Origin of the sequence: Streptomyces sp. NBC_00154, assembly GCF_026342835.1 — a bacterium.
Lineage (GTDB): Bacteria > Actinomycetota > Actinomycetes > Streptomycetales > Streptomycetaceae > Streptomyces.
Genome location: NZ_JAPEMI010000003.1, coordinates 282,418 through 329,402, shown reverse-complemented (window position 1 = coordinate 329,402; position 46,985 = coordinate 282,418). Strand labels below are relative to the sequence as shown.

The following is a 46,985-nucleotide window of genomic DNA, read 5'->3' as shown; positions in this document are numbered from 1 at the left end:
GAACGCTGGCGTGCAATCACAGGCGCCCATCTGGTCGCGCTGGTCCGCGCCGGGGCCAAGTTCGAGAACGGCGTCCTGGCCGAGCGCCACGGGAACATCACAGCCGCGTGACCTGGCAAGCCCTATGCTGCGGAGATGATCAAGCCGATTGAACTCGTCATATTCGACTGCGACGGCGTGCTGGTCGACAGCGAACGCATCGCCGCACGTGTCCAGGTCGCCCTCGGAGCGGAGCTGGGGTGGCCGCTCACCGAGGATGAGGTCGTCGACCGGTTCATTGGGCGTTCGCATGCCGCCATCCGCGAGCAGGTCGCTGCTCGGCTCGGCGAGGAGACGGCCACGATCTGGTCGGACCGGTTCGAGCAACTCCACGGTGAGGCCGTGGATGCCGGGCTCGCCCCCGTCGAGGGCCTGCCGGAAGCACTCGACGCGCTCACCCTGCCGATGTGCGTGGCCTCCAGCGGCTCCCACGACAAGATGCGGCACACCCTGGGTCGCACCGGCCTCTACGAACGCTTCGCAGGCCGCATCTACAGCGCCACCGAGGTCTTCCGCGGCAAGCCCGCACCTGACCTGTTCCTGCACGCTGCCAGGCAGATGGGCGTCGATCCCGCGGCCTGTGTGGTGGTCGAGGACAGCCAGCCCGGCGTCCATGCCGCCCGCGCCGCCGGCATGCGAGCCTTCGGCTACGCCGGCGGACTGACCCCGGCGGCACGGCTCGAAGGCCACGAAACCGTCGTCTTCCACGACATGCGCAAATTGCCCGCCCTCATCACCGAGCGGTAGTCACCACCTCGCCACCCACAAGAATTGACAATTGCTCCCGCTCCTCCCGCTCCCCCTCCGGCGCAAAGAACGACTTCTCCGGAGCACCGCACGGTCACGCTGTCGCCCTCCGTGCTGTACTCCACGCCCGTGCAACGGTCGCCGTCCAGCGCCACCCGGTACACGAGGGCGTCGGTCACAACGTGGAGGTTGGGACGGTCCATCGCCGGCCGGAGGTAGGCCGTGACGCCGTCCTGCCGCGTGCCGTCGGCAATGCTCAAATCAGTCCAGCCGAACCCCTCCTGCAGTCCACCGGAGAGATCCTCCGCCTCGGTATACCCGGCCTCCAGCGTTGCCGCCAGAAATGCCCGGGCCACCGGATGACGTTCGACAGCGGGGCCCACCCTCAACGGTGCGACGACCTCAGCAGGGTTGGCCAGGCGGGCGGAACCGCCATGGCTTCCAGCGGCTGGCTTCCGCCTGCCTCCAGCAGCAACACCCGCGCGTCACTGTCCTCTGACAGGCGCGCAGCGACCACGCATCCAGCAGATCCGGCTCCGACGACCAGGTAGTCGAACTCGGTTACGGATGCCACGACCAGCGCCGCCTCTCTCACCCGTTTAAAGTGCAAATGGGAGAAAATGGACTCGTTAGAAGTCTCCCCTCAACCGATGCGAGCTGCAACCATGCCGACGGCACCATGCGCAGACCGCCGCCTTCACCACGAGTGATGGCGTGCCCGGGTTTGCCGTGATGCGTCGCCCCTCGCCAGGGCGCTCCCCTGAGCGGTCCGGGGAGACCTAGAGTCAAGCGTCTGTCCGACCTGTCGCGCGGCCACCAGTGCCTCCTCGTCCTGGAGAGCTACTCAAGCTGTAGCTCTCCGCCGCCCAGGAAGCCATTACCGCAGCCCTCGCTGGGCTCGGGATGGCGGCGCGCGCAACGCCGACGAGCGGCAGGCGGAGACACCACGTGACGCTGCGCGGTCGGCCTCGCTTCAGAGGTCGTGCTGTCAGTAGACGTCGCGGACGTAGCGCTTGTCCGTGGAGAGGCGCCTGACGTAGGCGGTGGCTTCGTCGTTGTCCATGGCGCCGTGGGTGGCGGCAATGTCCTTGAGTGCCTGGTCGACGTCCTTGGCCATGAGAAGGCGTCAATGAGCGTCCCGGCTTTGGAGCGCGTTTCTCGAACGACCCCACAGACCCTGTCGCGTTCGCCGTCCCTCTCGTATCGGCGGGCATGATCTCGCGGGAGCGCGCTGGCGCCGCACCGGTCGCAGACCGCCATAGGCGGGCCCAACCTCGCCGGAAAGCACGAGCACGACCCGGAGCACGCGCCTACCTCGTCGCTTCCGCTTCGGCGACCGGATCTCCGGCGCGGCCCTGGGCGGGTTCGCCGCATAGGGCTGTCACAAACGGGGAGGCCGTCCTGTCCTTGCTGTGGACAGTCTCAGTCCCTGTTTGGAGAAATATATGAGCGCTGAGCACGCGCACCTGCCCTCGGGCGTCGAGGTGATCACGACCCTGCCGGAGGCGGCGGCCCGGATCCCGGCTGGCGCCGAGGCCAGAACCATCCGGATCACCCTGCCGCCCGGTGACCCCGGCGCGCCGCCGCACCGGCACCCCGGGCCGCTCTTCGGCTACGTGACCCAGGGTGAGATTCTCTTCGAGCTGGAGGGGCAGCCGCCCCGGGTGCTCAGGGCCGGTGACGCCCTGTTCGAGCCCGGGGGCGACGTGATCCACTACCAGGGCGCCAACAACCTTTCGGACGCGCAGTCGCAGCTGGTGGTAACCATGTTCGCGCCGCCGGGTACCCCGGTTCTGACCGTGGTCAGTGCGGAGGAGCTGGCCGAACGACGACACCGACGGGTTACCCAGTCATGATGACCACCAGTATTCCGGCCCTCCTCACGGCCCCGGCCTGCTGACAACGTCGACGAGCACCAGGAGCACGAAGGCCCGTACCGTTGGGTGCGGGCCTTCGCCGTGTGTGCGACATCCGTGAGTTGCACTGAAGCCCCGCTGAGTTGTTGCCGCTGTGGCCAGGGCGCTCGCCGCAGGCCGCAGGCGGCTCCTTGAGCTACTGGAATCACCGCCCTTTCCGGCGGTCCCCGCGCTTTTGGCCATCACGTAATCGCGGTCAGAGCCAATTTCAAACGGTTTCAGCAGTTTCTCGGCGGCGATGTTCTGCAACTGCTGCTCCGATGCGCCCGAGGGCCTGGGCGTCGAACAGACGCGAGACGTATGTCGGCGGGAGGTGCTGGGTGATGAGTCGCAGGCGTCCGTCGTTCGAGGCCCCCGGCGCCCGCCCGGAACCTAACAGGGGCTGCCGAGCTCCTAACGTCCTGTCGGCGCTGAGACGCGGTCCGTTTCGGTGCACAGCTCACCCCCGGTGTGACCGTGCCGCGCGGCGGGTCGTCGGTGGTGTACCGCGTGGTGCACAACCGTCCCCACGGACATGCGAAGAGGGACTTGAGCGCAGCTCCCTGACGATGGCAGTAGCCCTCCGGCTGCCCGCTCCTTCCGTCCAGCCGACCTGGTATCGGCAGCAAGACCCGGACCTCGGCCCATTCGGCGTCCGTCACGTGCGAGGGGTAACGCAGAACGCGTTGCGGACGGTCGGCCGCATTACTTTGCACGAGCGCGAGACAATCACGCGGCAGGGCAACTGAGTTGCACTCGGCGGGCAGCAGCGCGAAAGACTGCGATACATGGCCTCCTGTTGCTCGCATGGATTCGAGACCCATGAGCTGTGCGGGAGGTACTACCTTCATGCACGACCAGCAGGCCACTGCATCAGCAACCGGACCAGATCGTCGACGTCATGTGTCCCGGGCTGGACAGAGCACCAATGGCGGACCACTGCCCGCCAGCCCAGAAGCAGTAAGTAGCGGACTCGTCGTAGCTTGGCCGATGAAGGGGGTGTTGGTCTTATTTATCACGGACTTGACGGACCAACTGAAAAGAACCACCGAATCACAATTATAGGGACGTCGTGTTGCTCCCCACCGAAGTTGGGTGCGGAGCAGAGCCCCCCATTCAACATTTGGGCTGTTCGATATCCGCCTCTCCACCAGAGGTCAGGGTCAAGCGGAGACGGGCCGTACGCGTCCGGCCGGACCATATTCGTCCGGCCGAACCGTACGCCCTGGCTCAGCCGAACTGGCCGACCTGGTAGCTGCCGGCCGGCTGCTGGTTGATGATGTTGATGCGGTTGTAGCTGTTGATGATGGCCACGAGAGACATCAGCGCGACGAGTTGCTCCCCATCGAAGTGCTTCGCGGCGTTCGCCCAGGCCTCGTCGGTGACCCCACCGGCCGCGTCAGCGATCCGGGTGCCCTGCTCGGTCAGCTCCAGCGCGGCGCGCTCGGCCTCTGTGAAGACCGTCGCCTCGCGCCAGGCGGCGATCAGGTTGAGCCGCACCGAGGTCTCCCCGGCGTGGGCGGCCTCCTTGGTGTGCATGTCGGTGCAGAAGCCGCAGCCGTTGACCTGGCTGGCCCGGATCTCCACCAGATGCTGAATGGTGTCCGGCAGCGCCGAGTCCGCCAACACTTTGCTGGCCGAGACGAGGTGCTTCAGCACCTTGGCCGCGAGGGGACTGCTGTAGTAGTTGAGACGCGATTCCATGGGAACTCCTAACCCAGTTGCAGATACACAACAGTGACCGGGTAGCCCGGCAAAGTGTGACGCCAAGGGCTTTGTGATGTGGGTCTCCGTGACCATGCCGTCGATCGGAGGCGGTCCTCGCGGATCGCGCGTACTCCTCTCGCGCGATCCGCGGACATGTCCGCCGACGGGGCATCCGTGCGGTCATTCTGCAGGCCGTCGACCAGGTTGGATACCGCCTGCGGCAAAGCCGCGCAAGAGGCCGCCCGCCCGGTTTCGATGCCGACGCTCATAGACTGCGCATCGCTGTCGAGCGATGCATCAACCGGCTCAAGCAGTGGCGCGGCTGTTCATGCAATGGACGCGGCGCTGACCGAGGAGAGGCGACTTTCAGTCGTAGAAGAACAGCTCAAGGTCCTCGACGGACCCTGGCCCTGTGAGGAAGCCTTCGGCCTTCGCGATCTCGTCTTCTGGTGGCAGCTCGCCCTTCAGGAGCTGCTTCATCCAGATCTCTCCTTGCTCGCCGACCGCGTAGATGCCAGACAGCAGCTCGTCCATGCCCGCAGGGTGCGGCGGGCGGCGTCCGGTGACTGGTTGGAGCACCCACCCGCCTGACCGGGCGGCGAGCCGCAGCACCCCGGCCCAGTTCGCGATCCTCCCGATGCGTACATGCCACGAGTCCTCGGTGAACGGGGCCATCCGTCCACCATGGAGAGGGTTGGTGGCGGCCCTGATGTCCTTCATCACATGTCGTTCCACGGCATCACGGACCCAGCGCCCTTCCTGCGCTTCCTCGATGGCGGCGTGCCACCACTCCCATCCGCTGTTGAGCCGGCCCGCGAACGCACCCATGCCGCCAGGTTTCCATGCACGACATCGCAAGCCTTCAGGGGGTCGCCGATCAGTTGATCAACTCGTAAAAGAGATTCGCTCTCATGCTCCACACTTTGCTACCCGCCGAGGACGGCGATCTGAACGGACGTTGATCCGCCGGTCGACCGGGAGTCACTGACGGAGGGTGGCCCGCCGGGCGGCCGTCACCCCTCGATCAGACGGTAGTGACCACTTGCCCGTACGTCAGACGTGGGGAGCGTGTGAACCATGCGTTCTCGCCCGGCCTGCCGATGCTGACGACGGCGAGACCCGAGTGCTCGCCGTCCCTGAGGAACTCCTTGCCGATGCGTTCGGCGTCGAATCCGGCCATCGGTCCGGCGGCCAGGCCGGCGGTGCGGATGCCGATGATGAAGTAGCCGGCTTGGAGGAGCGCTGAGCTTCGCGGACCGCTCGCGCACCGCACGCTCGGCGAAGAGGCCCGTGGCCTGTGAGAAGTGCGGGCACTGGGTGGGCAGTTCCTCGTAGCGCGCGAGACGGGTCCCGCATTGCAGGCAGGGCAGGCGCCATCCAGGACGTGCCACGAGGGCGAGCGCGGCTGCGAGCGTGGGCTCGGGCGCTGCGCACTCTGCGTTCGGGGCTTCCGTTCGCTGACAGTCCACAGACCTTGCCGCAGACCCCGTCCTGCCCGACGGCGTGACCCTCCGCCGTGTCACCGTCCGGTCCGACCCCCAGCGCATCGCCGCCACGGAGCCACCGTCCCGGGCGAGGACCGGAGCTGGCCCGCCGCTGACCATGCTCCAGGCGATTCGGCCCTCGGCATCAGCGTCGGCCTGGACAGCGCGCAGGATCCTCTCCCTGGTCCCGTCCGCGGACCACCTGCGGTGAAGGTCGTGAACGGTGTTCCACTTCCAGAAAAGCTGGGGCAGATCCCGCCACGGCGGGCCGGTCAGCTGCCGAAGCAGAACCTCGTTGATCACCCTGCGGTGGCACCAACGCCCGCCACGCCTCTGGTTCGTCGGCAGGTGGCCTGGCGTCCCGCGACGACTCGACCACTCATTGGGATGCGCGGCCAAGATGCTCGGCTACATGCAGTGCGAGGACGGCTGGGACGACAACACCTCCGCGGGCCTTACCTGACCCCGGCCCCGGCTACAGCCACACCCTTACACGCACGGGCCTTCGGTACGCCGGGGGCCAGGTCTTCTTCGGCCCAGACGACCTTGCCGCCCGATACCGAGCGGGCGCCCCATCTGCGGGACAGCTGACCGACGAGGAAGAGGCCGCGGCCGTTCTCGTCTGTGGTGCGTGCCCGACGCAGCTGCGGGGAGTCGGCGTTGGTGTCGAACACTTCGCAGGTCAGGACTTGGTGGTGAATCAGGCGCAGACCGATCTGGCTGGTGCTGTGGCGGACGGCGTTGGTGACCAGTTCGCTGACGATCAGCTTCGTGGCGTCCTCGAGACCTTCCAGGCCCCATTCAGCCAGCTGACAGGCTGCCAGGTGCCGGGCACTGTGGACCGCGGTCTCGTCACTCGGTAGCGTCCAGGAGGCGACCTGGCCTGGGCTGATCGAACGGGTGCGGACGAGGAGCAGGGTGACGTCGTCGCACGGTTCCTGCCCCGGGAAGGTCTCCGTCGCGAGGGTGCAGAGGTCTTCGAGGGAGCGACCGGGTTGTGCCAGGGCGGCGCCCAGGCGCTCCATTCCCACGTCGATGTCGTGGTCGCGGGTCTCAATCAGGCCGTCGGTGTACAGGGCGAGGAGACTTCCCTCGGGCAGTTCCAGCTCCACGGCCTCGAAAGGGGCCCCCAGCCCGATGCCCAGTGGGGCTCCGGTGGGAAGGTCGGGGAAGGTCACCCGGCCCTGCGGGTCGATGATCGCGGGCGGGGGGTGCCCGGCCCGTGCCATGGTGCACTTCCTGGTCACCGGGTCGTAGACGGCATAGATGCACGTGGCACCCACCACCGCGGGGGCGTCGGCGTCTTCCTCGGCCATTCGCTGGACCGTGTCATCGAGGTGGGACAGCAGTTCGTCGGGGGGCAGTTCCATGTCGGCAAGCGTGTGGACGGCGGTGCGGAGCCTGCCCATGGTCGCGGCGGCGTTGATGCCGTGTCCGACGACATCGCCGACGACAAGGGCTACTCGGGCGCCGGACAGTGGGATCACGTCGAACCAGTCGCCTCCGACGCCGTGGTCCATGTCGGCGGGCAGGTAGCGCGAGGCGGTCTCGACCGCTGTACCGCCCTTCAAGCGGTGAGGGAGCAGGTTGCGTTGCAGCGCGAGGGCCGCGGTGTGTTCGCGTGCGTACTGGCGAGCGTTGTCCATCGACATCGCAGCGCGAGAGACGAGTTCTTCGGCGAGGAGCAGATCGAACTCCTGGAACGGCATCGGGTCCTCGGTGCGGACGAATAGCGCCACGCCCAGCAGTGCGCGCCGCGCGCGGATGGGTACGAGCATCAGGGAGTGCATGCTGTTCTCACGGATCTTCTGCGCTCGTGCCGGGTCCTCGTCGATCCACGTGCCCGGAGCGGTGTCCAGGATCGCCTCCAGGTGGGACTTCCCGGTGCGCAGGACGCTGGTGACGGGTGAGGTGGGCGTTACGGGGACCGGTTCACCGCGCATCCACGGGGATTCCGGGACCCCTTCGTGGATCGAGGCCAGACCGGCACGTCGGAACGCGGGGAGGCGCCCGTTCATCGGGCCGATGCAGACCGGGGACCCCTCGCCGAACGGGACCGACTGCTCCAGGTCGACGATGACGTAGTCGGCGAGCAGGGGCACGGCAAGGTCGGCCAGTTCCTGGCTGGTCTGCATCACGTCCAGGGTGTTGCCAAGGCGCGTACTGGCCTCGCTGAGGATGGCGAGGCGCTCGAGCGCCCGCCGACTCTCGGTGATATCGACGTTGATGGTGCACACCCCCAGCGCTTGTCCGTCGGCGTCCTGGAGGCAGAAGAACGAAGCCGCCATGGTGTGCTCTCGGGGCGGACTCGTCGGCGGCCACATCCGGTACTGGTGGACCTTGGTGGTGCCGCTGTGGAGTACCTGCCGCATCACTGCCTCGACTGCTTCGGCCTTGGCATCGGGCCGCGCATCGGTGAATCGCCGTCCGAGCCGTCGGTCACGGGAGATGCCGTCGTGGCGCTCCATCGTGTCGTTCACCCAGATGCAGCGCAGCTGCGGGTCACGAACGACGATGCCGATCGGTGCGCGGGTAAGTAGCGACTCGCGCACCGATCCGTTCGTTGCCTCTGTGGAGAGCGTGCCGATGTCGGTTACGGAGATGAGCCACCGGACTGTTCCGTCCTGCCCCCGCAACATCGAAATCCGCAGGTTGATGTTGAGCTTGCGGCCGTCCCGGTGGCACACCGCCGTCGTGCCCGACCAGCCGTTCTGGTCACGACACTGCTCGACGAACGCCGATATCGTCGGCGCTTCCTCGGAAAATGGCAGGACAAGTGAGGCAGAGCGGCCCACCACGTCACCCGCGGAGTACCCGACGAGCTGCTCGGCGGCCCGGGTCCATGCGACCACCGTCCCATGCTCGTCGAACATCCCGACTGCCGACTCGGAGGTCTCATACGTGTTCAGTCGATCACTGAGTGTTACATTACCGTTACTGATCATCGAACTGTTGACCTCAGGTAGGTGGGGAGGGGGCATGGGGTGCAGGAAACCGGTACGCGGACGACTGTGGCGACCGGGACCGACGGGTGGGGTGGAGATATCAATCCGACCCGATTTGTACCTTTTGAGTCATAGACCAGACAGTGCTCTGATCTGTGACAGGGCCGCAGCCGTGACTGGTGCCAACTCGGTCACCAAGACCGCTGGCGGGCTGCGAGGAACTGGACATGCCCGCCGCGCCGCCGCGGCCGGACGGCCACGGAACGTGGGTCGGTGAAAAACAGCAGAAACTGCTCATTCGGCTGCCAAAGCGGTTCGGCTCCGCCGTCAGCTGAGCGCAGTGGCAGCCGAAAGGGAGTGGCCTTGACCGGCAACTCGGCCGCAGCACCACTGAGCCCCGCCTCCGCAGGAGGGCTGGGATGGGCGTCCGCCGCAACGCTTGGTGCGGCTTTTCCGTACTGCGACGCCGGCCTTCTGCAGCGGCCAGGGCGTCCTGTCAGCTCATGTTCATCTTTCCGCGCCGGACCGGCCCCGACGATCAGCCTTTGTCACGTTTTTCTGCAGTGCGGTTCGAGCTGGCGATCCTTTTGACCGGTCCTCGGTGAAGGAGGGGCGTCACTTTCTCCAGACTCCCACCGGGGTCCAGGCCAGGGTGGCCACCGGTCGGAGGAAGGTGCCGGACCGACATGAAACATCGAGGCTGTCAGGCTGATCCGGCTGTCACGGATCACCGCGCCGCCCTGTCTTGTAGATGAGTATCAGAACAAATGCGGAAGGTGAGATTCATGAGCGTCGAACATTCGAGATGGGCTGAACTCCGTGATCCCGCCCCGCCGGACAAAACCGTCCCTCATCCACGACGCCGGGTGACGCTCGGCGTCATAGCTATCATCGCGCTGGTCGTGGCCGTCCACGTGGGCCTCGCCGGACTTCTACTGGCGTCCGGTCCGTGGAAGCACTGGGCCATCGGAACCGTCCTGGGAATCATCCTGCTGAAGGCCACCTATGTTCTCGGCGGCCTCGCGATACGCCGCAGCAGAACTCGCGAAACCGGCTGACCGGGCAACTGCCGAGCCCCGGCATTGCTGTCGCCCAGCGAGCACGGGGCTTTTCAGCCTTCACCGATCCGTACTTGGCGATCTCTCGTCAGCCGATCTCTCCCGTATAAGACGTTCTGACAAAGGCGCAGCGTTTGATGTGTCGGTGGGTGATGAGGCAGGTGGAGAGGCCGAGGAAGACCTCGTGGATGTCGTCGCGTCGTCACATCGGACGCGGAGGCGTCGGATTCCTGAAGTCAAGCGATGGTGCGCTCAACGACCCAGTGGTGAACCCGAGGCCGGATCCGGTGCGGCACTCACGGCGGGCGATCACGGAAGTGCTGCACGTTCACATTGCGGCGCGGGCTACTTGGCGGAGGCTTCGAGCCAGGCGTCGAGGGTGACTTCGCCACGGGGGGAGTCACCCTCGGGGATGAGGGATCGCTCGCTGACGTGGGCTCCGAAGTACGGGGCGGTCGGGTCTACAACGACCCTTCGGCCGTCGTTGCGGCTCTGAAGGACCCGGCCGACGATTTCGTCGAAGCGGCCGATTTCGGGTCCGGCGATGTCGACGATGCCGTTCACAGGCACGCCGACTGCCGTCCGTCCGACGGCAGCCACGACGTCATCGGCAGCGACCGGCTGGAACGACACGGGCGGAAGTGTGACGGTGTCGCCGTCGGTCGCGCTGTCGGCGATGCCACCGAGGAACTCGAAGAATTGCGTCGCATGCACAATCGAGTACGGCAGCCCCGAGTCCCGGATCAGCTGTTCCTGCGCAGCCTTGGCCTTGAAATAGCCCCCGTCCGAAGGGCGCTCGACACCGACGATGGAGAGGGCGACGTGATGATTGACGCCCGCTTCCTTCTCCGCAGCGATCACGTGCGCCGTCGATGTGGTGAAGAAGTCCATGACAGCCTGGTCTTCGAACGACGGTGAATTCGTCACGTCGACCACCACGTCCGCGCCGCGCAGCGCTTCGGAAAGGCCTTCGCCGGTAATGGTATTGACGCCGGTGTTCGGAGAGGCGGCAACCGCATCGTGGCCCTGCGCTTTGAGCTTGGTGATCAGTTTCGAGCCGATGAGTCCGGTCCCGCCGATAACTACGATCTTCATGGTGTCCTCATTCATTGCATGTTTGATTCGTGCAGACCGCTGATGTCCCGAGTCCGTCTGTTCATGTGACGATGACCATCACTCCGCCGGTTCTCCCGGATTCTGCCAAAGCCGAAGCGGTTTCACGGCGGGAACCCGCCGTCGTCACGGGCATTCTGTGGGCAGGAGGGCTGAGACCAGGAGCCGGTCATGATGACGTAAATCCCGAATAACCGGAACCGAGTGCCGAGGAAGGCGCTTCGTGCCGGCCGGCCTCGCAGGGCTGATGCGTTCTCAGTTGGCGAGATGAGCTGATCGCCTGCGTACACACGGTCGCGTGGGACGGTTCGCCCGGTTCGCCCGTTTCGCCAACGACGCGACCCCTGATGTTCAAGGTTGTTGAAGCCCTTGATCACGAACAGGGATCACGTCTCTCGTGCTTGACGATCCGGGAAGTCGGTGTCCGTGATCAGAACCGTGCTGGCCCTTCGTCCGAGCACACGATTCAAGCAAACCCTGTCGGTTCCGTGTCCTCGCCCCTGCATGTCGTCGTTGTCGAGACCGACACTGCCTGGTGCGTCGGCCTGTCAGGTGCGTCAGGCGCGGAAGTAGGACCCGGCGTCCAGGTCCTGCATGAGGGTCGGCCCGCTTGGGGCCCAGCCGAGGAGTTCCTGCGTGCGAGTGCTCGAGGCGGGGATGTCCATGGCGAAGAAGCGGCCGATCCAGCCGAAGTGCTTCTGTGCGTCCTGCGCTGCGATCGAGGTCACGGGAACGTCGAGTCCTCGTCCGATGGCCTGGGCGATCTCCCGTGTGGGGACTCCCTCCTCGCTCACCGCGTGCAGGAGCGTTCCCGCCGGGGCCTTCTCGAGTCCCAGGCGGGTGATCCGTGCGGCATCCGACCGGTGGACCGCCGGCCAGCGGTTCGTGCCATCGCCGACGTAGGCCGCGACCCCTTTCTCACGGGCGATCGCGACCAGGGTCGCGATGAACCCATGGTCGCCATCGCCGTGCACGGTCGGGGCGAACCGCACGCTGACCGTGTTCACGCCGCGATCGACGTACTCCAGCGCGAGGTTCTCGCTGCCGCCTCGAGGGGACTGCAGGCCGTGGAACGGTGACCTGTCGCCCTCGGTCGCCACCCGGCCCTGCGCCGGGCCGGCGACGCCGGACGCCAGCAGGAACGGACGGCCTGATCCGGTTAGGACGTCGCCGATCGCCTGCACGGCGGCCCGTTCGGCCTGATTGGAGACGGCGGGGTTGGTGAAGTCGTGCTTGTTGGCAAGGTGGAGGACGGCGTCAGCGGTCGCCGCGCCCTCCCGGATGCTGTCGAGGTCGTCGAGGTCGCCACGGCGGACCTGGGCACCCTTCGCGTCGAGGGATGCGGCCGAGGTGTCGGAGCGGGCGAGCCCGACCACCTCGTGGCCGGCGGCGAGCAGCTCGTCGACCGCGGCCGAACCGATCCACCCGGATGCTCCGGTGACGAAGACGCGCATGTGAATGATCTCCTTCGATGGCCAAGCCTGGTGAACGAAGCGAGCGATGTCAGTCACTGACGTCAGTGACTGCCGTCACTGTAGCTGCCATGTCGGCCGCTGTCATCACTAGAGTGGTGGGCATGGTGCGATGGGAGCCCGGGGCGCGGGAACGACTACAGGCGGCGGCGATGGACCTCTACATCAGTCGCGGCTACGACAGGACGACCGCGGCCGACATCGCCCAGGCCGTCGGCCTCACGGAGCGCACGTTCTTCCGCCACTTCGCCGACAAGCGTGAGGTGCTCTTCAGCGGCCAGGAGCTGCTGGAGCAGGCGTTCCTGGACGGCGCGGCTGCGGCTGCGCCGGACGCGTCGCCGCTCGAGATGGTCGAGTCCGCCCTGTCGGCCGCGGCGACGTTCTTCCCGGCCGAGCGCCGCGACCACTCCAGGCGGCGGCGGACGATCATCTCCGAGAATCCTGCGCTGCAGGAACGGGAGTTGTTGAAGTTGGCGGGCCTGGCCACGGCGGTCGCTGCCGCCCTCCGATCGCGGGGCGTCCCCGAGGCGACGGCCACGCTCGCCGCGGAATCCGGGGTGACCGTGTTCGGCGTGGCCTTCGGCAAGTGGATCGCCGAGGGTGAGGAGCGGTCGTTCCTCGACATCGAGCGCGAGGTACTGGGCGAGCTCGTGTCGATGACCGCCGGCGCGACGTGATCAGCGTAGCGATGATCAACCAGGTGGTGCGACACGAGGGGATGGGCCAGGGCTAATGCGTTCTCAGTGAGTGATCTTGAGGAGTGCGGTGGCGTGATCCGGGCGTGACCGGTAGTGGTCGGCTGCGGCGGCGATGTTGTCCCAGCCGGCCTGGCGCATCAGGCCGATGGCAAGGTTGCGTAGGGTGGCCATGAGGCGGGGTGCGGTGCCGGTGCGGATCCGGGAGGCGTCTTCGCCGTAGGTCACGTCGCGCACGTGATGCAGGGCTTCCACCGACCAGTGGTCCTGGACGAGTTCGGCCAGACGGGCTGGGTCTGCTTGCTCAGGGGGGAGACTGGTAATGGCGTAGACGGTCTTCGTCTGAGCCTTGCGGGTTGCTCGGTTCACGCGCCGGCGCTTGATCTCTATGGCTTGGATGGCGTGCGGGAAACGCAGGCCGGGCGCGATGGTGCACACCTTGAGCCGGCGGATTTCGCGTCGGCCGTGGCCGGTTGTGGTGGTGCGGCCAAGCAGCGGGATCTCGTTCCAGGGCAGGCGTTTGATCTGCTTGTGCAGCTTCTTTTGGTTGCCCTTGACGACCAGCAGGTAGTGGCCGCCTGCGGCGGTGATGTGGTGGGCGTGCTCGCGCTGGGTGTGCATGGCGTCGGCGGTCACGACGACGCCGCGCAGGTCCAGGTGCTCCAGCAGCGGGGCGAAGGCGGGGATCTCGTTGCTCTTGGCCGCGACCTGGCGCTGGGCGATGACGGTCTGGCTGCCGTGGAGGGCTGCGGCTAGCAGGTGCACGGCATGGCCGTCGGTGCGCGATCCGCGAACTGTCTTGCCGTCCACGGCCAGCCCGGTCAGGCGGTCGGGTTCGTCGACCGGGTCAGTGGCGCGGCGGGCCAGCCAGGCGCCCACCGCATCGTCGACCGTGTCTCCGTCCAGCCGCGCCACTAAACGTCCCAGGGTGGAGGCGTTCGGGGTGGCCCGAGCGAGCCCCAGCTGGTCGTGCACCTCGGCCGTCGCGTCGGCCGCGAAGCGGGCGATCTGAGCCAGCGACTTCGCGCCGCCGAGCACCGCGACCAGGCACAGCCCCAGGAGCGAGCCTAGCCGGTAGCGGCGTCCGCGTATCCGGCGCGGATCCGGGAGGCGGCCGAACACCTCGGCCAGCGTGGCCAGTTCATAGGAGTTCACGGGCAGGCAGGGCACGGTGGCGTCCTCGCCGTGGCGCGCGAGGACGCTGATCAGAGAAGAAGGCACGCGGACACGGCTCCAGATCGATCTTCGGTCTCAGCAACCTTGATCATCTGACGTCGCATCCATCGTTTCCGCTCGGGGATGCCGCCCACGGGCCGACGAGGCTTGCCTGCCATGTGACCTTGAGTTGCTCCGTGGACGACAACGCTTGGGACGAAGGCGGCGAGGAGGGAGGACCTCAACGGCACGACGAACGCTGTACTGGGCTCGCTCACGAGCCGTCCCACAGCCCCAGCCGTCGCAGGCGGCGCTGTCGGCGCCTCTCGTACAGTGCCGTGAGGCCGAAGATGCCGCCCAGCAGGAAGCCTCCGACTGGCCCGATGACGTAGTCCGAGGGCTGGACCCCCGGGAGCAACAGGAAGTATGCAACCCAGATCGTTCCTGCCAGGCATGCCGGGAGGACCGGATACCGGGCCGCGAACTTCTGTGTACGTGTTGGTGGGCGCTCGCCGCCAAGGAAACGGTCCACGGCCCAAAACGTGCGCATCAGTCGGCGCCCTGTCTCTGGCATGACCGAGAGCGTATCGCGTGCCCGATCAGTCCTCGACTGGCGCGATACCCGTCGAGCACGAGGCACCCAGTTGATCCCGAACAGGTCACCTAGCCTGCCCCCGGTCCCACCGAACCCGGCCCGCCCCTTCATCTCGCCACCTGAGAACGCATCAGCCCTGGCCGGCCTCGGGGGGCGAGCAGCCCGGTGGTTCACTGCCGTCGTCCCCGTGGATCGCTCAAAGTGTGACCTCACCCCTCGGGTGGGTCGTGGATGTCAACGCGTTTCGGACGCCCTCACGGGGGATCGTGCGCTTGGCGTCCGAAACGCTGTGATCAGACTACCAAAGCTTTTCTTCATCCCGCACATGCCCACGGCCGCCGGTGAACAGTTGTTGGGTGACAGTGTCATTTCTTCCACCGACGACGGATGCTGTCCACGACCGGTCGGTCCACTGCCTACCGTGACTCGATCGCCGCATGCCCCTGAACCAGTAGGAAACGGGCATCAGTTGCATGTACGCGATGACTCAGTTCTTGCAAGCCGGGCAGATCGCAAGCCGGATAGACATGGTGATTACGAGCATCACAATGTCTTGAGTGGTCATTGTTCCTGATGCAACATCTGGGAAGTGTGAACGTTTCTCCTGAGCCCATCGCTCTTCCCTGCCCTCCCGAAGACCCTACGTCGCCGCTCGCCCCCGGCACTCACACGATCACTGTCCGGCACGGATCGGCGCGCATCGAACAGCGTTACCACGTCGCCGGCACCGGCCCGGTGTGCATCGCCCACTCCGGTGGACCCGGCATCAGCTGGGAATATCTGCGTATGCCTCTGCTCGAGCGCAGCCTGACCATGGTCTATATCGAGCCTGTCGGAACTGGCGCATCCGGCTTCCTGGCCGATCCTCGCGAATACACCCTGGCCAGATACACCCATTTCCTGCACGCTGTGATCCAGCACCTCGCGCTGCCGGATGTTGTGCTGCTCGGTCACTCGCACGGAGGGTTCGTCGCTCAGCGGTACGCCCTCGACCACCCGGGGCGAGTCGCAGCTCTGGTCCTGTACGACACCTCGCCGGTGACGGGCGAGGGCTTCTGGTCGGCCGCAGTCGCCAACCTGGAACGATTTGTGCAGCGCCACATCGACGAACACCCCGAGGTAGCCGGTTACGTCGCCGCGCTCACCACTCGGCTCGACCAGCTGACCGACGACGGCACGACTGCCGTACTGCGCAAGATCACGCCGGCCTACTTCTACGACTACTGGGGTCGTGAGCAGGAGTTCGGGCCCGCCCGACAGTCGCTGCGGATGTATGCCGCGCCCACCCAGTTCGGAGGTCACCCCTTCGATGTCCGCGATGAGCTGTCCGCTGTCACAGCCCCCACGTTGGTACTGGTCGGCAAGGATGACTTCATCTGCGGGCCGCATTGGGCACGGATGATCCACCATGGCATCGCCGAGGCACAGCTCGTGGTCCTGGACGAGACCGGCCACATGGCGCACCTGGAGCGTCCGGAGGAGTTCTGCGCCGAGGTGACCGGGTTCCTCGCGTTGAAGCGCGAGGAAGCCCAGTGAGATCAGAGAGGAGTGACGAGCCGGCGGCTCAACGGCCTGAGTCGGCGCAGGGTGGGTGAAGAGCGGTCTTCCGAACGGCCGCGTGAGCGGTTCCGGTGCTCCGGGCCTGGCAGCTGCGCGCAACTCCTCACGTCCGTACGGTTGTTGTCATCCCGGTAGTGGACTGGTCGTGTGCCGATCAGTGTTCGGTGATCACACCGTCGCTCAGTTCGAGCACCCGGTCGGCCAGGCCCAGCAACTGAGCGTCGTGCGTGGCCACCAGCGCGGTCACGCCCTCGCTCCGCACGACGGCACGCAGCAGCTCCATCACCGCGAGGGCTGTCTCCGCGTCGAGCTGGCCGGTCGGCTCGTCGGCGATCAGCAGCGCCGGGCGGTTGGCGAGCGCGCGGGCGATGGCCACGCGCTGCTGCTGCCCGCCGGAGAGCTCGCCGGGACGCTGTGCCGCGTGGTCGGCGAGGCCGACCAGCGAGAGCAGCAGCGCGACGCGCCCCTCGCGCAGGCGCGGGCTCATCTTGCGCAGCCGCATCGGTACACCGACGTTCTCGGCAGCGCTGAGGATGGGTATCAGACCGAAGGACTGGAAGATGAAGCCGACGCGGTCGCGGCGTAGCGCCAGCAGGCCGTCCTCGCCGAGCTCGGCGAGGTCCGTGCCGTCGACGGTGATGCGGCCCTCGTCCGGGCTGTCGAGGCCGCCGACCAGATTGAGCAGCGTGGTCTTGCCGGACCCGGACCGGCCCTTCAACGCGACGAGCTCGCCCCGTGGGATCTCGAAGGACACCCCGCGCAGGGCGTGCACGGCCGCGGCGCCGCTGCCGTACGAGCGGTGCAGGTTCTCGACGCGGACTATCGGCGCGTGGGCGGGCTCCTCCACACCGGCCTGACCGTTGCCGCGCAGCGCCGGCGCTGCGGCCGAGCTGCCGGTCGTGCTCCCACTCGAGCTCCTCGACATGCGGATCTCCTGTCCTGATGCGGTGCGGCATCCCGGTCTGGGGCAGGAACCGCGACGGTGCACGGTGCCGACCACGCCTACGGTGCCTGTTCGGAATTGATCGTGGCAGGACCCCATGGAGAGCAGGCCGTGCCTCCGAGCGGCGGAGGTTGGGATGGCCGAGAAGGCCTCGTTCGCAGCTCAAGCGTCGTCGCCTGCGGGGGAGCGGACACGGTTGCCGGCCCCGTACAGGTTCAGATCGCGATCACACGAGTCTTGAACACTCAACCGTTTCCTGTCCAGTGTCACATGTTATGTTTCCGTGCGACAAAACGTGGTCCGGTCCTGAGGGAAGAGGCAGGAAGCAGTGTGACGGCGTTCATTCTTCTACGTATCAGAGCCCACCGTCTGCTCCTGGCAGCTTCCCTGCTGGCTGTTTTGCTGACTACGTGCGTCCTTGCCGTGCTTGTTGCGTTCTCCGGCGCCGTGGGCAAAGCCGCGTTGCAACACAGTCTCGGCCACCGGGATGCGGGGGCCGCCGCTCTCGTCGTCAGCGCACACGTCCCGTCCGATCGGCGGCACGCGGCCGCAGAGGCCGTGGAGCGGGGCGCACGGCAGACCTTCGACGGACTGCCGGTCACGGTGCATGACCTCGAGCGCTCGGGGTCCTATGCGCTGCCGCGGCAGCTGACGGGTGCGGTGGCCGGGGCCGAGCTCCCCGACCTCACGGAGTTCGCGGTGCTGGACCGGTCGCGGATCGAACTCGTCGAGGGAACACTGCCAGGGCCCGTCGGGACAGCGGCGCAGCCTCTCCCGGTCGCCCTCCCCGAGGCGGCCGCGAAACAGCTGAGACTCCGGCCGGGTGCCCAGTTGACGCTTGCCGACCGGGTGTCGGACAAGCCGGTGGACATACGCATTACCGGCTTGTACCGGGCCGCCGACACGACCGACCCGTACTGGCAGCTGGACAGTCTCGGCGGGCACGGGGTGCGGACCCTTGCCTTCACCACGTACGGGCCGCTGATGGCCGATCCGTCCGTGCTCGCCTCGCCTCGGACATCGCAGGGGGCCACTGCCTGGTTGGCCGCGGCCGACTTCCGCGGGCTCGGCACCGAACGGATAGCAGCGCTGCGATCCGCTGCCGAACGCGGATCCACTGCGCTGCGCAAGGACCCGGTGTTCGCCGGGTCGGTCACCGTACGCACCGGCCTGCCGACGGTACTTGTGCAGGCTGAGCGCACACTGACGGTGTCCCGCTCCACTCTGGTGATCGTCGCAGTGCAGCTGGTGGTGCTGGCTGCGTGCGCGCTGATGCTGGTCGCTCGCCTGCTGAGCAGCGAGCGGGCCGGGGAGACCGATCTGCTGCGGGCCCGCGGAGGTTCGCGCCGCCGGATCACGGGCCTCGCCGCGCTGGAGGCGGTGCTGCTGGCCCTGCCGGCGGCCCTGTGCGCACCACTGCTCGCGGGTCCGCTCTCCCGACAGCTGGTGGAACGTTCTTCGCTCGGCCGCATCGGGTTGCGATTCGATGACGCCGCGGGACCTTCCGTCTGGCTGGCGGCGGGCCTGGTCGCGGTGTGCTGTGCCGCGGCGGTGGTGGCACCCGCCGTGTCAGCCGGCGCCGGCCGGCGCCCAGGTCGGGCCACAGCGCTGCCCGCACCGCTGCGTGCAGGAGCAGACATCGCGCTGTTGGCCGTCGCCGCTGTGGCGTACTGGCAACTGAACCGGCAGACGTCGCACTCCGGCACAGGTGTACTCAGTGATGACCGGAGCGGTCGCCTGGGCGTCGATCCGTTGCTGGTCGCCACGCCCGCGCTGGCCTTGCTGGCGGGCACGGTACTCATCCTCCGTCTGATGCCGCCCGCTGCGCGGTTCGTCGAGCCCAGGGCGGCAGGCGGACGCAAGCTGCCCGCCGCACTTGCCGCTTGGCAGTTCAGCCGTCGACCACAGCGCGGCGCAGGGCCGGTCCTGCTGGTGGTGCTCGCGGTGTCGATGGGCATGCTGGCCATCGGGCAGAGCGCCTCCTGGGACCGCTCGCAGGGCGATCAGGCCGACTTTCGTGTCGGGGCCTCGATCCGGGTACGGGACAACGATGTCGTCAGCCCCGGTGACGCCGGTCAGTACGCGTCCCAGCCAGGAGTCCTGGCCGCCGCGCCCGCTCACCGCACCGCACTTGGCTTGTCGGGCAACCGCGTCGCCACCGTGCTGGCTCTGGACACTGCACAAGCGGAACAGCACTTGCTGTTGCGAGAGGACCATGCCGACGGGAAGGCCGGTCGGCTGCTGGCCGCCGTCCGCTCCCACGGGGCCGACGCCCGGCCGGGTCTTGTGCTGCCCGACGGCACCAGCCGGATCACCCTCCGTCTGCGCCTTCATGACGAGCGGACGAAATCGGCGCCGAAGGGATTCGTTGCCACAGCCACCGTGGTGGTGGAAGACGGCTACGGGCTGGTGCACAGGCTGCCCGCAGGAACGGTCGCGGCCGACGGCGCGATCCACGCACGCACCCTGGATCTGGACAAAACCGGCGGGGGCAGGCGCGCTTCCCCTGTGGGGCCCCTGACGATCACAGGGCTGAGGCTGGACGGCCAAGTGTTGCCGGGTATGAACAGCAACCTGCGCTTCAGCGTGGAGCAGGTGCTCGCCCAGGGCCCGGACCGCGCGAGGCCGCGTGCAGTCGCCGTGCCGAACGGGCTGCGCTGGCAGGGCAGCAGCACGGGCACACTGGACGGCATCGCGCAGCCGCCGGCGGCATCGCGGCCCTCGGCGGCGCGACCGCTGACCGTTGCGTACCGCGTTGCATCGACAGTGGACAAAGATGCTCCGTATCCCCCTATGGAGAGCACGGAGCTCCGCCTCACAGCCGAGCGGCCCGCCCCTCCCCGGCAGCTCGCCGCGATCGCGACGGACGCGTTCCTGCGCGCGGCGGGCGCGCGGCGGGGCCAGAGCGTCGACGTCACCCTGGCCGGCGAGGACGTGCGGGTGAAGGTCGTCGGGACCGTACGGCAGCTGCCGACCACTGGCCCCGAAGCGAACGCCACTGCCCCGGACGGATCCGGCGAATCCACCTCCACCACAGGGCCGGGCGCCACGGACACCGACGGCGGCGCGTTGCTGCTGGACCTCCGCGCCGTCAACGAGCTGTTCGCCCGTCGTGGGAGCGCCCCGCCCGCCCCCACCGAATGGTGGCTGAGAGCCGCTCCCGGGAGGACCGCCGCGGTTGCCGACGCGTTGCGCTCGCGGCCCAATGCCGATCCGGCCGATGTTCTGGTGCGCGACGAGGTCGCCGAGCAACTGTTCGACGACCCGCTCGGTGCAGGGCCGCGCCAGGCACTGCCGGCCGTCGCGCTCGCGGCCGCGGTGCTCGCCGCGATCGGGTTCGCCGTCGGCGCAGTCGGCTCTCTGCGCGAACGCTCCGCAGAGCTGGCCGTTCTGAACGCCCTGGGCGCATCGCGACGTCGACTTGCCTGGGCGGTCGCTGCCGAGCAGAGCGTACTGATCGCCGTGGCGCTGTTGGCCGGCGCCGCCCTGGGGACGGCACTGACCCGCGCGGTGGTGCCGCTGATCGTCCTCACCGGACGCGCCACCCGGCCGACCCCCGACATTCTGGTCGAACTACCCCTGTCCCACGTGACCTTGCTGCTGGCCGGGGTCGCCTTTCTGCCGCTGCTGACCGTTGCCGTCACCGCTCTGCGCCGCGCCGAACCCGCAGGGACGCTGCGCCACCAGGGAGATGCCTGAGATGACCACCCGTACGGGCGGGCCGCACATCACGCCTCAGCGACCGATCGCGCCATGGACCAGGACACGGTTGCGCACCGCTCCGGGCTCCGCACTCGCCTTCGCTGCGCTCGTCCTGCTCACGGCCTTCCTGGCCGCCGCGTTCCCGCGAGCCGTCGACACCAACGAGTCCAGCAGCCTGAGGCAGGGCCTCTCCGGCGCGCGCCCGGCCCGCAGCACGCTGGAGCTGACCACGCCGCAACCCGGCCTCGAACTTCCGCAGTCCGCCAGGGAGGACGCACTGCGCCCACAGGTGATCGCGGCCGCGTACCGCAAGGTTCTGCCGCTCCTGCCCGCACCGGTACGCGCCGACACGACGCAGTCCGCGTACGGCGTCCAGACCACCGAGTTTCAGGTCGGCCAGGAAGCCTGGCTGCCGCGTCCCGATGGGCTCCCGCCCGAGTTCACCCTCGCCGCACAGGCCGGACTCGCCCATCACTCCACCATCCGCACAGGACGGCTGCCGACCGCCCCGGCCGGCCTGACGATGCAGACGAAGGAGCTCGAGGCCGTCGTGACGACCGCAACGGCCAAAGTGATGCGGATGCACGTAGGCTCCCTGGTTCACATCGGCACGTCAGACAGCCAAGCTCTGGCCGTGCGCATCACCGGCATCGTCGACCCCATGCGGCCCAAGGGCAATTACTGGTCGGCCGACCAGATTCTGCGCAACCCTGGCTTGGCCTCCACGGGCGGTCGACCTCCGCGCGTGTACTGGAACGCGGGGCTGCTCATCGCCCCCGAGGCGGCGCCCGCGCTGCTGGGCACCCTCGGCGAGCCGCATGCCTATTGGCGCATCGCGCCGGACGTCACGGGACTGACGGCTCAACAGCTTCCCCTCCTCAGCGACCGTGTGGCCTCGCTCGAGAGCGGACCGGATCTACTTCGCCTCAAGGAAGCGGTCGGCCGGCACGCTTCCTTGACCACCGACATGGACGACATCCTCGCGTCCCACATGGAGATGCGCTCCGCAGTTCGCCCCGTCGTGGCGGTGGCAGCGATCGGGACCGGCACGGTAGCGGCAGTGACCTTGGCGATGACCGGTGGGTTGTCGGCCGCACGGCGCGGCGCTGAGCTGGCGTTGCTCCGGGCGCGTGGTGGGTCGCTGCGCGGCATCGGGGGCAGGCTGCTCGTCGAGTCGGCCGTCGTCGCCCTGCCGGCATCCGGCGTCGGCCTGGTGGCCGCTATCCTGTCGGTGCCCGAAGGGCGGCTGGCGCCGGCAGCCGTGGGGGTAGTGGCGGTCACGGTGCTCGCCTGCCTGGCGCAGCCGGTCTGTGCGCTTGCGCTGCACCGCAGGCCCCGGCTCCGCGCGGAGCGAGCCGACGCCGTCAAGGCCCGGCCCGGCCGTCGGCGCACCGTCGCCGAACTGAGCCTGCTGCTCCTCGCCGTAGGTGCCGTGGTGACCCTCCGCCGCCGCGGCACGAGCGACTCGGGCGACCACTTGGTGAGCGCAGGCCCGGTGCTGGTCGGGCTGATCGCGGCACTGGTGCTCGCACGGTTGTACCCCCTGCCCCTGCGGTGGGCGGCCCGACCGGCCGGACGGCTGCGTGGAGCACTCGGCTTCCTGTCGCTGGCTCGGGCGGGCCGATCCTCGGCGACAGGTGTCCTGCCATTGCCGGCGCTGCTGATCGCCCTCACCACGGCGGCGTTCGGAGGTGCTGTGCTGTCGGGGGTCGCCGACGCACGGGGCCACGCCGCGCTGCTGACGGTCGGCGCGGACGCAAGGATCTCCCGCCCGGGCCCGTCCGGGACGGGGACTCTCCCGGACGGCCTCGAGCAGGCGGTGCGGGACGTCCCCGGGGTCCGGATGGTTACCCCTGTGTGGATCGGACCCACGTTCGACCTGCCCCGAGCCCACCCGATCAAGGGTGATATGTCCCCTGCGCTGGTCGGGGTGGAACCGCAGTCCTACGCACGGATCACCCGCGAACTGGGGTCCGACACGTTCCCCGACCGAGTACGTCAGGAGAGCCCGGGCGTGAAGGGGGCTGGTGTCCTGAACGCGATCGCCTCGCCAGGCGTAGCCGAGACGATTGGCCGCGAACCGCAACTGATCCGGCTGGCGGCCGAAGACTTCACCGTTCGGGTGGTCGCGGTGCGCAGCCGCATGCCTGCGGTCGCCGTACCCGAATTCCTCCTCGTAGATGCCTCCAAGCTGAGACAACGTGTCGCGACCACGGTCCTCCTGGCCTCTGGTGACGAGCTGGACGGCAGAGCGCTGCAGGCAGCCGCACGCGCCGGGGGAAAGGATGTCAACGTGCAGCTGCGCAGCGAGGTGCGAGCCTCGCTCGCCGACTCGCCCCTACAGACCGGGAGCGAACGGATCTACGCGGCGGCGATCGTTGCGGGTGCGGGCTACGCCGTGCTGGCACTGCTGCTCTCGCTGCTCCAGTCCGCGCCGGAACGGACCGCTCTACTGGCCAGGTTGCGCACCATGGGCCTCACCCGTCGACAGGGCCGCCGGCTCCTCCTTCTGGAGGCGTTGCCGCAGGCGTCCGTGGCCGCTCTGGGCGGCCTCCTGGTCGGCTGGGCAACGGTTTGGCTGCTGGCACCGGGAGTGGATCTGACCCAACTGGCGCTCGCTTCCGTTCCCGGCCTCGCGTCCGAGGCCGATGTCTCGTTGCGTGCCGACGCGTGGTCGCTGGCATTGCCCGCGTTGGGTGTGGTGGCGCTGGCGGGGGCGGTGGCCGCCGGACAGGCCTGGTGGGCAGGGCGCCGCGGATCGATCACTGAACTCAGGGCAGGAGATATGCGATGACCGACACGACGACGACCACGCTGGCGGAACTGGAGCAGCGGGCGGCGGCGCGCCGTGACCGGCCTGCGTACGGGCACGACGCGCTGATCGCCTGCGACCGGCTCGTACGGATCTTTTCCGCGGACGGCGTGGAGGTGCAAGCGCTCCAGGGGCTGGATCTCCTCGTCCAGGACGGCGAGTTGATGGCCCTGGTCGGCGCGTCCGGCAGCGGCAAGTCGACGCTGATGAACGTCCTCGCCGGCCTGGATGTCCCCACCGCGGGCGCCGCGAAGGTCGCGGGCTGCGACCTGCTCACGATGGGCGCAAAGGACCAGCTGCGCTACCGCCGCGACGTCGTCGGCTTCGTCTGGCAGCAGACGGCACGCAACTTGTTGCCGTATCTGACGGCGGCGCAGAACGTGGCCCTGCCGATGCAGCTGCGCGGCCATAGGCGGAAGAAGGCCGAACGGGCACAGGAGCTGCTGTCCATGCTCGGTGTCGCCGACTGCCGTGACCACCGCCCACAGCAGATGTCCGGCGGCCAGCAGCAGCGCGTCGCGATCGCCGTTGCCCTGGCCAACTCCCCCTCCGTCCTCCTCGCCGACGAGCCCACCGGCGAGCTGGACTCCGCGACCGGAGAACAGGTCTTTGCAGCCTTCCGCCGTGCCAACGAGGAGCTGGGCACAACCATTGTGATCGTCACGCACGACCAGGGGGTCGCGAGCGAGGTCCGCCGAACCGTTGCGATCCGTGACGGCCGTACGTCGTCTGAGGTGCTGCGCCGCACCGAAATTGACGCTGAGGGACACGAGTCAGTGGTGGCACGCGAGTACGCGACACTGGACCGAGCCGGCCGGCTGCAGCTGCCCACTGAGTACACGGCGGCCCTGAGCATGGAACACCGGGTGATGCTGGAGCTGGAACAGGACCACATCGGTGTCTGGCCCGGCGACGCGGAGAAGCGCTGAAAGCGACTTGGCGTTCCGTGAAGCCCGGCCCATCACGGTGTGGGGCCGGCATTTCGATGCCAGCGGTCCCGGTCGCTCCGGCCCTGTGGGGGACCGAACCATCGCACCGTTCGGTCCGCCTGAGGCTTGGACGAGGTCACGATCTGTGTGGTCGCGCCCATGTGCTGGACCAGTCGAATGCGCTGGTGAGCTCCTTGCCGGCGCACGGCTTGCCCAGGGCGATGGTTCTGAGCAGGATCCACTCGCGCAGGCGGCGGGTGAGGAAGTCGCGATTCGCGATCACCTCGGTCATGGTCTGCGCCCAGGCCGTGAACCGGGGTTCGGTCAGCATGCCGGAGGCCCGACGGTCCAGATGGCGGCCCACCGAGCTGTCCGCCATCATCGCATCCTGCTCGCGCAGGACGGAGGCCGCCAAGTCGGCCTCGGGGGAGGGGCTCCGGGGCCTGCAGCCAGCGGTTGAAGCGCCGGTGCTCGGCGGGCTCCTCGTCGACGTGGGGGCCGTCGCCGCGATCCCTTCCGGCCGCTGCTGATGTTTCAAAGGGCGTACGACCTGTGCTCCTGCCCGCAGCCTCCGCACAGGCCAGGCCCTCCTCCTCGCAACCGGCAGCAGACGGTGCGAAAAGGAGACAGCCGCAACGACCGAGCCACGCGTCGATGCCACACGCGCAAAAGGTGTGCTCATCACCCTCTCGGATGCCGCACATCCACACTCGGCAGCAAGGACCGTTTGCCGTCTGCGCCCGTGGGCCGCCCAGGAGGGTACGCCTAGGAACGCTTGGCGCGGTAAAGGCCTCGGCCGATCCGCTGGACACGGGACGCACCGACAAGACGGTCGAGTGTGCTGCGGACGCCGTTGATGCTTCCGCTGTCGGAGTCACGACCGAGAGCCGCGGCAACATCACGGGCCCGGACGTCGGCATCACCGACTTCGGCGAAGTACTCCATGATCTGCTCGGTGAGCTGGCCGTACTTCTTGTGCCCGTCCGAGTCGGTGCCGGCGGCAGCCGGACGTTCGGCGTCCTTGCCGCTCGCCGGCTTCTGAGCCCGCACCGCGGACTTCGTCGTGACGTTCGCAAGCCCGGAGGAGGCACTGCCTGTTTGCGATTCGATGGGCGCCGCAACCTGGCCCCGTTCCGGGCCTGCAGCCCCGGCCGTGCCCGTCGAGCCCGCAGTGACTGGGTTGAGCATCAGGGTCTCAAGGGCACTGAGGGCCCGCTGCACCGAGCCGAGATGCGCCACGACCGCAGCCAGTTCTCTTTCCAGCGCCTGCTTCTGGACCTGCAGGCGAGCGAGGTCCTCTTGAAGGCTCTCAGCGGTGATCTCAATGTCATGCGCCGCGTGGGTTACAGAGACCATGTGTTCCTCTCATCCTCAACCCTTCATGCCGCGCCCCGGCACACCTACGGTGCCGCTCGGTCTGGACGCGGGAATGGGTAACCACGACATCATATGCAGTGACTCCTCCGGGATGTAGATGTCCCAGACGGGTCCCAAGGGTTCGGTAGGAGACTCATCTCACTGATGATGGGGGCATGAGACAGGGCAGGCCACGTGCCGCCGGAAGGTTGTCCCACAAGCGGCAGGAACGGCCGGGTCACCGGGGAAGCTGAGGATCGACGTCCGGCACGCACTAGACGGTATGCCACCAATTATTGCCACTGTTCGTGGCAAACGCAATGGACAGGAAAACACTCGCTGTCAGCGATCTGACGGTCCTCGGCCCGCCGTCCTGGCAACGCTGCCCCCAAAACTGGGGGCGGGCCACGCCGATACTGGTTTCGGGGGCCGAGTCCTGCTGCCAGGCGGCCCTTCACGGCCAGCAGGACATGTAACGTTCTGGCCGCTCCCCGCACGCGTCGTCTGTGAGACCGCCGGTGCCCTTTCGGCCAGGTGATCCGCAGTGAGCATCACTGTCTGTAGCTCCGGCGGAGACGGCGGGTGCGCGGCGCAGCAGGCACAGCGCGTCGGAGGCTTCCTTGATGCGTGCGTCGACAGTGTCAATTGCCTCTTGGAGTATGTGGAGACGGGCCTCGAGCAGGGCGGCCTCGGTTGCCGGAGACACACTGGCAGCGACAGGGTCGGAGTGTTCGCCATGGTCATGTCGTCGCATCATGCGTCTTTCTGCGGCTCAAGCCGGGAGTCGTACGAAACCGGGGTGGGTGCGGACGGGCACAAGAGCACCGTGCGGTGGGGCCATTCCCTGCTGGGGCGGCCTGCAATCGGTACCGCGAACAGGATGCGCGCCACCCAACTATCAGCACCATGCGCGGTGCGGGAGCCTGGACCTGCAGGAACAGGTTCGCCAACGACCCGCCCCTTCGCTCCGCCCCGTTGCAGAGGCTTCACCACGACCACGGACCGGGCCGCCGGATCTTCTACGCTTCACACACCTCGGAAGCGACCCCCGCGTGCCCCCGCAGACTTGACGAAGGGCATAGAGGCACCCTCCCCCGAAGCCCGGGGAGAGGGTCCGTCCGCGGTGGGACGACCACCGCGGACGGACTGCCTGCCTGTTCTGCGGTCCCTGGACCGCGCCCTACCTCAGCGCAGGCCGAACGCCCTGATCACCGTCTGGTGAATCGCGTTGCCCGCCGAGTCCTTGGCGCTCGCCCTCAGCGACACGAACGACGCCTTGTTCGGGGCGTCCAGGCGGAACCGCCCGTCGCTACCGCAGACGGCCTTGTGCCAGGTCCGGCCGTCGTCGTAGGACAGCTCCAGGCCGACCACGCCGAGCTTGCCGGTAAGGCTGGCGCTCGGCAGGTGGGCGGCGGTGACGGACAGGGTGTCGTGCCGCCCGGCGCGCCCTGCCGCGTCGGTGCCGATCCGGTAGTCGAGCTGCACCAGCGGCAGCACCACGGTGGCGGCATCGGTCGGCTGCGCCGACGTGAAGTCCCACTCGGTGCGTGTGCGGGAGGAGTACGGGGTGTAGGCCACGTCCCGCTCACCGGTGACGACCAGTTTGTACGGCAGCCTGCCGCGGCTGGGCGCGTTGCCCCGGACGTTCGTGAAGTTCCCCTGACCCAGCTGGGTGGTGCCCTGGTACAGCGTCTGCTGCTGGGTTCCGGCCGGGTCCTGGTTCCACCCGACGTGGTTGCTGCTGCCCCAGGCCGGGATGTCGATGTACAGGAGGCTGCCGTTGCGGGTGGGCGGCAGGTTGTTGAAGAAGGCGTCGTTAAGGAACGGGCGTTGGATCGGCTTGAACCACTCCTCGGACTGCCTGCTGCCGGCCCGGTAGGCGGTCTTCGCTCCCTCCTCGAACCCGATGGACTCGGCGAACGCCTCCTGGTGCCAGCGGACACCGTCGGTGGACACCCAGTCGGTCCGCTTCCCGTTCGCGGGCTCCGGCATGAGGGGACCGGAGGACCAGTCGACGCCGTCGAGCCATTCGAAGCGGAACTCGGCGCCGGGAACGTCCGGCTTCGGGCTCGCGAAGGTGACGTCGATCCGGGCGAGGTGCTTCGTGTCGCCCTTGACCGTCATCTTCGACGGGATCTCGTTGTGCCAGCCGTGCGCGAGGTCGTACACGTACGGGCTCGCGGTCTCGGAGTCCACGGTGATCCTGGTACCGCCGTCCTCGGCCTGCCGGATGAGCTTCTCGCCCTCCTCGGTACCGAGCAGGCCGACGTCGAGGGCGACCGGCCGCTGGCCGAGCGGCGCGTAGGAGCGCATCGGGCGGCCGTAGCCGTTCTCCACCACCAGCATGAGTTTCGCGCCCGCGGCGATCGCGTTGGCCGCCTGGTCCACGTCGCTGACGTCATCGCTGTGGCGGACCACCACGGCCTTGCCGTGCGCGTCGATGTGGGCGTAGTCCGCACTCGACCCCTGGCCGGCGAAGACCAGCGGCAGCTTGTAGGTGCCCCTGGCCAGCGGCGTGATGCCCTCCTGGCGCAGGATGCCGGTGAACTCGGTTGTGCGGGTGGAGACGGCCAGCGCCGGCTTCTCGCCGCGCCAACGGGCGGTCAGTTCGAAGTCCCCGTGGGTGACCTTGTGGGTGGTCGGCTGCGCCCAGATGCTGTCGTAGTACACGCTCTCGGCGGACAGACCCGACCTGACGCCGTTCATGACGCGGTTGTAGCCCAGCTTCTGGAACGTCACGTCGCTCCGCTGCGGGGTGGTCATGTCGATGCGCTTCACCTTGGAGGCGTCGAACGTGACGGTCGTGTCCCGGTCCACGAGCACGTCGGGGTCGCCGAGCAGGGCCAGGCCTCTGGAGTGCGGGCCGTGGACGCCTTGGACCTCCTGGTAGGACAGGGCCGAGTACACGTCGTCGGGCACGAAGATCTCCTCGGTGCCCGAGAGGCCGACGCCGACCGGGACGGGGTCCTTGCTGCCTGCCTTGATCAGCATGACCTCGCCGGACGTGGGATTGCCCTCGGAGTCCTTGAACGTCAGCGTCAGCTTGTGCATCGTCGCGAAGCCGAGGGAAACGGCGGTGTGCGCCACGGCCCTGCCTGCGGTGTCAGTTGCGAGCACCTGGCCCGAGTAGTGATCCTTGGCGGTGCCCGCGGAGCCGTCGATCGTCACCGTGACCTTGGCGGAGCCGTGCGCGGGCACGACCACCTGGGAGGCCGACAGGCGGAACATCCCGGACGGGGCGTGCGCAGCGTCGACGGACAGCGAGAGCGTGACCGCCGCGTCGGTGACGTTGGTGTAGGTCACCGGGCGCTGGAGGGCGCCGCCCTTGTACTGGGCCGCGAAGGCGGTCGCCGAAGCGAAGACTCCGGCCTGCGCCGCCGCTGCGACGTCCAGCCGGCCGCTCCCGGCCTCGAAGGCGTCGTACGTCGGGGTCTGCCGGGAACTGCTGGCCAGCAGGTCCTTCAACTGGCTGCCGGTGAGGTCCGGATGGGCCGCGGCGAGCAGGGCGGCGGCGCCCGCGACGTGAGGTGTGGCCATCGACGTGCCGCTCATGGACTGGTAGGCGCCCTGGTCGTTGCCGATGAACTGGGAGTTGGCCGCCAGGATGTCGACTCCGGGGGCGGTGATCTCCGGCTTCAGCGCGCCGTCGACACGGGGTCCCCTGCTGGAGAACGTGGCGAGCGAGTCGGTGGAGTCGACCGCGCCAACGGTCAGCGCCGAGGTGGCCGCTCCCGGTGCGACGATGGTGCTCGGGTCCTCCCCGAAGTTGCCCGCGGCGACCACGAAGAGCGCGCCGGTCTGGGCACTCAGCCGGTCGACGGCCAGGCTCATCGGGTCGGTTCCGTCGGACACCTGACTGGTGCCGAGGCTCATGTTGATGATTTTGGCGTGCTGGTCGACGGCCGCCCACTCCATGCCGGCCAGGGCGTAGGAGATCTGTCCGCCGCCGTGGTTGTCCAGCACCTTGCCGATGCGCAGCCGGGCGCCCGGGGCGACGCCCTTCTCCTTGCCGCCGGAAGCCGCACCGGTTCCGGCGATGATGGAAGCGACGTGGGTGCCGTGTCCGGCATGGTCGTCGGTGTTCTCGTCCGGTACGAAGCTCTGGCGGGTCGCGATGCGGTCCGCCAGGTCCGGGTGGCCGTCGTCGACGCCGGTGTCGAGGACAGCGACGTCCACGCCCTGCCCGGTATCGCCGCCCTGCCAGACCTGCGGGGCGCCGATCTGCGCGGTGCTGTCGGTGAGGTCGGCGTGGATGGGGGCGTCGAGCCAGATGTGCGAGATGCCGCCGCCGAAGGACGGCCGGGTGTTCTGGGTCCGGGCGCCGTCGTTCGCCGCCGCCCCGGCCACGGACTTCCAGAAGTCGTCCGCGCGGGAGCGGTCCGCGGTCAGGGCGGCGCCCTGGATGCTGTCCAGGTTCCGCACCCGGGACGCGCCCTCGGGGACGGCGGACGAGCGGTCTGCGGCGCCGGGCTGTGTGTACGAGACGATCAGCGGCAGCCGGTCGCGGTGCGCGTCGTCGTATCCGTCCGCGATCAGGTCCGTGACGTTGAACAACTGCCGATCCAGCTTGCCCTGGGCCAGGAAGGGCAGGGCGGACTCGGGGTAGACGTAGAGGTCGTCGCCCGACGTCATGATGCGGGTCCGCGCGGGCAGTCCGTCGGTACCGCGGACGGTGACGGCGCCCCCGGGCTTACCGTCGGCGCCGGGGCTCTGACGGGTGGTGACCACGTCACCGGTAATCAGTGTGACGGTGTGTTCGCCGCCGGGTACGTGGTCCGCGGTGGCCGCGGACGGCGGAGCGGGGGCCTTGGAGGAGGCCGCTGCCTGCGCGCTGAACGGGCTCGTCAGTGCGAATACCGAAGCGGCGGCGATGACCGGCACGCTCCAGCGTCTGTCGTGTGGTTTCAACAGTGTGTCCCTGCGATGGGTTCGGGCAGGGGACAGTTGCCCCCTGCCGTCCAACGGTGCCGACCGGAACAGTGGGTGTCACCGGGGCGACGTGATCGTATGCCCACACGAATGGGATGTGAAGGGTTGGAATTTTGGTGGGCCTCGTGACGATGGTGTGCTCGTCGGCACTGTGAGCTTCGGCGTCCGGGACGGGGGCAGGACGGCGCACCGGAGGATCGCGCGCCGTGCTCTACGCAGAGGTCAGGAACCTGCCGGCGGCGCAGACTTGGCATTCCGCACGGCGGGGAGACCATGACTGCATGGCCGTGTCATCCCCTATGACCGGTCCACTCGGCAGTGCGTGACGTGCGGCAGGAAGAACGTGTGCCGAACCTGTACCAACTGCGGGCTTCTCAGTACGTGCGGTTGGCCCCGGGGTGCGAACACCCGATTCACACAGTGTGCGACAATGTATATGCCATAAATCGGACACTGCTTCCGCGGGGTGACCACCGGCCGAGTCGGCCGGAAGCCCGGCGGGCGTCCTCAGGGGCGCGCGCCGCTCTACTGGGACGGCTTGGTCGGCGCAGTCGGGGTCGACTCGGTGGGGCGCGGCAGCAGCGTTCCGTCGGTGTGCAGGCCGACGCGCTCGTTGCAGTACGCGACCATGCCGGCGATGCGGTTGGCGTGGCTGGTCGGGAAGTCGTACGCCAAGGCGATCGGAAGATCATGAAGTTACCGTGTGGTCAAGCCGATACCGTTCCGCTCCCAGGTGTCGTCGACCGCCACCGCTGCAACTGCTTGCGCACAGGCAGCCGCACCCTGTCCGGCACGGCCATCGAGCCGATGCCTGTCGCAATCCGTCATTGCGGCGACAGCCGACGGACGTTCATCAGAACGGCCGCCAGTCAGAAGTCGGAGCACCCTCAGGGCCAATGCCACTTAGATAAGCGGTCTGGTAATCGGTCGTCCACATATGCACAGGGACACGCCCGGGGTGTTTGTGGATGGTCAACTGATCCGGTTGCCGCACTTCCTTCCTGCCGGTGAACCGGTTATGTTCCTCGCTCATGGGCGGGGTGCGGGATAACGTGGTGCCGGTTTCTGGTGTGCGCTTGACCGACCGGGTGGGTGTCGGGGTTCTGACACGTTTGGTTCATCGGGACCTGGTCGATGAGGTACTCGCGGAGACGGGCCGTACAGAGAAACGGTCACGTTTGCTGCCGGCGCGTGTCGTCGTCTATTACGTGATGGCTCTGTGTCTGTTCTTCGGCGAGTCGTACGAGGAAGTGATGCGTCTTCTCGTCAACGGCCTACGTTTTCTGGGGACATGGCGGAAGGACTGGACGATTCCCACGACGGGTGCGATTTCCCAGGCGCGCCGGCGTCTGGGTTCGGAGCCGCTGCGGGTGCTGTTCGAGCGGGTGGCATTGCCCTGCGCGCAGCGGGGCACGCAGGGAGCGTGGATGGGTCGGTGGCGTCTGATGGCCATTGACGGGTTCGTCCTGGATATTCCTGACACCCCAGCAAATGATGGGGAGTTCGGCCGGTCCGGGGGCACACGAAGTCCCGCACCTTTCCCCCAGGTGAAGATCGTGGGGCTGGGTGAATGCGGGACTCATGCTGTGGTGGCGGCCCGGCTGGGTCCCTGGCGCGTGGACGAAGGCGTTCTCGCCGGGGAACTCGTCGCCGATTTCGAACCAGGCATGCTGGTTACCGCCGACCGGGGATTTTACGCATATCGTCTGTGGGAAGCGGCCGCGGCAACCGGTGCTGATTTGCTGTGGCGCATGCCCGACGGCCCTCATCTGCCGGTAGTCCGGCCGCTGAAGGACGGATCCTATGAGTCGTTCCTGCTTGACCCGAAGGTCCGTCGGCGGCGCGCAGTCCAGCGTCACCGCGGGTCGGACAACATAGAGGAGCCGTCCGGGATTCCGGTCCGTGTCGTCGAATACGAAGTGACGAACCGCGAAGGTAGAGGAGAGATCTTCTGCCTGATCACCACCGTTATGGACCCGGACGAGGCTGGTGCCGCTGAACTCGCCGCTGCCTATGCCGAACGGTGGGAGTTCGAGTCCAGCCTTGACGAGATCAAGACCCACCAACGCGGCCGCGGCGGTGTATTGCGCTCGAAAACACCGGACATGGTCGAGCAGGAGATCTGGGCACTGCTCCTGACCCACTACGCGGTCCGGCACCTGATGTGTGAGGCAGCCGAACAGGCCGACATCGACCCGGACCGCCTATCGTTCATGCGGTCACTTCGTATCATCCGCCGCCAGATCACAGGCCAGGCGGGTTTTTCCCCCTGACCGCCTCGCGAAGGCCCTTGAAGTCGCCCGCACGGAAATAATAGAAAGGCCCAACCCCCGTCGGAGACACCGCACCAGCCCACGAGCCGTAAAGCGTGTCCACGTCCACGCCTACAGAAAGAAGCAGCCCACCGAAACCATCATCCACCACCCCGACCCACCCCACATCAAAATCCTCGCCGTTTCCTAACTAAGTGGCATTGCCCTCAGGGCAGGGCCGATTTGCCCGCCACTCGACATGGCACAACTTCGTTTCAATGTGAATCTTATGTGAGTGGGATATGTCACGCAGGGCCTTCCGTGCTTTCCAGCGCCGCGAATTTGAGCCGCGCAACCACCACAAGACAGTGTGATTTGTTTGAACAGGGCAAGTGACGCGTCACATCATGTAAAGTCCGCATGCCGGCACTCAACAGCGGTGCTCTGGCACCCAGTTCGGCCCCTCAGCGATGCCGTGGCGCATCTAATGGCTACTCAGAGTTCATCACCATCATGTGAAAGCAAGGTATTGCAGTGCACAAGCGCAAGCCGCGGTGGCGGCTGCCACTCACGATCACGGCAGGTGCGCTGGCAGCAGCGAGCGTCACAGCCGTTCCGCTGCTCGCCCAAGCGTCCGCACCGGATAGGCAAACCGCCGGCCGGCAACAGGCATTCGAGCAGGCCGCAGCCGAGTACGACGTTCCCCTGTCGGTCCTTCTCGGTGTGGCGTACCACGAGTCGGCCTGGGAAGCACATCCCGGTGAACGCAGCACCAGCGGCGGCTACGGTCCGATGCATCTGACGGATGTGACGCCCGAGATGATGGCCGGTGGTGACACGGGAGCGGCCGGCCGCGGGGATTTGAAGGAGATGGTTGCCGACCCTTCCCTGCACACCCTCCAGACGGCGGCGAAGCTGACCGGATTGCCTGCCGGGAAGCTGCGCGACAATGAGGTCGCCAACATCCGCGGCGGCGCTGCTCTGCTGGCCTCTTACGCAAAGGCCACGACCGGGCACACGCCGGTAGATCCGGGCCAGTGGTATGCCGCTGTGGCCCGCTACGGCGGCTCCAAGCAGGAGCGCGGGGCAAAGGCGTTCGCCGACCGCGTCTTTGCGACGGTCAAGAAGGGTGTCGGCGAAACAACCCAGGACGGGCAGCAAGTCCGGCTGAACGCCGTCGCGGATGTCCGGCCGGCCACGGGCCAGTTGGCCGGGCTTCGTCTGAAAGCGACGGCCGCTGCGGAGACCGAGTGCCCGCCAACACTGGACTGCGCCTTCGTTCCCGCTGCGTCTGCCAACGGCCAGGTGTCCAACCGGCCCGCCAACAACATCCTGATTGATTCCATCGTCATCCATGACACCGAGTCGTCCTACGAGTCGGCGATCAGTAGCTTCCAGACACCCGGCGGCGGTTCAGCGCACTACGTGATCCGGTCGTCTGACGGTGCCGTGACCCAAATGGTGCCCACCAAGGACCTCTCCTTCCACGCAGGCAACTACTCGACCAACATGCATTCGATCGGTATCGAGCATGAGGGCTACGCTGCATCCGGAGGCACCTGGTACACCCAGGCCCAGTACGAGACAAGCGCGGAACTCGTTGCGTACCTGGCCGACCGTTTCGACATTCCGCTGGATCGGCAGCACATTATCGGGCACGACAACGTCCCTGGGCCGAATTCTTCCCTCGTCTCCGGCATGCACTGGGACCCGGGTCCGTCCTGGGACTGGGAGCGGTACATGCGTCTCCTCCATGCCCCCGCGAAGGGCGTTCACGGCGTCGGGCCGATCGGATCGGCGGTCACCATCACCCCCAGCTTCGCCCGGAATCAGCAGACTGTGCAGGTCTGCCCAACTGACGATCCGACGGGTGCCACACCCGAATGCGCTGAACGGCGCCAGCCGTCGAACTTCGTCTACCTGCACTCAGCACCCAGCCGCACCGCTCCGCTCTTCGGCGACCAGGCCATTCACACGGACGGTATCGGGACCAACCGGGTCAACGACTGGGGCAGCACTGCGCAGGCAGGGCAACAGTTCGTCGTCGCAGGTCACCAGGGTGATTGGACAGCTATTTGGTACAGCGGTACCAAGGTGTGGTTCCACAGCCCGTACGGACGCAACACGACTCCCGCCCGCGGCGTAACCGTGGTCAAGGCTGCCGGGGATGCGCCCGCAGCGGTGTACGGCAGCAGCTACCCGGACAAGGACGAATATCCCGCCGGGCTTTCGCCCTCCACCCAGGCTCCGCTGAGCTTCTACAGCGTCCCCGCCGGCCAGGCGTATGTCGCGACCAGTGAGGCCGCGGCCACCGACGACTACTTCCCCTCCAGCGGCAGCGTCGTGACCGGCGGCAAAAAGATGTACACCATTCAATACAACCATCGAGTCGGGCTGGTGTACGAGTCCGACGTGACGACAGCGCCCTGATCGTCCGACCGTAAACGTCTGGCCGGCCAGCCGACGAGCGACCACCCGGATGCCGGTCAGTCGCCATGGCTCCTTGCCCGGACGCACCGGTCGAGGCGAAGACGGCGAGGGGGCCCTCCGTCGCCGTCTTCGTGGCTCCGCAATGGCTTCTGGCCTTCGAGTCCGGCACGACTTCCCCCTTGTTGTTGATGATCTTGGGGCGTCACCGGGCCCGAAGGCATCGGCAGAACGCTGATGAGCGGCTTGGGCACCGGCTTCACCCGAACCGGAAGTGCCTTCAGTAACGCGGATGTGGCAGCTCGGTGCCGTGCGAGGGCCGGACGAAAGCGTGAATGGAGGGGCCCGCACGTGATCGGCACCGGCGACACCGACGTCTGCCTCGGCCTGGGCGTCGGCAAGGGCGAACACCGCGCCACCCTCGCCGGCAGGAGGTTGTTCGGCAAGTGCCCGCCCGAAACCGAACCCAAACTCCGGGAGCTGTTCGCGAAGCTTCAGGCGAAGCACCGGACCGTGCTCATCGTGGTCGACCAGCCCGCCTCGATCGGGGCTCTACCGTCGGCGGTGGCCCGGGACATGGGCTGTCCTGCCACCTACCTGCCGGGCTGACGACGCGGCGACCCCTACTCGGGTGGGGCCAAGACCGACGCGAAGGACGCGTTCATCATTGCCAACGGCGCTGCCGCGATGCCTCGCACGCGAGGCCACCCGGGTTGCCGACCGGCTTCACGGCCTGCGCACCGGCTTGGCCTCCACCCTCGATCACACAAACTCACTGGTCGCCGACCTTGACCAAACGCGTAGGCCCCCGGGTTCTGGCCGGTAGGCACACGCAGGAGGCCTGCAAGTGGTTGTGCCACAACATTGCGAGAAGCCTTCCGGCTCCGTCGCCGGGGCCGTCGTCCCATGCCCTCTCGCAGCACGGCACCGGCCCTCCCCGGATCAGGCATGGCGGTCCCCGCAGGCGGCTCCATGCCCGTAATCATCCGATTCTGTGCCGTTTCACCCCTTCAGGCGGACTGGAGGCCACGGTCTGCTTGCACCGTGTCACGCACATCCTTGTTGCGGTGACACGCATCGTCGCGATGCGGCCGCTCTTCAGGGGCGAGTCAGTGTCGGTGGCGCGAATACGCTGGCGCGGGGCTCATTCGGCCCGTGTCGGGACGCGGAGTGACCCAACCACTGATCAACAATGTGTCAATGCTTTAATGGCACTGTTGGGGGCGGTGCCAGAGTCTTGGGCTGGGGATCATGCGCAGCCTGCCACCCATATGAACCTTGTACTCAGAGATGTGATTTGATCCGTTTGGTCGGGTCGTAAGCCCACGAAAGCACTGTGTTGTGCCTGCTACCTGCCACCTTGACGACGGCCGACAGCACCCCGCTGCCCCGGTGCTGTCACAGGAACGGGCCGATCCCGTTCATGGGGCGGACTCGATCCGAGCAGCCCCGTGACTGTCAGTGGCCACAGCTCCTGCCGCTCCGAAACAAGCCATGCAGCGCGTAACACCCTGCCGCGGTCGCCAGGAGCGCGACCTGGGACCAGTTGCCGGAGCCGTCCGTGACCACGCGGTCGCTGCGTGGTCACGCTCCTGAACAGCCGCAACCGGAGGAACGGAGACCGCACGATCATGCATTTCGAGGCGTCCCCCACAACAAATTCCCTTGAAGAGGCCGTTGCTGTCTTTGTGCAGCACCGGACACGTCTCTTCGGAATCGCCTACCGCGTGCTCGGCAGCGCGGTCGAGGCTGAGGACGTCGTCCAGGAAGCGTGGCTGCGCTGGCAGAAGACCGACCGCTCCGTGGTGGTCAGCCCGGTGGCCTTCCTCACGAGTACGACGACCCGCTTGGCCATCAACGTTGCGCAGTCTGCGCGGGTGCGTCGGGAAACCTATATAGGACCATGGCTGCCTGAGCCCATCGACACAAGCTCCGACCCTGAGGTAGGCGCGCAGCGTGCGGAGGCTCTGGAGCTGGCTCTGCTTCTGGTGTTGGAGAAGCTGAGTCCCACTGAACGTGCCGCATACGTGCTGCGCGAGGCGTTCGATTACACCTATCCCGAGATCGCTGAAATCCTTCAACTCACCCTCGTCAACGTGCGGAAGATCGTAAGCCGTGCTCGCAAGCATCTGTCGGCCGAGCAGCGGGTGAGCGTGGACGCGGCAGAACACCGACACCTGCTTAACACCTTCGTATCAGCAGCCCAAACGGGGGACGTGGCCTCGTTGAAAGCCCTCCTCACCACCGATGCAGTCAGTCTTTCCGACGGCAACGGTATCCGGGGGGTCGCTCGTATACCCGTGCTTGGCCGTGCACGCGTGGCCAACCTGGCGACCGCCTATCCGCGGTTCTGGCGGGGCGCGGACCTCAAGTCTGTCGAAGCCAACGGCCGTACAGGCGTGATGATCTACCGAGATGGCGAGCCCACCACGTTCCTGACGATAGCCGCCTCGAAGGAAGGCATCCACAAGCTGATGTGGGTATTCAACGCAAGCAAGATCGCCGCGTTCCTGGATTCGCGCTCCCGCTTCGCAGTGGCTCTCGGCTCTGCGCCGGGGGTCTGTGGCCCCGCCAGGGTGACGAGGAGGCCTGGGGGAGAACAACGAAGGCTCCCGACTGAGCCTGATGCCGGACCACACGGGCAGGACACGTGATCGAATGAGGCCACACGCGCCCTTCTGCGGCGTGGAGCGCCGGTAGGAACAGCTGCCGAGGGGCCACGACCGACCTGACGCTTTCCTGCGGGACGCGGTGTCCGGCTGGCGCACATGGTGGCTGTCGTGTTGCCGAAGCAGTCGTGGGGCAGACCTCTCAGGAGTGATCAGGACCAGCGGTCACCCTTGCTGTGAGGGGCTCTGGTGTGAGCTGGGGCTGCCAGGGGTGGGGGGCTGGTTCCAGGAATGCAGCTTGTCGGGGTTGAGTACGACCCACACTTGTGCGACGTGGTGGTCGGCGATGTCGAGGCTGATGACGGCGGCGACCTGATGGTCGTAGCGGGCGACGAGGCCGGTGCAGCCGTTGACGGACTGAGTGGTCAGTGTGGTGCGCGGGTGGCGGGCCAGGAGCGTCAGCAGGCTGTGTGCGACCTGCCGGCTGCCGTGGACCGGCCTGACCAGTGCCCGGACCTTGCCGCCGCCGTCGAAGAACGCCGTGGCGTCCGGGCAGAGAAGCGAGGACAGCAGCCCGGCATCCTCCGTCAGACAGGCATGGCGGACGGCGCGGACGAGGGCTTCGTGCCTTTCCGGCGTCGTGGGATGTGAGCGCTGCACCCGCAGGTGCTGGCGCGCCCGGTCGGCGAGTTCGGCGCACTCCGGCTCGGTGCGTCCCACGATGTCGGCGACTGCATCGGGGGGCATTCCGGCGTACTTGAGTACGAATGCCGCCCGCTCGGCCGGCGACAGGGAATCCAGAGCGTTCAGCAGAACCCAGGTGACCTCCTCTTCCAGCCGCTGCTTCGGCCCCTCCGCATCTTGCGCCTGCGTACGGACACCCCTTCTCCGGCCGGCTGCACCCCGGTCGGGCAAGCGGTCCAGACAAATCCCGCCCACGGTCTTCGCGAGCCAGGGCCGGGGCGCCGTGATCTGCCGACGCGCCGCACCGGACAGCCCGTACCACCGGCGGTAGGTCTCATCGACAACGCTCTCCGCCTCACCGGTGCTGCCCAGCATCCAGTAGGCGACATTCAGCAGATACCGACGCTCGTTGAGCAACTCCGCGATCGGCACCGCGTCAGCGTGGTCCATACGGCATCCTTCCTCTCGCACGGCACCACACAACGGGGCCTCATGCATCCATCTTGTCGCAGTTCAGGAGGGCTTCAGCGGTATCGGCGGACCGATGGCAGGATGCCACTACGCCCCCTGTGCCCGGGGAGACGGCTGTGGTAGCCGAGGGCTGAGTGCCTGCGCACGGGATACCTCCTCTATTTCTCGGCTTGACCTGTTAGACCGGGCAGGCATGAGTCTTGTGACATGAGCTTCCACATCGGATCCCGAAGACTCGGGCACCGTCCTTTCGCCAGGGGCTCTTGGCTGCTGAACGAGGGAACTACGTCATGTGGCGCGAACGAGCGGCTTGTCTCCACGAAGACCCTCATCGACCACACGGAGACCATGCCTGACCAGCGAAAACCCTCCGACCACGTCCGATAGGACAACGGCTTCTGACTCACTCGGCTTGGATTGGCGTGCATGGCTTGGGCAACATCTGGGTGGCCGGTGCGGTCTGAGCCGCAGGCCTTGAGCCGTCGGAGATGACGGCCGCGCAGCAGCGCCGGTGGGGCTCCTTGTTCCAAGAGCGCGGGACGTCGAGGTGGGGATCGACGACAACATGCCGGCTGCGGCGGAGCGAACGAGGTGGAGGGTCATTCGGGAAGCCTCGATCCGGCCTCCGGCCTGCAGTCCCGGTGCACTGATGCTCACCATGCCCTCCTTGAGGTCATCGGTGTCGAAGACGAAACCCCCGCATGGCGACTGCCGGAACCAGTGCGCTCGAAGGGAACCATGCGCGACTCCGCGAAAACCCTCGCCTGAACTGATCAGAGACAACGGGTCAGACTGAAACGGCCGATGCCATCCCGATGAATCTGTTGGACTTCGACCTGATCCGCCTCGGCCCGGATCCCGCCCCGGGTCACCCGCTCCGGGTCACTGTTGGCCCGCTTGATGGCCATGGGCACCGCGTGAGTCGTGTCGAAGACCTCATCGACAACGTAGTACAGCCAAACGCGTTGGCAGTCGGCGGTGTGGAATTGCAGGCCCACCAGCCACTTGTCGTGATCCATGAGTCGCGAGCCAGCGGGAACTCGCTCACTGTCTGCAGGATCATGCCCGCTCCAATCAGAGAAGCCGGACCCCGGAACTCTCTCGGCACTTGCACCGACCGTGGATGCGCCCCGTGCAAGATACGTGTCCGTCTGCGACATGCTGTTTCATCTCCATTCCGACCAGGGCAATCACGTCGGAGTACGGGGTACCGTCCAGATATAGACATGATTGGGGCGATTTGCTCTTCTGTGCATTTGACCGAGTGGCGGGCGGTTTTGTGACACCTGCAGGCCGGCCTTACGGGCGGACCGACGGCTCACGCGGCCGGCTGCCGCCGGCAATCACAGGTGTGTCACCCCGGCATCCCGCGCACCGGACAGCTCCGACACCGTGGCGTCCTATCGGTTGTTCGTGGTCAGTCGACGAGACGGGCGAGGTGTCGGTTTCGATGACGAGTTGGTCGTTGGCCGAGTGCCGGCAGCTCCGCGACCGCTCAGTGACCTGGCGGCCGCGGGAGGAATCAGCGTGCCGTCCACGATCAGCGGTGTTTCTTCGCCGAGTGAGAGCGGGGCGACCTGCCGCAGCGTCACGTGCGACCTTACGCAGCGGCCAGAACCCGGGCCTTGAGTGGCGGGCGCCTTCAAAGTCCGTCACCGACGGCTGCGTTGCTTATGGCTGCTGAACTTGGGGGAAGCTGGTAAAGAGCGTTGGAGATGGCTCTCATCCGCTCGTTGAGGTCTACGAGTTTCTGGCGAAGTTCGTTGACGCGGGCCTCCAGGTCGGTGGCTTCGGCGGCTAGCGACATGACTGTGGCCGCGATGTCGATTTGGTTCTCAGTGGATCGGGTCATCGTGTGTCCTTCTGCGGCAGAGACCGGATGAATGTGGCCGCCACGACCCCACGGAGTCATCTGGCGCGTGGGAAGGCCTGCCCTGCCGGGACGGCAGTCGCGGAACCCCGGGGGGGGTGCCTGGGAAGTGCTGCCGGCGCAGCACGCTTCCTGAGCCAGGCAGCTGATGAGCCGACAGACAGCATCTGCCGCCGGCCGGCGGGGGCCACTCGCAGGACCTACTGCTGCTGCGCGAGCCAGTCGACGAACCGGGTCCCGGCGATGTGCGCGTCCCTGGTTGTGCGAGGTCATTCGGCAAGCTTTCCGTCGGTCGAGACCTCCTCCATCAGGGAGGAAACCTCGTCCGGGATGGCTGGAATGCTTTCGCGGGTGATACCCGCCGTCGGGGACCACACGAGATTGACCTGCAGAGCGGGATCCAAGTCGGGGTAGTCGCTGCGGTTGTGACAGCCACGAGTCTCACGACGCTCCAGTGCGGCTTCGAGGGTGGCCCGGGCTGCCAGGGCGGCGGACTTGAGATCAAAGGCGTGCGCCAGGTCCTGATAGCCGGCGATGTCCGGGTGCACGCCGATGTCCGCCATCCTCTTCTCGATCGCTGTGAGCTCCGCCAGTCCGGCGCGCAGGCCTTCTTCGTCGCGTACGACTCCCGCATGCTCGGTCATGGTGTTGCGGATGGCGCGCTGCAGGGCGCGAACGTTCTCCGGTCCGTCGGCTGCGAGAAGATCGTCGATCTCCGCCCGAGCATGCGCTATCGCCGACGCCGACCGCGGCTGCGCGGTCAGTGACTGCGAGTAGGCGGCGGCTGCCTGGCCTGTGATGCGGCCGAAGACCAGCAGCTCTATGAGACTGTTCCCACCGAGGCGATTGGCGCCGTGCAGCCCGCTCGACGCTTCACCGATGGCGTACAGGCCACGGACGTCAGTGCTGTGGTCCTCGGGACGTACCCACACCCCGCCCATCGAATAGTGCGCAGTGGGCGCGATCTCGATCGGTTCGCGGGTGATGTCCAGCATCTGCAGGTCCAGAAGAGTCTGGTAGACGCGGGGGAGCCGCGTCATGATCGTCTGCCGTGGCAGGTGGGAGACGTCGAGCCACACGCCTCCCTTGGGGCTCCCCCGCCCTTCCTTGATCTCCGTATAGGCAGCCAGGGCCACGCGGTCGCGGGTGGACAGCTCCATACGGTCAGGGTCGTAGCGAGCCATGAACCGTTCCCCGAGCATGTTGCGCAGGATTCCGCCCTCACCCCGAGCGGCCTCGCTGACCAGGGTGCCGGCCGCGTTCTCCGGCTCGATGATCCCGGAAGGGTGGAACTGGACCAGCTCAGGGTCGCGCAGGCGGGCTCCGGCCTCCACGGCCAGGCGGAAGGAGTCGCCCATGTTCTCGTCGCGCCGTGAGGACGTGCGCCGCCAGATACGGGTATGGCCACCCGCAGCAAGAATGACGGCGTCGGCGTGGATCAGGTAGCGCGTACCGTGCGTGAGGTCGAAGCCGTAGGCACCGAAAACGGCGCCATCATGCACCAGCAGCCGAGTGATGTAGATGCCGTCGAGCACGGGGATATTGAGCTGATCGGCGCGCCTGATGAGCGTGCGCTGGATCTCCAGACCGGTGTAGTCGCCGGCGAAGGCAGTACGTCGGAACTTGTGCGCTCCGAAGAAGCGCTGGGAGATACGGCCGTCCTCTTCCCTCGCGAAGGCCATGCCGTAGCGTTCCAGGTCGTCGATGCCTCGGGCGGCGCCCTGAGTGACGATCTGGGCGGTGCGAGGGTCGGCGAGCAGATAACTCTCCTTGAGAGTGTCGGCTGCGTGCTGTTGCCAGCTGTCCTCGGGGTCAATGGTGGCCAGCGCTGCGTTGATTCCTCCGGCAGCAAGTGCCGTATGGGCATCCTCCTTGGGGCGCTTGCCGACCGCGAGGACATCGTTACCGGCCTCAGCCAGTTCGATTGCTGCTCGCAGCCCAGCACCCCCGGTGCCGATCACCAGCACCATGGTGGAAAGACGCTGTTCAGTGATAGCCACGGTCTACTCCGATCGCCTGGGTTGTCACTCACTACGACCAGGCAATCCCGGGATCTGTGACACCCTTCCGTTGCTGGTGCGTCGGTGAACCCATGGTGGGTGGCGGCGACTGACAGCACAGAGGACCAAAGACGGTGTGGGAGCCGGCCCACTGTCGCCCCGCGCCGGGGCGTCACGGCAGGTTGCGGCCCAGGGGGTACGTCCCGGTCGGAGAGGGGCATGTCGTCGACGTCCGACCCGGATGAGATGAGGGACCGGATCAGGTCCATGACATCCCACACGCCGACACTCATGCCTGCCGGCACGTGGTTCTTCCCGCCATCCGGAAGGCGATGAACCGTCGCTCGGACGACTCACCGCGTAGGACGACGCGGTTGCAGCCCTCTGGTTCCGTGTACCCCGTCCAGTGTTCGAGGTCCCCGACGCGGTCCTCCTCGCTCAGGGCCGTGGGGTGACGGGTGAGCCGGCCGGGACCGTGGCCATGTTCCAGATCTTGAAGGTGGCCAGAAAGGCACGGCAACACTACTCGAACAACGGTGCCGCCTCGGCCGTGTGTCTCTTCGCGAAGCGGGACAACTGGGCGACCGTGCAGGTCGCAGTGATCTCCAGCGAGCCTTCCGGCAGTAGCTCCACCCGTGTCCAGTCGGTCCGGCTCAGGTCCACCAGACGCCGCAGGTGCGGCTGCTGCTCGGAGAAGAGATCGGAGAAGAGATACGTACCGCCGCCCAGCCAGGCGTCGCACGGCCGCCAGGGCGCGGGCAATCGGGCGTTTCGTATGTCCACCACCGTGTTCAGGTCTATGACCATTGGTGAAGCAACGAGATCAGGGCCAGCACGACTGGTGGACGCCACGGAAACGCCGACTTCTCCCGCGTGCATTCTGGAGGATCAACCAAGAGGCATTCCGCTCATCTCACCTGGCACTTACGATGTGATAACTCGCAGACACCTGGTGAATGTGAGATGCCGCTGTCCGACCTCTGGACGCCCTTGAGGGGGCGCATCCGGCTGCCGTTACGAGGAGCCGGAGCGCATGCACGTCGAACACCTGCTGGGGGACGAGGGCCTCGGCCTGCGCCTGTTGTGGGCCGAGGACACGCTGCGCGGCGGGAGATCACCGGGGTGCTCAACAGGCGGCGGACGAACTCGGCGTACTGCTCATCGGAACCGAAACCGGAGCCGGGGCTGGCACCGGGACCGGCGGCGAGGCCGAGAACGCCGCCGTGGCAGCTGCGTCGTGGAGCTGCGGGTTCCCGGCCGGGGGCCCGTACCGGGTGATCACCGCGGACGCCGGTGCGCGACAGGCGGGACTGGCGGAAGGAGCTCCCGCGGAGATGGTGGCCCTTGCCGGGACTGGACCCGCAACCCTGGGGCGACTCCCGGACGGCACTACCGCGTCCAGCGCATCGAGCACTTCACCGGCCGGAACCTGTCCAGCCTCGCCGACCGCCTCGACCTGTGAACCGCTCCGCTGTGCCTGGGCACCCCGACGCCGCCGACTACGAACTCACCCGCCGCGGGCGATCGACGTGCACGCTCGTCGACTTCACGCGCGCGGTGACCGTGACGCCGACGGCGAGGTCCAGTTCCTCTACCGCCTCGCGGGTCACGAGCGACACCACATGGTGGGGCCCGGCCTGGACCTCGACCCGGGCCACGACGTCGTCCACAGTCAGGGCGGTGACGATGCCTGTGAACGCGTTGCGCACGGAGGTCGGCGGCGCGTCGCCGGGGATACCGTGCACACCACCGAGAGCACGCTCCTTCGCGAACCGGGCCAGCCCCGCCCCGTCGATCACCCTGTTCCCCGAGCCGTCACGCCCCATCGGCAGCCGCCCACCATCCGCCCACCGGCGCACGGTCTCCGGACTCACCCCCAGCAGGCGCGCGGCCTGTCCAATGCTGTACGTCGGCACACCGAAACCCTAGGCCCTGCCCGGCAGTCTCCCTCGGAGGTCGTGCATGCTGCTGCGTCAGCTGGAATACCTGGTCGCCCTCGCCCGCGAACGACACTTCGTCCGCGCGGCGGCCGCCTGCTTCGTCTCGCAGCCGTCGCTGTCCGCAGCGATCCGCCGTCTCGAACACGAACTCGGCGTACCGATCGTGCGCCGCGGGCGGCGGTACGAGGGGCTGACGCCGGAGGGCGAAGTGGTGCTGGCGTGGGCGCACCGCCTCCTCGCCGAACGGGACGGGCTGCGGCAGGAGTTGTCGGCGTTACGGGACGGCCTGTCCGGCACCCTGCGCCTGGGCGTGGTCCCGACCGCCCTGCCTACCGCCTCCCTCGTCACGAATCCCTTCTGCGAGCGCCACCCGCGGGCCAGGGTGAGCATCGAGTCGCTGTCCTCGGCCGAGATCACGCACGGGCTGGCCGAGTTCGAGCTGGACGCGGCGATGACGTACCTCGACGACGACACCCGGGGCGGAGGTCTGCGCCGGCTGCCCCTGTACGAGGAGCGGTACGTCCTGCTCACTCCCGTCGACGGCCCGCTCGCCACCGCGCCCACGGCCCGCTGGGCGCAGGCCGCCACGCTCCCGTTGTGCCTGCTCGGCCCACGTATGCGCAACCGTCGCATCATCGACGAGTGCTTCGCCGCCGACGGCGCCACCGCCGCGCCGACAATCGAGTCGGACAGCGTCGCCGGACTGTACGCGCACCTGCCCGGTGGCCGCTGGTCGAGCGTGATCTCGCACGCGTGGCTGCACATGTTCGGCGTACCGGACGGCATGCGGGTGGTTCCGCTGGAGGGGCCCGCGCACGGACCGCGGGTCGGGCTGGTCACCGGCCCCGACGACCCGCCCTCGGTTCTCGCCGCGGCCCTGCTCACGGTGGCCCGGGCGGCTGACGTACGACAGGCGCTGAACGAGCTCCTGCGAACCTACCTCGACGGACACGGATGACGACGGGCGGACGGCTGGTGGCCGACGGTGATAGCCGTCGGCTATACGGGCATAGCGAGGTTCGCTTTGACCAGGGCGTTCGATCCAGAGAATCGTGAACTTCACCTATTGGCAACGTAGTTGAGGAGCCGTGACCATGGCCAAGGTGCTCTGCGTCCTGTACGACGACCCCACCGACGGATATCCGACCTCGTACGCCCGTGACGATCTCCCCGTCATCGACCACTACCCCGGTGGCCAGACCACCCCGGCCCCCGAGGCGATCGACTTCACGCCAGGTCGTCTGCTCGGCAGTGTGTCCGGCGAACTCGGTCTGCGTGGCTTTCTGGAGAAGGCCGGGCACACCCTCGTCGTCACCTCGGACAAGGACGGCGCCGGTTCGGTCTTCGACCGGGAGCTGCCCGACGCCGATGTCGTGATCTCGCAGCCGTTCTGGCCCGCGTATCTCACCCCGGAGCGCATCGCCGCCGCCAAGAACCTCAAGCTCGCGATCACCGCGGGCATCGGCTCCGACCACGTCGACCTCGACGCGGCGATCGCGCACGGTGTGACGGTCGCCGAGGTGACGTACAGCAACAGCATCAGCGTCGCCGAGCACGTGGTGCTGATGACGCTGTCGCTCGTGCGGAACTACTTGC

33 protein-coding genes and 5 pseudogenes (1 of these 38 running past the window's edge) are annotated in these 46,985 nt (G+C 67.5%); 15 read left to right on the top strand and 23 right to left on the bottom strand.

The features are described from left to right. Positions 1–135 precede the first annotated feature (135 nt). The gene (locus OHA03_RS46370) at positions 136–786 is read left to right on the top strand and encodes an HAD family phosphatase (RefSeq protein ID WP_267009946.1); all 651 of its coding nucleotides are present in this window, start codon (positions 136–138) and stop codon (positions 784–786) included. Here OHA03_RS46370 and OHA03_RS46365 read toward each other — a convergent pair. From OHA03_RS46365 to OHA03_RS46355, 3 genes are all read right to left on the bottom strand, one after another. Next, positions 687–1,142 carry a GMC family oxidoreductase N-terminal domain-containing protein gene (locus tag OHA03_RS46365; RefSeq protein WP_267009945.1) on the bottom strand — a complete coding sequence of 152 codons (456 nt, stop codon included), beginning with the start codon at positions 1,140–1,142 and terminating at the stop codon, positions 687–689. The genes OHA03_RS46370 and OHA03_RS46365 overlap by 100 nt on opposite strands. Before the next feature lie 29 nt (positions 1,143–1,171). Next, positions 1,172–1,303, bottom strand: a complete 132-nt coding sequence (locus OHA03_RS46360) for a hypothetical protein (RefSeq protein ID WP_267009965.1) — start codon at positions 1,301–1,303, stop codon at positions 1,172–1,174. A gap of 471 nt (positions 1,304–1,774) precedes the next feature. After that, positions 1,775–1,903, bottom strand: a complete 129-nt coding sequence (locus OHA03_RS46355; protein WP_267009944.1) for a hypothetical protein — start codon at positions 1,901–1,903, stop codon at positions 1,775–1,777. 328 nt (positions 1,904–2,231) lie between these two features. On the opposite strand from OHA03_RS46355, the gene OHA03_RS46350 reads away from it, so the two are divergent. Further along, entirely contained in the window at positions 2,232–2,642 is a 411-nt protein-coding gene (locus OHA03_RS46350; RefSeq protein WP_267009943.1) for a cupin domain-containing protein, read from the top strand. 1,269 nt (positions 2,643–3,911) lie between these two features. Here OHA03_RS46350 and OHA03_RS46340 read toward each other — a convergent pair. Next, positions 3,912–4,385: a carboxymuconolactone decarboxylase family protein gene (locus tag OHA03_RS46340; protein ID WP_267009942.1), complete on the bottom strand. Its 474-nt coding sequence runs from the start codon at positions 4,383–4,385 to the stop codon at positions 3,912–3,914. A 101-nt stretch (positions 4,386–4,486) separates the two neighbouring features. Between OHA03_RS46340 and OHA03_RS46335 the strand changes: the two are divergent. Further along, positions 4,487–4,717, top strand: a pseudogene (locus OHA03_RS46335) (transposase); the annotation flags it as partial. Positions 4,718–4,754: 37 nt separating this feature from the next. Here the strand turns inward: OHA03_RS46335 and OHA03_RS46330 are convergent. From OHA03_RS46330 to OHA03_RS46315, 4 genes and pseudogenes are all read right to left on the bottom strand, one after another. Further along, the gene (locus OHA03_RS46330) at positions 4,755–5,216 is read right to left on the bottom strand and encodes a hypothetical protein (protein WP_267009941.1); all 462 of its coding nucleotides are present in this window, start codon (positions 5,214–5,216) and stop codon (positions 4,755–4,757) included. A gap of 196 nt (positions 5,217–5,412) precedes the next feature. Further along, a pseudogene (locus OHA03_RS46325) lies at positions 5,413–5,722 on the bottom strand (nitroreductase family protein); the annotation flags it as partial. A gap of 261 nt (positions 5,723–5,983) precedes the next feature. Then, positions 5,984–6,220: pseudogene (locus OHA03_RS46320) on the bottom strand (transposase); the annotation flags it as partial. A 107-nt stretch (positions 6,221–6,327) separates the two neighbouring features. Continuing rightward, entirely contained in the window at positions 6,328–8,817 is a 2,490-nt protein-coding gene (locus OHA03_RS46315) for a SpoIIE family protein phosphatase (RefSeq protein ID WP_267009940.1), read from the bottom strand. Positions 8,818–9,602: 785 nt separating this feature from the next. On the opposite strand from OHA03_RS46315, the gene OHA03_RS46310 reads away from it, so the two are divergent. After that, positions 9,603–9,875, top strand: coding sequence for a hypothetical protein (locus tag OHA03_RS46310; protein WP_267009939.1), 273 nt, complete (start codon positions 9,603–9,605; stop codon positions 9,873–9,875). 345 nt (positions 9,876–10,220) lie between these two features. Here OHA03_RS46310 and OHA03_RS46305 read toward each other — a convergent pair whose 3' ends face one another. Both OHA03_RS46305 and OHA03_RS46300 read right to left on the bottom strand, forming a co-directional pair. Next, entirely contained in the window at positions 10,221–10,970 is a 750-nt protein-coding gene (locus tag OHA03_RS46305) for an SDR family oxidoreductase (protein WP_267009964.1), read from the bottom strand. A 575-nt stretch (positions 10,971–11,545) separates the two neighbouring features. Then, a complete protein-coding gene (locus OHA03_RS46300) occupies positions 11,546–12,442 on the bottom strand; it encodes an SDR family oxidoreductase (RefSeq protein WP_267009938.1) in 897 nt (298 codons plus the stop codon). 122 nt (positions 12,443–12,564) lie between these two features. On the opposite strand from OHA03_RS46300, the gene OHA03_RS46295 reads away from it, so the two are divergent. Beyond that, a complete protein-coding gene (locus OHA03_RS46295; protein ID WP_267009937.1) occupies positions 12,565–13,137 on the top strand; it encodes a TetR/AcrR family transcriptional regulator in 573 nt (190 codons plus the stop codon). A gap of 63 nt (positions 13,138–13,200) precedes the next feature. On the opposite strand, the gene OHA03_RS46290 is transcribed toward OHA03_RS46295, so the two are convergent. Further along, on the bottom strand, positions 13,201–14,376 hold the full coding sequence (locus tag OHA03_RS46290; RefSeq protein WP_267009936.1) for an ISAs1 family transposase: 1,176 nt from the start codon (positions 14,374–14,376) through the stop codon (positions 13,201–13,203). Between the two features lie 208 nt (positions 14,377–14,584). Continuing rightward, entirely contained in the window at positions 14,585–14,884 is a 300-nt protein-coding gene (locus OHA03_RS46285; protein WP_267009935.1) for a hypothetical protein, read from the bottom strand. Between the two features lie 594 nt (positions 14,885–15,478). On the opposite strand from OHA03_RS46285, the gene OHA03_RS46280 reads away from it, so the two are divergent. After that, positions 15,479–16,441, top strand: coding sequence for an alpha/beta fold hydrolase (locus OHA03_RS46280; protein WP_267009934.1), 963 nt, complete (start codon positions 15,479–15,481; stop codon positions 16,439–16,441). Positions 16,442–16,619: 178 nt separating this feature from the next. Here the strand turns inward: OHA03_RS46280 and OHA03_RS46275 are convergent, their stop codons facing one another. Further along, positions 16,620–17,390, bottom strand: coding sequence for an ABC transporter ATP-binding protein (locus OHA03_RS46275; protein ID WP_267009933.1), 771 nt, complete (start codon positions 17,388–17,390; stop codon positions 16,620–16,622). 348 nt (positions 17,391–17,738) lie between these two features. Here OHA03_RS46275 and OHA03_RS46270 point away from each other — a divergent pair, with 348 nt between their 5' ends. The 3 genes from OHA03_RS46270 to OHA03_RS46260 are packed head-to-tail and all read left to right on the top strand — an operon-like array spanning position 17,739 to position 24,851. After that, positions 17,739–21,107: an FtsX-like permease family protein gene (locus OHA03_RS46270; protein ID WP_267009932.1), complete on the top strand. Its 3,369-nt coding sequence runs from the start codon at positions 17,739–17,741 to the stop codon at positions 21,105–21,107. Between the two features lies 1 nt (position 21,108). Then, the gene (locus OHA03_RS46265; protein WP_267009931.1) at positions 21,109–23,904 is read left to right on the top strand and encodes an FtsX-like permease family protein; all 2,796 of its coding nucleotides are present in this window, start codon (positions 21,109–21,111) and stop codon (positions 23,902–23,904) included. Further along, positions 23,901–24,851 (top strand): ABC transporter ATP-binding protein, encoded by a 951-nt coding sequence (locus OHA03_RS46260; RefSeq protein ID WP_267009930.1) that lies wholly within the window; start codon positions 23,901–23,903, stop codon positions 24,849–24,851. The genes OHA03_RS46265 and OHA03_RS46260 overlap by 4 nt, the downstream gene beginning before the upstream one ends. Before the next feature lie 136 nt (positions 24,852–24,987). Here the strand turns inward: OHA03_RS46260 and OHA03_RS46255 are convergent, their stop codons facing one another. From OHA03_RS46255 to OHA03_RS46240, 4 genes are all read right to left on the bottom strand, one after another. After that, positions 24,988–25,266: a hypothetical protein gene (locus tag OHA03_RS46255; RefSeq protein WP_267009929.1), complete on the bottom strand. Its 279-nt coding sequence runs from the start codon at positions 25,264–25,266 to the stop codon at positions 24,988–24,990. Between the two features lie 350 nt (positions 25,267–25,616). Beyond that, positions 25,617–26,207 carry a hypothetical protein gene (locus OHA03_RS46250; RefSeq protein WP_267009928.1) on the bottom strand — a complete coding sequence of 197 codons (591 nt, stop codon included), beginning with the start codon at positions 26,205–26,207 and terminating at the stop codon, positions 25,617–25,619. 1,185 nt (positions 26,208–27,392) lie between these two features. Continuing rightward, positions 27,393–31,115 carry a S8 family serine peptidase gene (locus tag OHA03_RS46245; protein WP_267009927.1) on the bottom strand — a complete coding sequence of 1,241 codons (3,723 nt, stop codon included), beginning with the start codon at positions 31,113–31,115 and terminating at the stop codon, positions 27,393–27,395. A 546-nt stretch (positions 31,116–31,661) separates the two neighbouring features. Next, positions 31,662–31,811, bottom strand: coding sequence for a hypothetical protein (locus OHA03_RS46240; protein WP_267009926.1), 150 nt, complete (start codon positions 31,809–31,811; stop codon positions 31,662–31,664). Positions 31,812–32,167: 356 nt separating this feature from the next. Between OHA03_RS46240 and OHA03_RS46235 the strand changes: the two genes are divergently transcribed. From OHA03_RS46235 to OHA03_RS46220, 4 genes and pseudogenes are all read left to right on the top strand, one after another. Next, positions 32,168–33,409: an IS4 family transposase gene (locus OHA03_RS46235; protein WP_267003062.1), complete on the top strand. Its 1,242-nt coding sequence runs from the start codon at positions 32,168–32,170 to the stop codon at positions 33,407–33,409. Between the two features lie 513 nt (positions 33,410–33,922). Continuing rightward, positions 33,923–35,818, top strand: a complete 1,896-nt coding sequence (locus tag OHA03_RS46230) for an N-acetylmuramoyl-L-alanine amidase (RefSeq protein WP_267009925.1) — start codon at positions 33,923–33,925, stop codon at positions 35,816–35,818. Between the two features lie 414 nt (positions 35,819–36,232). Continuing rightward, positions 36,233–36,514: pseudogene (locus OHA03_RS46225) on the top strand (transposase); the annotation flags it as partial. 932 nt (positions 36,515–37,446) lie between these two features. Next, on the top strand, positions 37,447–38,469 hold the full coding sequence (locus OHA03_RS46220) for a sigma-70 family RNA polymerase sigma factor (RefSeq protein ID WP_267009963.1): 1,023 nt from the start codon (positions 37,447–37,449) through the stop codon (positions 38,467–38,469). A gap of 180 nt (positions 38,470–38,649) precedes the next feature. Here the strand turns inward: OHA03_RS46220 and OHA03_RS46215 are convergent, their stop codons facing one another. From OHA03_RS46215 to OHA03_RS46190, 6 genes and pseudogenes are all read right to left on the bottom strand, one after another. Beyond that, entirely contained in the window at positions 38,650–39,558 is a 909-nt protein-coding gene (locus tag OHA03_RS46215; RefSeq protein WP_267009924.1) for an RNA polymerase subunit sigma, read from the bottom strand. Between the two features lie 794 nt (positions 39,559–40,352). Continuing rightward, on the bottom strand, positions 40,353–40,598 hold the full coding sequence (locus tag OHA03_RS46210) for a hypothetical protein (RefSeq protein ID WP_267009923.1): 246 nt from the start codon (positions 40,596–40,598) through the stop codon (positions 40,353–40,355). A 623-nt stretch (positions 40,599–41,221) separates the two neighbouring features. Beyond that, entirely contained in the window at positions 41,222–41,431 is a 210-nt protein-coding gene (locus tag OHA03_RS46205; RefSeq protein WP_267009922.1) for a hypothetical protein, read from the bottom strand. A gap of 287 nt (positions 41,432–41,718) precedes the next feature. Beyond that, positions 41,719–43,419 (bottom strand): L-aspartate oxidase, encoded by a 1,701-nt coding sequence (locus tag OHA03_RS46200; protein ID WP_267009962.1) that lies wholly within the window; start codon positions 43,417–43,419, stop codon positions 41,719–41,721. Between the two features lie 555 nt (positions 43,420–43,974). Further along, a pseudogene (locus OHA03_RS46195) lies at positions 43,975–44,250 on the bottom strand (FAD-binding molybdopterin dehydrogenase); the annotation flags it as partial. 698 nt (positions 44,251–44,948) lie between these two features. Beyond that, positions 44,949–45,365 (bottom strand): molybdopterin-binding protein, encoded by a 417-nt coding sequence (locus tag OHA03_RS46190; protein WP_267009921.1) that lies wholly within the window; start codon positions 45,363–45,365, stop codon positions 44,949–44,951. A 46-nt stretch (positions 45,366–45,411) separates the two neighbouring features. Here OHA03_RS46190 and OHA03_RS46185 point away from each other — a divergent pair, with 46 nt between their 5' ends. Continuing rightward, positions 45,412–46,347: a LysR family transcriptional regulator gene (locus OHA03_RS46185; protein ID WP_267009920.1), complete on the top strand. Its 936-nt coding sequence runs from the start codon at positions 45,412–45,414 to the stop codon at positions 46,345–46,347. Between the two features lie 136 nt (positions 46,348–46,483). Continuing rightward, positions 46,484–46,985, top strand: the 5' end (the start) of a protein-coding gene (locus OHA03_RS46180) for an NAD-dependent formate dehydrogenase (protein WP_267009919.1). 659 nt of this gene lie beyond the right edge of the window; only the first 502 of its 1,161 coding nucleotides appear in the window; the start codon lies at positions 46,484–46,486; its stop codon lies off the right edge, out of view.

Excerpts from the sequence above, each read along its gene's own strand:
- OHA03_RS46350 (WP_267009943.1), top strand. The coding sequence starts at position 2,232 with ATGAGCGCTGAGCACGCGCACCTGCCCTCGGGCGTCGAGGTGATCACG.
- OHA03_RS46315 (WP_267009940.1), bottom strand. The coding sequence starts at position 8,817 with ATGATCAGTAACGGTAATGTAACACTCAGTGATCGACTGAACACGTAT.
- OHA03_RS46265 (WP_267009931.1), top strand. The coding sequence starts at position 21,109 with ATGACCACCCGTACGGGCGGGCCGCACATCACGCCTCAGCGACCGATC.
- OHA03_RS46370 (WP_267009946.1), top strand. The coding sequence starts at position 136 with ATGATCAAGCCGATTGAACTCGTCATATTCGACTGCGACGGCGTGCTG.
- OHA03_RS46215 (WP_267009924.1), bottom strand. The coding sequence starts at position 39,558 with ATGGACCACGCTGACGCGGTGCCGATCGCGGAGTTGCTCAACGAGCGT.
- OHA03_RS46300 (WP_267009938.1), bottom strand. The coding sequence starts at position 12,442 with ATGCGCGTCTTCGTCACCGGAGCATCCGGGTGGATCGGTTCGGCCGCG.
- OHA03_RS46280 (WP_267009934.1), top strand. The coding sequence starts at position 15,479 with ATGCAACATCTGGGAAGTGTGAACGTTTCTCCTGAGCCCATCGCTCTT.
- OHA03_RS46200 (WP_267009962.1), bottom strand. The coding sequence starts at position 43,419 with ATGGTGCTGGTGATCGGCACCGGGGGTGCTGGGCTGCGAGCAGCAATC.
- OHA03_RS46205 (WP_267009922.1), bottom strand. The coding sequence starts at position 41,431 with ATGACCCGATCCACTGAGAACCAAATCGACATCGCGGCCACAGTCATG.
- OHA03_RS46250 (WP_267009928.1), bottom strand. The coding sequence starts at position 26,207 with ATGGTCTCTGTAACCCACGCGGCGCATGACATTGAGATCACCGCTGAG.
- OHA03_RS46185 (WP_267009920.1), top strand. The coding sequence starts at position 45,412 with ATGCTGCTGCGTCAGCTGGAATACCTGGTCGCCCTCGCCCGCGAACGA.
- OHA03_RS46355 (WP_267009944.1), bottom strand. The coding sequence starts at position 1,903 with ATGGCCAAGGACGTCGACCAGGCACTCAAGGACATTGCCGCCACCCAC.
- OHA03_RS46310 (WP_267009939.1), top strand. The coding sequence starts at position 9,603 with ATGAGCGTCGAACATTCGAGATGGGCTGAACTCCGTGATCCCGCCCCG.
- OHA03_RS46285 (WP_267009935.1), bottom strand. The coding sequence starts at position 14,884 with ATGCCAGAGACAGGGCGCCGACTGATGCGCACGTTTTGGGCCGTGGAC.
- OHA03_RS46210 (WP_267009923.1), bottom strand. The coding sequence starts at position 40,598 with ATGGATCACGACAAGTGGCTGGTGGGCCTGCAATTCCACACCGCCGAC.
- OHA03_RS46305 (WP_267009964.1), bottom strand. The coding sequence starts at position 10,970 with ATGAAGATCGTAGTTATCGGCGGGACCGGACTCATCGGCTCGAAACTG.
- OHA03_RS46275 (WP_267009933.1), bottom strand. The coding sequence starts at position 17,390 with ATGTCGAGGAGCTCGAGTGGGAGCACGACCGGCAGCTCGGCCGCAGCG.
- OHA03_RS46220 (WP_267009963.1), top strand. The coding sequence starts at position 37,447 with ATGCATTTCGAGGCGTCCCCCACAACAAATTCCCTTGAAGAGGCCGTT.
- OHA03_RS46340 (WP_267009942.1), bottom strand. The coding sequence starts at position 4,385 with ATGGAATCGCGTCTCAACTACTACAGCAGTCCCCTCGCGGCCAAGGTG.
- OHA03_RS46295 (WP_267009937.1), top strand. The coding sequence starts at position 12,565 with ATGGTGCGATGGGAGCCCGGGGCGCGGGAACGACTACAGGCGGCGGCG.
- OHA03_RS46235 (WP_267003062.1), top strand. The coding sequence starts at position 32,168 with ATGGGCGGGGTGCGGGATAACGTGGTGCCGGTTTCTGGTGTGCGCTTG.
- OHA03_RS46260 (WP_267009930.1), top strand. The coding sequence starts at position 23,901 with ATGACCGACACGACGACGACCACGCTGGCGGAACTGGAGCAGCGGGCG.
- OHA03_RS46330 (WP_267009941.1), bottom strand. The coding sequence starts at position 5,216 with ATGGGTGCGTTCGCGGGCCGGCTCAACAGCGGATGGGAGTGGTGGCAC.